The sequence below is a fragment of the Amycolatopsis sp. NPDC005232 genome, assembly GCF_040607795.1.
GTDB lineage: Bacteria > Actinomycetota > Actinomycetes > Mycobacteriales > Pseudonocardiaceae > Amycolatopsis.
On record NZ_JBEXHL010000019.1, the window covers coordinates 1 to 57,671 of the forward strand.

General features: G+C 71.5%; 48 protein-coding genes and 2 pseudogenes (1 of these 50 running past the window's edge). 26 read left to right on the plus strand and 24 right to left on the minus strand.

The window, feature by feature from the left end; genetic code table 11:
• Positions 1 to 91 precede the first annotated feature (91 nt).
• From ABZU76_RS31315 to ABZU76_RS31340, 6 genes are read right to left on the minus strand one after another with little or no spacing between them, the layout of a single operon-like run.
• Positions 92 to 1,252 (minus strand): serine hydrolase domain-containing protein, encoded by a 1,161-nt coding sequence (locus ABZU76_RS31315; RefSeq protein ID WP_354875744.1) that lies wholly within the window; start codon positions 1,250 to 1,252, stop codon positions 92 to 94.
• Positions 1,249 to 2,466 carry a 2Fe-2S iron-sulfur cluster-binding protein gene (locus ABZU76_RS31320; protein WP_354875746.1) on the minus strand — a complete coding sequence of 406 codons (1,218 nt, stop codon included), beginning with the start codon at positions 2,464 to 2,466 and terminating at the stop codon, positions 1,249 to 1,251. Before ABZU76_RS31320 ends, ABZU76_RS31315 begins: the two co-directional genes overlap by 4 nt.
• The gene (locus ABZU76_RS31325; RefSeq protein WP_354875748.1) at positions 2,463 to 3,305 is read right to left on the minus strand and encodes an FAD binding domain-containing protein; all 843 of its coding nucleotides are present in this window, start codon (positions 3,303 to 3,305) and stop codon (positions 2,463 to 2,465) included. The genes ABZU76_RS31320 and ABZU76_RS31325 overlap by 4 nt, the downstream gene beginning before the upstream one ends.
• 3 nt (positions 3,306 to 3,308) lie before the next feature.
• Positions 3,309 to 4,088, minus strand: coding sequence for an enoyl-CoA hydratase/isomerase family protein (locus tag ABZU76_RS31330; protein ID WP_354875750.1), 780 nt, complete (start codon positions 4,086 to 4,088; stop codon positions 3,309 to 3,311).
• Positions 4,088 to 6,472 (minus strand): xanthine dehydrogenase family protein molybdopterin-binding subunit, encoded by a 2,385-nt coding sequence (locus tag ABZU76_RS31335; RefSeq protein ID WP_354875752.1) that lies wholly within the window; start codon positions 6,470 to 6,472, stop codon positions 4,088 to 4,090. The genes ABZU76_RS31330 and ABZU76_RS31335 overlap by 1 nt, the downstream gene beginning before the upstream one ends.
• Positions 6,469 to 8,022 carry an AMP-binding protein gene (locus tag ABZU76_RS31340; protein WP_354875754.1) on the minus strand — a complete coding sequence of 518 codons (1,554 nt, stop codon included), beginning with the start codon at positions 8,020 to 8,022 and terminating at the stop codon, positions 6,469 to 6,471. The genes ABZU76_RS31335 and ABZU76_RS31340 overlap by 4 nt, the downstream gene beginning before the upstream one ends.
• Positions 8,023 to 8,116: 94 nt before the next feature.
• Here ABZU76_RS31340 and ABZU76_RS31345 point away from each other — a divergent pair, with 94 nt between their 5' ends.
• From ABZU76_RS31345 to ABZU76_RS31360, 4 genes and pseudogenes are all read left to right on the plus strand, one after another.
• On the plus strand, positions 8,117 to 8,647 hold the full coding sequence (locus tag ABZU76_RS31345; RefSeq protein WP_220241033.1) for a PadR family transcriptional regulator: 531 nt from the start codon (positions 8,117 to 8,119) through the stop codon (positions 8,645 to 8,647).
• Positions 8,648 to 8,702: 55 nt separating this feature from the next.
• On the plus strand, positions 8,703 to 9,452 hold the full coding sequence (locus ABZU76_RS31350) for a flavin reductase family protein (protein WP_354875756.1): 750 nt from the start codon (positions 8,703 to 8,705) through the stop codon (positions 9,450 to 9,452).
• A gap of 904 nt (positions 9,453 to 10,356) precedes the next feature.
• Positions 10,357 to 11,439 (plus strand): annotated as a pseudogene (locus ABZU76_RS31355) (AMP-binding protein); the annotation flags it as partial.
• A 165-nt stretch (positions 11,440 to 11,604) separates the two neighbouring features.
• Positions 11,605 to 11,886: a hypothetical protein gene (locus ABZU76_RS31360; RefSeq protein WP_354875974.1), complete on the plus strand. Its 282-nt coding sequence runs from the start codon at positions 11,605 to 11,607 to the stop codon at positions 11,884 to 11,886.
• Positions 11,887 to 12,193: 307 nt separating this feature from the next.
• On the opposite strand, the gene ABZU76_RS31365 is transcribed toward ABZU76_RS31360, so the two are convergent.
• Both ABZU76_RS31365 and ABZU76_RS31370 read right to left on the minus strand, forming a co-directional pair.
• Positions 12,194 to 12,538, minus strand: coding sequence for a DUF2255 family protein (locus ABZU76_RS31365; RefSeq protein WP_354875758.1), 345 nt, complete (start codon positions 12,536 to 12,538; stop codon positions 12,194 to 12,196).
• On the minus strand, positions 12,535 to 13,395 hold the full coding sequence (locus ABZU76_RS31370; RefSeq protein WP_354875760.1) for a helix-turn-helix domain-containing protein: 861 nt from the start codon (positions 13,393 to 13,395) through the stop codon (positions 12,535 to 12,537). The genes ABZU76_RS31365 and ABZU76_RS31370 overlap by 4 nt, the downstream gene beginning before the upstream one ends.
• Before the next feature lie 150 nt (positions 13,396 to 13,545).
• Here ABZU76_RS31370 and ABZU76_RS31375 point away from each other — a divergent pair, with 150 nt between their 5' ends.
• Complete coding sequence (locus tag ABZU76_RS31375) at positions 13,546 to 14,457, plus strand: alpha/beta hydrolase (RefSeq protein WP_354875762.1); 912 nt, start codon at positions 13,546 to 13,548, stop codon at positions 14,455 to 14,457.
• A gap of 300 nt (positions 14,458 to 14,757) precedes the next feature.
• Positions 14,758 to 15,693, plus strand: a complete 936-nt coding sequence (locus ABZU76_RS31380; RefSeq protein ID WP_354875764.1) for a LysR substrate-binding domain-containing protein — start codon at positions 14,758 to 14,760, stop codon at positions 15,691 to 15,693.
• 3 nt (positions 15,694 to 15,696) lie between these two features.
• Here ABZU76_RS31380 and ABZU76_RS31385 read toward each other — a convergent pair whose 3' ends face one another.
• The 8 genes from ABZU76_RS31385 to ABZU76_RS31420 are packed head-to-tail and all read right to left on the minus strand — an operon-like array spanning position 15,697 to position 23,948.
• The gene (locus ABZU76_RS31385) at positions 15,697 to 16,494 is read right to left on the minus strand and encodes an alpha/beta fold hydrolase (RefSeq protein ID WP_354875766.1); all 798 of its coding nucleotides are present in this window, start codon (positions 16,492 to 16,494) and stop codon (positions 15,697 to 15,699) included.
• 10 nt (positions 16,495 to 16,504) lie between these two features.
• A complete protein-coding gene (locus tag ABZU76_RS31390; RefSeq protein WP_354875768.1) occupies positions 16,505 to 17,713 on the minus strand; it encodes a cytochrome P450 in 1,209 nt (402 codons plus the stop codon).
• 3 nt (positions 17,714 to 17,716) lie between these two features.
• Entirely contained in the window at positions 17,717 to 19,834 is a 2,118-nt protein-coding gene (locus ABZU76_RS31395) for an AMP-binding protein (RefSeq protein ID WP_354875770.1), read from the minus strand.
• 2 nt (positions 19,835 to 19,836) lie between these two features.
• On the minus strand, positions 19,837 to 20,571 hold the full coding sequence (locus ABZU76_RS31400) for an alpha/beta fold hydrolase (RefSeq protein ID WP_354875772.1): 735 nt from the start codon (positions 20,569 to 20,571) through the stop codon (positions 19,837 to 19,839).
• Positions 20,568 to 21,794: a cytochrome P450 gene (locus tag ABZU76_RS31405; protein ID WP_354875774.1), complete on the minus strand. Its 1,227-nt coding sequence runs from the start codon at positions 21,792 to 21,794 to the stop codon at positions 20,568 to 20,570. The genes ABZU76_RS31400 and ABZU76_RS31405 overlap by 4 nt, the downstream gene beginning before the upstream one ends.
• Entirely contained in the window at positions 21,791 to 22,681 is an 891-nt protein-coding gene (locus ABZU76_RS31410) for a cyclopropane-fatty-acyl-phospholipid synthase family protein (protein ID WP_354875776.1), read from the minus strand. Before ABZU76_RS31410 ends, ABZU76_RS31405 begins: the two co-directional genes overlap by 4 nt.
• Positions 22,678 to 22,938: an acyl carrier protein gene (locus ABZU76_RS31415; protein WP_354875778.1), complete on the minus strand. Its 261-nt coding sequence runs from the start codon at positions 22,936 to 22,938 to the stop codon at positions 22,678 to 22,680. The genes ABZU76_RS31410 and ABZU76_RS31415 overlap by 4 nt, the downstream gene beginning before the upstream one ends.
• A gap of 11 nt (positions 22,939 to 22,949) precedes the next feature.
• Entirely contained in the window at positions 22,950 to 23,948 is a 999-nt protein-coding gene (locus ABZU76_RS31420; protein ID WP_354875780.1) for a fatty acid desaturase, read from the minus strand.
• 117 nt (positions 23,949 to 24,065) lie between these two features.
• Here ABZU76_RS31420 and ABZU76_RS31425 point away from each other — a divergent pair, with 117 nt between their 5' ends.
• The 8 genes from ABZU76_RS31425 (at position 24,066) to ABZU76_RS31460 (ending at position 33,458) form a co-directional block, all read left to right on the plus strand.
• Positions 24,066 to 24,587 carry a DUF4442 domain-containing protein gene (locus ABZU76_RS31425; protein WP_354875782.1) on the plus strand — a complete coding sequence of 174 codons (522 nt, stop codon included), beginning with the start codon at positions 24,066 to 24,068 and terminating at the stop codon, positions 24,585 to 24,587.
• The gene (locus tag ABZU76_RS31430) at positions 24,587 to 25,459 is read left to right on the plus strand and encodes an alpha/beta fold hydrolase (protein ID WP_354875784.1); all 873 of its coding nucleotides are present in this window, start codon (positions 24,587 to 24,589) and stop codon (positions 25,457 to 25,459) included. The genes ABZU76_RS31425 and ABZU76_RS31430 overlap by 1 nt, the downstream gene beginning before the upstream one ends.
• A 107-nt stretch (positions 25,460 to 25,566) precedes the next feature.
• Positions 25,567 to 26,499 carry a LysR substrate-binding domain-containing protein gene (locus ABZU76_RS31435; protein ID WP_354875786.1) on the plus strand — a complete coding sequence of 311 codons (933 nt, stop codon included), beginning with the start codon at positions 25,567 to 25,569 and terminating at the stop codon, positions 26,497 to 26,499.
• 52 nt (positions 26,500 to 26,551) lie between these two features.
• Positions 26,552 to 28,126: a PfaD family polyunsaturated fatty acid/polyketide biosynthesis protein gene (locus ABZU76_RS31440; RefSeq protein WP_354875788.1), complete on the plus strand. Its 1,575-nt coding sequence runs from the start codon at positions 26,552 to 26,554 to the stop codon at positions 28,124 to 28,126.
• Positions 28,123 to 29,859, plus strand: coding sequence for an acetyl-CoA carboxylase, carboxyltransferase subunit beta (gene accD / locus ABZU76_RS31445; protein ID WP_354875790.1), 1,737 nt, complete (start codon positions 28,123 to 28,125; stop codon positions 29,857 to 29,859). The genes ABZU76_RS31440 and accD overlap by 4 nt, the downstream gene beginning before the upstream one ends.
• The gene (locus tag ABZU76_RS31450) at positions 29,856 to 30,356 is read left to right on the plus strand and encodes a biotin/lipoyl-containing protein (RefSeq protein ID WP_354875792.1); all 501 of its coding nucleotides are present in this window, start codon (positions 29,856 to 29,858) and stop codon (positions 30,354 to 30,356) included. Before accD ends, ABZU76_RS31450 begins: the two co-directional genes overlap by 4 nt.
• Entirely contained in the window at positions 30,353 to 31,690 is a 1,338-nt protein-coding gene (locus ABZU76_RS31455) for an acetyl-CoA carboxylase biotin carboxylase subunit (RefSeq protein WP_354875794.1), read from the plus strand. The genes ABZU76_RS31450 and ABZU76_RS31455 overlap by 4 nt, the downstream gene beginning before the upstream one ends.
• A 13-nt stretch (positions 31,691 to 31,703) precedes the next feature.
• The gene (locus tag ABZU76_RS31460) at positions 31,704 to 33,458 is read left to right on the plus strand and encodes an AMP-dependent synthetase/ligase (RefSeq protein ID WP_354875796.1); all 1,755 of its coding nucleotides are present in this window, start codon (positions 31,704 to 31,706) and stop codon (positions 33,456 to 33,458) included.
• 135 nt (positions 33,459 to 33,593) lie between these two features.
• On the opposite strand, the gene ABZU76_RS31465 is transcribed toward ABZU76_RS31460, so the two are convergent.
• A complete protein-coding gene (locus ABZU76_RS31465; protein ID WP_354875798.1) occupies positions 33,594 to 34,124 on the minus strand; it encodes a PaaI family thioesterase in 531 nt (176 codons plus the stop codon).
• A gap of 248 nt (positions 34,125 to 34,372) precedes the next feature.
• Here ABZU76_RS31465 and ABZU76_RS31470 point away from each other — a divergent pair, with 248 nt between their 5' ends.
• The 8 genes and pseudogenes from ABZU76_RS31470 (at position 34,373) to ABZU76_RS31505 (ending at position 48,607) form a co-directional block, all read left to right on the plus strand.
• Positions 34,373 to 35,572, plus strand: a complete 1,200-nt coding sequence (locus tag ABZU76_RS31470) for an NAD(P)/FAD-dependent oxidoreductase (RefSeq protein ID WP_354875800.1) — start codon at positions 34,373 to 34,375, stop codon at positions 35,570 to 35,572.
• Positions 35,573 to 35,584: 12 nt separating this feature from the next.
• Entirely contained in the window at positions 35,585 to 36,202 is a 618-nt protein-coding gene (locus ABZU76_RS31475; RefSeq protein ID WP_354875802.1) for a GDSL-type esterase/lipase family protein, read from the plus strand.
• 97 nt (positions 36,203 to 36,299) lie between these two features.
• Positions 36,300 to 42,896, plus strand: a complete 6,597-nt coding sequence (locus ABZU76_RS31480; protein ID WP_354875804.1) for an SDR family NAD(P)-dependent oxidoreductase — start codon at positions 36,300 to 36,302, stop codon at positions 42,894 to 42,896.
• A 28-nt stretch (positions 42,897 to 42,924) separates the two neighbouring features.
• On the plus strand, positions 42,925 to 45,081 hold the full coding sequence (locus tag ABZU76_RS31485; protein WP_354875806.1) for a beta-ketoacyl synthase: 2,157 nt from the start codon (positions 42,925 to 42,927) through the stop codon (positions 45,079 to 45,081).
• Positions 45,082 to 45,095: 14 nt separating this feature from the next.
• Positions 45,096 to 46,286 (plus strand): cytochrome P450, encoded by a 1,191-nt coding sequence (locus ABZU76_RS31490; protein ID WP_354875808.1) that lies wholly within the window; start codon positions 45,096 to 45,098, stop codon positions 46,284 to 46,286.
• Between the two features lie 22 nt (positions 46,287 to 46,308).
• Positions 46,309 to 47,523 (plus strand): MFS transporter, encoded by a 1,215-nt coding sequence (locus tag ABZU76_RS31495; protein WP_354875810.1) that lies wholly within the window; start codon positions 46,309 to 46,311, stop codon positions 47,521 to 47,523.
• Positions 47,513 to 47,764: pseudogene (locus tag ABZU76_RS31500) on the plus strand (leucine zipper domain-containing protein); the annotation flags it as partial. The gene ABZU76_RS31495 and the pseudogene ABZU76_RS31500, both read left to right, overlap by 11 nt.
• Positions 47,765 to 48,094: 330 nt before the next feature.
• Positions 48,095 to 48,607, plus strand: coding sequence for an ATP-binding protein (locus ABZU76_RS31505; RefSeq protein WP_354875976.1), 513 nt, complete (start codon positions 48,095 to 48,097; stop codon positions 48,605 to 48,607).
• A 45-nt stretch (positions 48,608 to 48,652) separates the two neighbouring features.
• Here the strand turns inward: ABZU76_RS31505 and ABZU76_RS31510 are convergent, their stop codons facing one another.
• The 6 genes from ABZU76_RS31510 to ABZU76_RS31535 all read right to left on the minus strand — a co-directional run bounded on the left by ABZU76_RS31510 (position 48,653) and on the right by ABZU76_RS31535 (position 54,205).
• A complete protein-coding gene (locus ABZU76_RS31510; RefSeq protein ID WP_354875812.1) occupies positions 48,653 to 48,955 on the minus strand; it encodes a hypothetical protein in 303 nt (100 codons plus the stop codon).
• Positions 48,956 to 49,022: 67 nt separating this feature from the next.
• Positions 49,023 to 49,868: a carbohydrate ABC transporter permease gene (locus ABZU76_RS31515; RefSeq protein WP_354875814.1), complete on the minus strand. Its 846-nt coding sequence runs from the start codon at positions 49,866 to 49,868 to the stop codon at positions 49,023 to 49,025.
• Between the two features lie 10 nt (positions 49,869 to 49,878).
• Positions 49,879 to 50,817: a sugar ABC transporter permease gene (locus ABZU76_RS31520; RefSeq protein WP_354875816.1), complete on the minus strand. Its 939-nt coding sequence runs from the start codon at positions 50,815 to 50,817 to the stop codon at positions 49,879 to 49,881.
• 3 nt (positions 50,818 to 50,820) lie between these two features.
• Positions 50,821 to 51,699, minus strand: coding sequence for a metallophosphoesterase (locus tag ABZU76_RS31525; protein WP_354875818.1), 879 nt, complete (start codon positions 51,697 to 51,699; stop codon positions 50,821 to 50,823).
• Complete coding sequence (locus ABZU76_RS31530) at positions 51,696 to 53,078, minus strand: ABC transporter substrate-binding protein (protein ID WP_354875820.1); 1,383 nt, start codon at positions 53,076 to 53,078, stop codon at positions 51,696 to 51,698. The genes ABZU76_RS31525 and ABZU76_RS31530 overlap by 4 nt, the downstream gene beginning before the upstream one ends.
• Entirely contained in the window at positions 53,075 to 54,205 is a 1,131-nt protein-coding gene (locus tag ABZU76_RS31535) for an ABC transporter ATP-binding protein (protein ID WP_354875822.1), read from the minus strand. The genes ABZU76_RS31530 and ABZU76_RS31535 overlap by 4 nt, the downstream gene beginning before the upstream one ends.
• A gap of 327 nt (positions 54,206 to 54,532) precedes the next feature.
• Between ABZU76_RS31535 and ABZU76_RS31540 the strand changes: the two genes are divergently transcribed.
• Entirely contained in the window at positions 54,533 to 55,438 is a 906-nt protein-coding gene (locus ABZU76_RS31540) for a PDR/VanB family oxidoreductase (RefSeq protein WP_354875824.1), read from the plus strand.
• A gap of 155 nt (positions 55,439 to 55,593) precedes the next feature.
• The gene (locus tag ABZU76_RS31545; RefSeq protein ID WP_354875826.1) at positions 55,594 to 56,370 is read left to right on the plus strand and encodes an MBL fold metallo-hydrolase; all 777 of its coding nucleotides are present in this window, start codon (positions 55,594 to 55,596) and stop codon (positions 56,368 to 56,370) included.
• Positions 56,371 to 56,415: 45 nt separating this feature from the next.
• On the opposite strand, the gene ABZU76_RS31550 is transcribed toward ABZU76_RS31545, so the two are convergent.
• Positions 56,416 to 56,562, minus strand: a complete 147-nt coding sequence (locus tag ABZU76_RS31550; RefSeq protein WP_354875828.1) for a hypothetical protein — start codon at positions 56,560 to 56,562, stop codon at positions 56,416 to 56,418.
• A gap of 491 nt (positions 56,563 to 57,053) precedes the next feature.
• Here ABZU76_RS31550 and ABZU76_RS31555 point away from each other — a divergent pair, with 491 nt between their 5' ends.
• Positions 57,054 to 57,419 carry a hypothetical protein gene (locus ABZU76_RS31555; RefSeq protein WP_354875830.1) on the plus strand — a complete coding sequence of 122 codons (366 nt, stop codon included), beginning with the start codon at positions 57,054 to 57,056 and terminating at the stop codon, positions 57,417 to 57,419.
• Positions 57,416 to 57,671, plus strand: the 5' portion of a protein-coding gene (locus ABZU76_RS31560) for a hypothetical protein (protein ID WP_354875832.1). It continues 11 nt past the right edge of the window; 256 of the gene's 267 nt are visible here — the first part of the coding sequence; the start codon lies at positions 57,416 to 57,418; its stop codon lies off the right edge, out of view. The genes ABZU76_RS31555 and ABZU76_RS31560 overlap by 4 nt, the downstream gene beginning before the upstream one ends.

Genomic DNA, 57,671 nt, shown 5'->3' on the forward strand with positions numbered 1-57,671 from the left:
CCAATCCCAAACCCTACGTCTGGACCAAGACCGCCGACCACATCCTCGACACCCTCGCCGCCTACTGCCAACGAATTAACGACTCAGGACACTAGCGCGTTGCGTACAGCCCCCGCTCGAAGTCCTCGTACAGCTTGACGAACGGCGGCGGCACGAACGGCAGCGACTGGCTGTAGATCGCGCCCGTCACGCGGTTCACCGGGTCGACCCAGAAGAACGAGTTGCACAGCCCGGCCCACGTCCCACTGCCCGCGGCGCGCATCCCCGGTCGTTGCTCGCTGTTGAGCACGAGCCCCAGGCCCCATTTGTGGCCCGGCCCCGCGGCGAAGTCGAACGACGACGTCGGGTCCGCGGTCGGGATGCGCGCCGGGAAGTCCAGGTCGCCGATCTGGTTGGTGAACGCGGCGTCCACAGTGGAGCGTTCCAGCACCTTGGTGCCGTCGAGCGTGCCGCCGCCCAGCAGCATCCGCTGGAACTTGAGGTAGTCGCGCGGCGTGGAGTACAGGCCGTGGCCGCCGGCCCAGTACTCGGGCTGCTCCGGGATGTTGATGTCGGTGGCCAGCCACTTGCCGTCTTCGCCCAGGACGTGCACCGGCGCCAGGTTGCTGCGCTGCGAGCCGGTTGGGGCGAACGACGTCTCGGTCATCCCCAGCGGCCCGGTGATGTGCTCCTTGAAGAACACGTCGAGCGTCACCCCGGCGACGGCCTCGACCACCTGGCCCAGCCAGTCGGTGTTGGTGCCGTACTCGACCTTCGTGCCGGGATCGGCGATCATCGGGGCGCTCAGCACGATCTTCTGGCCCGACAGCACGTTGGGGATGCCGGTGGCCTTCTCCCACTTCACGATGTCGTCGTTCCAGAACCAGTAGCTCAGGCCCGAGGTGTGCGTCATCAGCTGCCGCACGGTCGCCTGCGAGGCCGGCGCCCGCAGCCTCGGCTGGTCACCGTCGAAGCCTTCGAGCACCTTCATCTCGGCGAACTCGGGCCGGTACCGCTCGACCGGCGCGTCGAGGTCGAGCTGCCCTTGGTCGGCCAGCTTCAACGCGGCGGTGGTCGTGACCATCTTGGTCATCGACATGATGCGGAAGTGTGTGTCCGCGGACGCCGGGTCGGAGCTGCCGGCGGCGCGCGGGCCGGCTGCGCCTTCGTAGATGATGCCGTTGTCGTCGGCGGCGATGGCCACGACGTTGGGCACGTCGCCGGCGTCGACGGCGTCGCTCAGGATCTTGTCGATCGGGGCGGTCGAACTCATCGTTGAGTCCCTTTCGGATGTGTGGGTGGGTTGTGCTCGGCCCGGCGCAGGCGCCGGCCCCATTCCCGGGCTTTCGCCGCGAGAGTGGCTGCGAGGAGGGCCAGTGCGCCCGGCGGCTTCCTTGCCGTCGTGCGCACCCCGGACACCGCGGTCTCCTCCACGGCCGCGGCGAACTGCTCGAACATACGCCGGCTGACGTCGCCGGCCAGCGCGCGGCCGAACTGCGCGATCCGGCCGGTCAGGTACACCTGCGCGGTCGCCCGCAGCCGCGTCCCCGCGCCGGTTTCCTTCGCGACGAGCAGGATGACGGCCTGGGTGCGCCCGCCTCCGACGTCCTCGCCCTGGCCGATCACCCGCAGACGGTGCGCCTCCGCGTCGCGTTCGGTGACCTGCGCCAGCCCCGCGAAAGAAAGCCGGATCGGCCCGACGGAGACCCGTGCCCGGCCGCGGTAGCGGTCGTCGCCGAGGTGCTCGGTGATCTCCGCCCCGGGCAGGCACGCGGCGACGAGGTCGATGTCGTCGAGCACGGCCCACGTCTTCTCCGGTGACACGGCGAGCTCCTGCGTAACCTCGACGGTGAAGGTGGGATCCCCTTGCGGCAGTTCGATCTCCTTGACGCCCACCGGTTCGGGCGCGGACTTGGCGCCGGGCTTGGCCGCGGTGTGGCCCATCAGCACGTGGTGACCGCAGTTGCGTGGCTCGGGGATCCCGTCGCGGTGCGCACCGGCCACCTCGGACACCGCGGAGAGGATGTTGCGGTAGCCGGTGCACCGGCACAGCACGCCGGACAGCTCCACGGGGAGCTCCTCTTCGGCGACGTCCGGCTTGTGCGCCAGCAGGTCGTAGGAGCTGAGCAGGAACCCCGGCGTGCAGAAGCCGCACTGCAGCGCGTGGTGCGAGCCGAACGCCTCCTGCAACGGGTGCAGGTCGTCCGGGCGCCCGAGGCCCTCGACTGTCACGATGTCCGCGCCGTCGAGCTGGCAGGCGAACAACAGGCACGCGCGGGCGGCGGAGCCGTCGACCAGCACGGTGCACATCCCGCACACGCCGTGCTCGCAGCCCAGATGCGTGCCGGTGAGGCCGAGGTGGTCGCGCAGCGCGTCGGCGAGCGTCACGCGCGCGGGCAGCGACAGCGACACCTCCGTGCCGTTCACGGTCATCGTCACGTCGACGGGCTCGCCGGCTTCGGCGCGGACCGGCCGCGGCAGCGTCATGCCGTTCCTCCTTCCGCCGCTCGCCGGGCCCGGGCCAGCTCGCGCACGGCCAGGGCCGCCACGAGCCGCTGCCGGTACTCGCGTGAGCCGTGGGTGTCGCCCGCGGTGTCCACGAGGTCGCGGGCCAGGTCGGCCACGTCGTCGTCGCCGAGACCGGTGACGTCGCGCGTGACCGGACGATCGGACACCCCGAACGCGGTGAGCACGGCCTCTGCCGGTTGTCCGTTCGAGACGCGGACGCGCGTGGCCACCCCGGCCAGCGCGAAATCGCCGTGGCGGCGCGCGATCTCGGCGAACCCGAAGCCCTCATCCAGGCGGGCCACGGGGAGGCGCACCGCGGCCAGCACGTCCTCGGAGCCGACCGAGGTGGCCATGGCGCCGTGGAAGAACTCGGCCGCCGCCACGGTGCGCCGGCCGCGCGGACCGGCGATCTCGAGCGAAGCGCCCAGGCAACAGGCCACCGCGGGCAGCTCTGCGGCGGGATCGGCGTGCGCGATGCTGCCGCACACCGTGCCCCGGCTGCGCAGCTCGCGGTGCCCGATCCACGGCAACGCCAGGCGCAGCAGGGGCACGGCCGCGGCGAGCGGGTGCCCTTCCAGCGTCCGTTGGCGCACCAGGGCTCCGATCACGAGCTCGTCGCCGTCGCGGCGCACGAAGTCCAGTTCGGACAGTGCCCCGATGTCGACCACGGTGGACGGACGGGCCAGCCGCATCGCCAGGATCGGCACCAGCGACTGGCCGCCCGCGAGCACCTTGCCCTCGCCGGCGCTGCGCACGAGCTCGGCGACGGCGTCGTCGAGCGTCGCAGGCCGGACGTAGGCGAACGGTGCGGCTTTCACGGCTCAGCGCCCCTGGAACTTCGCGGGCCGCTTCTCGGTGAACGCCGCCACGCCCTCGGCGAAGTCGTGGCTCGCGCGCAGCATCGCGTACGCCTTGCGCTCCAGCTCGATGCCGGTGTAAAGCGGCCCGTCGATGCCCTTGTCGAGCACCTCCTTGGCGGTGCGCGCCGCCAAGGGGGAGTAGTCCAGCAGCGTCTCGACGACCTTGTCCGTCTCCGCGTAGAGCTCGTCGCGGTCGGCCGCGAGCTTGGCCACCAGGCCCCAGTCCAGCGCCTGTTCGCCGGTGATCCGCTCGGCGGTGAGGATGTGGAACTTGGCGCGCGACAGGCCGATCAGCCTCGCGAGCCGCTGCGTGCCGCCGCTGCCGGGGATCATGCCGAGCTTCATCTCGGGCAGCGCGAACCGGCTGCGCGGCGTGGCCAGCCGGATGTCCGTGGACAGCACCAGCTCCAGGCCCACGCCGAAGCAGTAGCCGTCGACGGCCGCGACCACGATCTTCCTGCTGCGCGCGGGCGCGGTGACGTTGTGGCCGAGGTCGGTGAAGCCGACCGGCTCGACCTCCATGAAGCCGGGGATGTCGCCGCCCGAGGAGAAGTGCTCGCCATCGGACTTCAGCACCACCACGCGCACCTCGTCGTCGGCGTCGATCTCGGCGAACAGCTCCGCCATCCGCTGCCGCATCTCCCACGTGATGATCGTGAAGCGGCCGTGGGAGAGCGTCAGCTCGGCGACCTGCCCGTCGTGGGTGCGGCCGAGCCGGATCTCGCCTCCGGTGAGCGCCATCAGGCCTTCCTTTCCAGTAGTTCGTGCACGACGTTGCCGTGCAGGGGCAGGGTCGTGACCTCGACGCCGAGCGCGTCGGTGACCGCGTTGGCGATCGCCACCGGCAGGCTCATGCTCGAGCCCTCGCCGCAGCCCTTCGCGCCGAGCGTGGTGAACGGAGAGGGCGTCTCGAGGTGGTCGCTGATCAGCGGATAGCTGGCTTCCGCGCTGGTGGGGCAGAGGTAGTCCATGAAGGTCGCCGACGTGGGCTGGCCCGAATCGGCGTAGCGGAGCTCTTCGTAGAGCGCGCCGCCGAGGGCGTGTGCGAGCGCCCCGTGCACCTGGCCCTCCAGCAGCTTCGGGTTCAGGATCGTGCCGGCGTCGTGCACTGTGGACACCAGCTCGACCTCCACGGCGAGGCTCACCGGGTCGATCCGCACCGCGACCAGCTCGGCGACGAACCCGTAGCACAGGCTGGAGTTGATCTGGTCCCCTGTGGACGGTGCCTTGGCCTGGGGCGGGTTGAACGCCGCCTCCTCGTACAGCCGCGCCGGCACCCCTTCCGGCAGTGACCCGGGGTCCCAGTGCACCAACCCGGCGGCGTGCCGGAAGGCCACGCGCCGATCGGGTGCATCGCGTTCGCGCACGAACCCGTCGGCCAGCTCCAGCCCGGCGGGGTCCGTGTCGAGCAGCACCCCGGCCGCGGCCCGGATCGTCTCGGCGATCTTGTCGGCCGCGGCGACGAGCGCGCTGGTGAGCAGGGGAGCGAAGCGCGAGGAGTAGCTGCCGGAGGTGATCGTCCACGGCGTGGTGGCCGTGTCCATCTCGACCACCGGCCGCACGGACTCCTGCGGCAGCCCCAGCCGCTGCGCCACGAGCTGGCGCGCGACCGTGGCGTGTCCCTGGCCCTGCGGCACGGTGCCCAGCAGCACCGACACCACGCCCTGCGGGTCGACGCTGATCCGGACGTGCTCGGTGCTGCCCGACTTCCCGCGCCCGCTCGCGCGCTGCTCGGCCGGGGTGGCGAGACCGACGTAGCCGATGTTGGTCGCCGACGGGTCGACGATCGTCGCCATGCCGATGCCGAAGTACTCGCCGGCTTCACGAGCCTGCCGCCGGCGCTCGAGCAGCTTCTCGTAGTCGGCGTTGCGCAGGGCCAGCTCGAACGCCCGCGGGTAGTCGCCCGAGTCGTACACGCCGCCGCTGGGCGTGTGGTACGGGAACGAGCCGGCCTGGATCAGATTGCGCCGCCGGATCTCCGCCGGGTCGAGGTCGAGTTCGCGGGCGACGCGGTCCATGATCCGCTCGAGCCCGAAGTAGAGCTGCTGGCCGCCGAAGCCGCGGTTGAGGCCGGTGGGCGTCTTGTTCGTGACCACCGCCCGGGCCCGGATCGCCACAGCGCCGATGCCGTACGCGCCGGTGATGTTGCCGAAGCAGCGATAGAGCGTGCTGGGCTCGGGCGGGCGCAGGTACGCGCCGACGTTGTCGACGAGGTCGGCGCGCAGGGCCTCGACCTTGCCGTCGGCGTCGACGGCGGCCTCGAACCGCATCCACCGGTCGGAACCCGCCGAGCTCGACAGCAGGTGCTCCACGCGGTCCTCGGTCCAGCGCACCGGCCGGCCGCAGTGCTTGCTGGCCAAGGACATCAGCGCGACGTAGGGGTAGATGCCCGACTTGATGCCGAAGCTGCCGCCGATGTCCGCGGGCACGCGCAGCCGCACTCGCGACGTCGGCAGCCCGAGCCCCGCCGCCAGCACCGGAACCATGGAGAACGGGCCGTGGAAGTTGGCCCACGCGCTGACGCCCGGTCCGTCGGCGTCCTCGAGCCACTCCGCGACGACCGAGTAACACTCCATGGGCGCCGAGGTGTATCGCGGGAACCGGTACTCGCCGGTCACCACGTGCGTGGCGGCGGCGAAGATCTCGTCGACGGGACCGAAGCTGAACGTGCGGTCGGTGGCGACGTTGCTGCCCAGCTCCTCGTGCAGCAGCGGTGCGTCCTCGGCGATCGCGCGCGTGGAGTCGACCACGGGCGGCAGCGGCTCGTAGTCCACTTCGACCAGTTCCGCCGCGTCCTCGGCCGTGTAGCGGTCGGTCGCGACGACGACGGCCACGGGCTCGCCGACAAATCGCACCTTGTCGGTCCCGGTGGGGTAGTAGCGGATCGGTGTCTTGAGCGAGAGGGGGAACGGCTTCAGCGCCGCGAGCACGTCGTCCGGGCCGAGGACCACCGCGACGCCCGGGTGCGCCCGGGCGCGCGACAGCTCGACGGACCGGATGCGCGCGTGCGGGTGCGGGCTGCGCACGACCGCCGCGACCAGCGAGCCGCGCATCGGGTCGAGGTCGTCGAGGAACTTCCCCTTGCCGCACAGCAAGGGAACGTCTTCGATGCGGGCCGCCGTCATGCGTTCTCCTTGCCCGGCACGAGCTGCGCCAGCCGGTGGAAGTGGCCCGCGGTCAGCTCGCGGCGCAGGATCTTGCCGACGGCCGACTTGGGGATGCCGGCCACGGCCAGGTAGCGCTTGGGCCGTTTCAGCGACGGCAGCCCCGAGTGTTCCCGCGCGTAGGACTCCAGCTGTGCCAGCGTTTCCTCGGGGCCGTACTCGGCCGAGGGCACGACGAACGCCGTGACCGCGCTGCCCCAGCGGTCGTCGGGAAGCCCGGCGACCACGATCTCGGCGACGGCCGGGCAGCGCACGAGGGCGTCTTCGATGTCCTCGGGGTAGATGTTCTCGCCGCCGGAGTTGATCATGTCGTCCACGCGGCCCGCGACCCACAGGTCGCCGTCCTCGTCCTCGGTCGCGAGGTCGCCGGTGAAGTACCAGCCGGCGCGCAGCGACTTCGCGTCGGCGTCGGGCCGGTGCCAGTACCCGCTGAACGCCTCCGGGCTCTCGAGCGACACCGCCACCTGGCCCGGTTCGCCCGGTGCCACGAGGTCGTCCGGTGACGCGCCCTCGGCCGGGCTGACCAGGCGGACGCGGGAGAAGACCCCGGCGCGGCCGGCGCAGCCCGGTTTGCGGCGCACGTCGGGCCCGATCGTGAAGGTGTAGATCTCCGTGCTGCCGAAGTGGTTGACGAACACCTCCGGGTGCAGTTCGGCGTCGAGCCGTTCGGCGAGCGCCGGCGTCATCGACGCGCCCGCGTAGGCCAGCCGCCGCACGGACTTCGCTTCGGCCAGCCGTCCTGTGTGGACCAGCGACCAGTACGCGGTGGGCACCAGGTAGAGCGCGCTCACGTCTTCCCCGGTGATGAGCTCCAGCGACTCCTCGGCGTCGAACTTCTCCTGCGGCACCCAGGTGCCCGCCGCGAGGATGCTGGCCAGCAGCGCGCGCATGCCCATGGTGTGGAACATCGGCATCACGCCGAGCGCGACCTCGCCGGGGCGGTGCTGGGTCTGGATCAGGTGCGCCACCGCGGCCGCGTGCTCGGCGGAGTGGCGGCGCGGCACGCCTTTCGGCCGGCCCGTGGTGCCGGATGTGTAGAGCATGACGCTCGTGTCGCCCTCGGCCGGCTGGTGCTTCGGCGCGGGGGAGTCGAGCAGCCGCGCCAGCGGCGTCACCCGCTCGGGTGCGTCAAGTGCCACTCCGGAGTGCGCGCGGGCCGGCAGTTCGGCGATGCCGGCGACCGTGGGGTCGGTGGCGTTGTCGGTGATCAGCAGGGCGGGGGAGCAGTCTCGCAGGCAGTAGGCCACGTCGTCGGCGCTGAACCGCGTGGACAGCGGAACGGAGATCGCCCCGGTCTTCTGCACGGCGAGGTGCAGGCTCGCGAGCGGCTCCCCACCGGCGAGGAGGAGCGCGACGTGGTCGCCCGGGCGCACGCCCAGCCGGGTCAGCGCGCCGGCCAGGCGGTCGGTGCGGTCGTCCCATTGGGCGTAGGTCATCGGATGCCGGCCACCCACGGCCCGGCGATGCGGGTACCGCTCGGCTGTCCAGCGGAAGGATTTCACCAAGTCCATCGGCGCACTCTCACTCCCGGAGATCCGGAGATCGATGGTCCGAATCGAATCGTCTGTTTCGGACCATGGGCGAAATTACGGTAGGGTCGAGGGCATGTCAAGCGGACGGTTGAGCACGACTTCGTACGTCGTGCTGGGGACGATCGGGCTGCGTGGCCCGTCCACGCCGTACGACCTCAAGCGCGCCGTCGGGCACTCGGTGGGGTACTTCTGGTCCTTCCCCCACGCGCAGCTCTACTCGGAGCCGGAGCGGCTGGAGCGCATGGGGCTGCTGGAGGTCGAGACCGAGCAGACCGGGCGCCGGCGCAAGGTCTACAGCCTCACCGACGAAGGCCGCGAAGCCGTCCGGGCGTGGCTCGCCGCGCCCACGCACGAGCATTTCGAGATGCGCGACATCGCCGAGATGAAGCTCTTTTTCAACGAGCTCGGCGACTCCGGCAACATCGTCAACCTGGCGCGCGAGCAGATCAAACAGCACGAAGAACGCATCTCCGTGTACGAGGACATGCAGCGCCGCTTCGGTTCCGAGCCCCAGTACGCGCGCCGCATGATCCCGCTGCGGCTCGGGCTGGAGATGGAACGAGCGGCACTGCGCTTCTGGTCGTCGATCGCCGAGGAGTTCTGAGGCCGCCGATCGCTTCGGCCGGGGCCGAAGCGCCGCGCATCTAGCGTGGGCGCTCGTGAACGATCATGTCGCGATTGCCCCCAGTATCCTGTACTTCGGCACGCCGGTTGCCTTGCTGACCACGGAAAACGCCGACGGCTCCCCGAACATCACGCCGATGTCGTCGGCCTGGGCGCTCGGCGAGGTCGTGGTGCTCGGGCTGGCCCGCAGCGGCCACGGCGCGCGCAACCTCACCTCGCGTCCCGACCTCGTGATCAACCTGCCCGGCCCCGGCCAGTGGGCCGCGGTGGAGCGGCTCGCCCCGCTGACGGGCGCGGACCCGGTGCCCGAGCACAAACGCGACCGGTTCCGGCACGAGCCCGACAAGTTCGCCGCGGCCGGTCTGCGGCCGCAACCGGCCGAGCTGGTCCGGCCGCCGCGCATCGCCGAATGCCCGCTGCAGCTGGAAGCCCGCGCGGCCGCCGTCCGCGAGCGCGCCGGGTTCCTCGTCATCGAGGCCGACGTGCTGCGGGTGCACTGCGCGCCGGAGCTGGTCGTGCCCGGCACCCAGCACGTGGACCCCGCGAAGTGGAGCCCGCTGATCTACAACTTCCGCCACTACTTCGGCCTCGGCGAGCAGCTCGGGCACAGCTTCCGGTCCGAGACGCCCGCCTTCGCTTCAGGCGGCCACGGTCAGGGCCCGGCGCCGGTGCCGGACCAGCCCTGCCGCCTGCGCGCCGACGGCGACCACGACGTACGCGATCAGCCACGGAACGAACCCGGACGGCTGGCGGTTGGTCGTCGCGAGGTCGGCGACCACCGGTAGCGCGTAGAACGCCGGCAGTGCGAAGTAGGGCTCGTTACGGCGGAGGATTCCGTCGACGGAGCGGGAGAGTTCGTCGTCGGCGAGCACCGGCCGCGTCAGCACGCCGATCAGCACCGCCGCCACCACGGCCGCGCCGAGCGTCAGCAGCCCGAGCCACAACAGCGCCCAGACACTGCCGGACGACACGACCATCGTCACCGCCAGGCCCGAGCCTCCGCCGAACGTGACCACGGCGGCCGCGACGTACCACCCGTTCAGTACCTCGTGCCACGAAGGTCGCGGCGCGAGCGTCGGGGCGCCGAGCCAGGCCGCAGTGCGCCGGTCGGCCCACCGCACGGGCAGCCAGAGGGTGAGCTGCAGCCCGGCGAAGAGGCAGAAGGCGGTGCGGCCCTCAGGTAGGTCGTCGTGGTCGATTCCGGGTAGCAGTGACAAGAACTGCATCGCGAACGAGCCGAACGCGATCACCAGCAGGCCGGCGAGCATTCCGGACCACGTCGGCCCGGGTCGCGCACCTGCGCGCACGCCGAGCCGCCGCGCGAGCAACGGCGTGAGCCGGCTCGCCGGGACGTCGTGCTTCTCCAGCCATCGGCCGGCCGCCTTGATCTCGGCGTCGGTCGGATCGGGCATCCGTTCCCCCTCGATTCGAGAGGTATACGTGCGAAGGGCGGATCGCGTTGCCCGGTCGGCCGGAAAACTGTGCCCGGCGGGGCCTCGGGCCGGGTGGGGCGGGGACCGTAGCGTGGTCGTGCTGTTCACCGCCTGCGAGCCGAAGGGGCCGGCCATCACCGACGTGTTCACGCCAGGACCGGGGCGGACGGTGTTCGGCCTCCGGCCGCCACCGTCCGTTGTGGACCGGTTTCGCGCGGAAGGCGTGTGGCGGGACGGAAATCCGCTGCGGGACCTCGTGCGGTGGCGAGACGAGTCTCCGGACGCGGCCACCCTCATCGCGCTGCAGGCGGCGACGGGCGACACGACGCGGTTGACCTATCGCGACTACGCGCGGCGCGTGGAGCGGTATGCCGGGGCGCTGACCGAGCTGGGTGTGGGGCCGGGGCAGGTCGTGGCCGTGCAGCTGCCGAACGTGTGGCAGGTCAACCCGTTGCTGCTGGCTTGTTTCCGGGTCGGCGCGCTGGCGGCGCCCGTGATGCCGACGATCCGGTCGCGCGAGCTGGAGCGTGTGCTCGCCCGGATCGGCGCGGCGGTGTGCGTGACGGCCGGCGTCTGGGACGGCTACGACCACGCGGCGGCTCTGGCGGAGATGGCCCCGCGGCTGCCGAAGCTGCGGCACCGGGTCGTGCTGGGCTCTCGGGTCGCGGCGGACGAGGTCGACTTCACGAAGCACTTCGGACAACCGTGGGAAACGCGGCACGCCGTCGCCCTGGAGGACGCCCGGCCGGATCCCGACCAGGTGTGCCTGGTGCTGTTCACCTCCGGCACCACCGGCCGGCCGAAGGGCGCGCTGCACACGCTCAACACCGAGTACGCCACGGCCGCCGCGCACATCACGGCCGACGACCAGGGACCCGCCGAGCGGTTCTTCACCCCGCACTCCCTCACGCACACCGGCGGCATCTTCCACTGCCTCATGCGCCCGCTGCTCACCGGCGGCTGCGGGGTCGTCGCGGACCGCTGGGAACCCGAGGCCATCGGCGCCTACCTCGAACAGACGGCCGTGACGCAGTTGCTGATCGCGCCGGTGTTCCTGACCCAGCTGCTGCCGTAGGCGCGGCCCGGCCGGCTGCGCACCGTGACGACGCTCGGTACCGCGACTCCCGCCGCGCTCGTCGCCGACGTCGCCCGCGTCCTGGGCGTGCCGCTGCGCACGTGCTGGGGCATGACCGAGTCCGGCGGCACCCTCATGCGCGCCGACGACCCGCCGGACTGGGCGCTGCACAGCATCGGCCGGATCTCCCGGGGCAGCGAACTCGACCTGCGGTCCGACCTGGGGGAAATCACCGCGGAACGGCCGGGCCGGCTCTACGTCCGGGGTGCCACGGTCTGCCTGGCCACCGTCGGGCGGGACACCGGTGAGCTCACCGTGGCGGCCGACCATGACGACGGCTGGTACGACACGGGTGACCTCGCGATCCCCGACGGCTGCGGCGGCATCCGCCTCCTGGGCCGCGACGCCGACCGCATCGGCGGCGTGCTCATGATCCCGGCGGCCGACGTGGAGTCCGCGCTTCTGGAGCACCCGGCGGTCCGCGACGTCGCGCTCGTCGGCTACCCGGACACCTCCGGCGGCGAGCTGCCCGCGGCGGTCGTCGTGGCCGCTGCCGAGCCGCCGACGCTCGCGGGCCTGCGTGACCACCTCGCCACACTCGGCATGACGGAGTGGTACTGGCCCACGCGCCTGGAGCTGGTGCCGGCGCTGCCGCGCACCGCGATGGGCAAGGTGCGCAAGGACGTCCTCGCGCGCAGCCTCACGTGCTGACCGGCCGGCCGCGTCCGTCCACAGTGGAGTAAACACCGGGTCCCGCGTAGCATGTCCCTGCTGCGGATCGGGGAGGTGGGGACGTGAGTGGAGCCATCGGCGCGTCCTCCGTCCGGGACGCGGTGCGGCGGGCGCTGCGGCTTTCGGACCGGCCGTGGGCGGTGTGGCCGGCGGTGCGGACGGTGGTGGCCGTCGCGGTGTGCGCGGCGCTGGGTGCCGCGACGGGGAACCTCGTCGCCCCAGACGCTGCTCGTCGACCGCGTCGACGAGCAGGACTGCTGACACCTGTCGTTGCCGGCCGATCGCGCTACGCCGGGGTGATCCGGAGCGTCGCGGCTCGCGCGGGGGCAGTGGTGACGAGCGAAGCGGCTCCGTACTTGGCGCGGTAAGCCTCGTCGATCTCGGCCGCACCCTCGCCGTCGGCAGCGAACGCGACGGCGCGGCTCAGCGAGGCGACCCGGAGCCGGCCGCGGTGATGGTTCGAGGCGGCCTGGAACCACCGGGAGCCGGGACCGCGGAACGCGCGGACGAACAGCGCGCCGTCGACGAGGACGAAACCGACCTCCACCCAGGCGTCACCGTCGGACCCCGCACTGAGCTCCAGCGACTCCGAAGCCGAAAGCGCAGCCAGTTCCGAAGCGGTCCAGGTCATCGCTCGGCCGCCGAATGTTCGGCGTTCCAGGACAGCAGGATGTCCAGCGCGTCGCGCGACGGGGTGCCGGGCTCGGCGGTGAGGACCATCAGGCGCTGGCCGGAGTCGTCGGGGCTGAGCCAGGTGTCGCAGTCGAGCGTGAGGTCGCCGACGAGCGGGTGCCGGTAGTTTTTGGTGCCGAAGCCCGCGCTGGTGACCCGGTGCTCGGCCCACCACGTGCGGAAGTCGCCGTCCTGAACGGAAAGCTCGCCGACGAGGCGGGCCAGCTCCGGATCCTCGGGATCGGTGGCCGCCTCCATCCGCAGGGCGGACACGGCCACACGAGCGTCGTGCTGCCAGTGCGGGTGCAGGGCGTGGAACGCCGGCTCGGTGAACATGAGGTGCACATAGTTGCGCCGCGCGGGCGCCACCTGGGCGAAGTCGACGTACAGGGCGGTCGCCGCGGTGTTCCACCCCAGGATGTCGAGGCGTTTGCCGAGGACGATCGCGGGGGTCTCGGTGAGCTGGTCGAGCAGGCGCCGGATGGCGGGCCGCGCCCGTTGCACCGTGCGACGGCGGCGCGGGCGGGCGTCGGCCTTGCCGGCGAGGTCGTAGAGGTAGGTCTGCTGGTCGTCGTCGAGCAGCAGGGCGCGTGCGAGCGTGGCGAGGACCGTCGCCGAGGCCTGGACGCGGCCCTGTTCCAGGCGCGTGTAGTACTCGACGCTGATGGTCGCCAGCTGTGCGACCTCGGTGCGGCGCAGCCCCGCGACCTTGCGGCGGGTGCCGGTCTCGGGCAGCCCGACGTCGCGAGGGGTCGGCTGGGCGCGGCGCGCCTTGAGGAAGTCGCCGAGCCGCGCGGAGCCGGACGGGGTGGTCATGGGGTCATTCTGCGCCCGGCCTGCCGCGCGCAAGAGGGCCAGGATCTTGACCACCCGGAAACCCGTCTCTGGTGGCGCCGCGGATACGGCCGGGATCGTGGAGCCAGGCCCCGGCACCCCGCCGGGCACAGATTCCCCAGGGAGCACCCCGTGCCGAAGATCGACGTCACCTTCGACAGCGCCGGCGTCCGGCTCGCCGCCCACCTCTACGTCCCCGCCGAGGCCGACGGCCCGAGCCCGGCCGTGATCGTCGGTCACCCCGGCAGCGGCGTGAAGGAACAGGCCGCAGGTCTCTACGCGGCCCGCCTGGCCGAACGCGGGTTCGTCACGCTGGCGTTCGACGCCGCCTTCCAGGGCGAGAGCGGCGGCGAGCCGCGCGGCCTCGAAGACCCCGCCCAGCGCGTGGAGGACTTCAAGGCCGCCGTGTCGTTCCTGACCACCCGTTCCGAAGTGGACGCCGGCCGCATCGGCGAGCTCGGCATCTGCGCCTCCGGCGGCTACGTGCTGTCGGCCACCGGCAGCGACCGCCGGGTGAGGGCCGTCGCGACCGTCAGCGGAGCCGACATCGCCCGCCAGTTCCGCCTGGGCGCCGACGGCGCGCAGGACCCGGCCGTGTTCGAAGGCATGCTGGACGCCGCCGCCCACGCCCGCAACGTGGCGGCCGCAGGCGAGAAGCCCGCGCCGCTCACGCTGTTTCCCGAGACGGTCGAACAGGCCCGCGCCCTCGGCGGGGAGCACGGCGCGGAGGGCTTCGAGTACTACCGCACCGCGCGCGGACACCACCCGCGCTCGGCCGAGTTCTTCGACTGGACGAGCGTCGACAAGTTCGCCACGTTCGACGCCTTCGCCGCCGTGCCGCTGATCGGCCCTCGCCCGCTGCTGATGATCGTCGGTACGCGCGCGATCACCGCGTGGATGAGTGTCGAGGCGTTCCAGAAGGCCACGGGTCCCAAGGAACTGCACCACGTCGAAGGCGCGAGCCACGTCGACCTCTACGACAAGGAGCGCTACGTGGGTCCGGCGGTGGACAAACTGGCGGGCTTCTTCACCGAGAGCCTCTGAGCTATGCGTCCACAGTGGACTTCGGTGTTGGCGTGAGGTCAACTACCGCCAAGTCAAGAGGATCACCCACACGTTCCACTGTGGACGGTAAAATCGACCGTGCCCGACGTCGGCGACTGCGAATAAATTCCATGTTTCGGTCACGATAACGCGTTCCGGGGAGAATTCGCCCGGCGCGCGGGGTGCGCCCGCCCGTGGCACCAGCATCTAATCCGGGTGCCTTGCGGCCAGCAACGGAGGTTCACCGCCCGTTCTCACGAGTGGACGACGCTGGCGACCACAACCGTGCGGAGGCTGGAAATGGAGTTCAGACATCTGGAGGGCTTTCTCGCAGTCGCCGAGGAGTTGCACTTCGGGCGGGCTGCGGCGCGGTTGCACCGGACGCAACCGTCGTTGAGTCAGCAGCTGCAGCGGCTCGAGCGGACGCTGGAGGTCCAGCTCGTGGACCGGACGTCGCACGAGGTGCGGCTGACCTCGGCCGGGCGGACGTTCGAGGTGGACGCCCGCGCGATCATGGCGCAGGCGCAGAAGGCGGCGGACTCGGCCCGCGAGGCCGCCGCGGGGCGGACGGGAACGGTCCGCGTCGGCTACAACTTCCCGGCCGGGCAGCACATCCTGCCCGCGACGATGGCGATGATGCACACGCAGCACCCGCAGCTGTCGGTCAAGCTCGAGGAGCAGCGCACCGGGGCGCAGCTCGCCGCACTGGCGGAGGGGGAGCTCGACGTCGCGCTCGTCTACGGGCACCCCGTCACCAGCGATTTCCGCCACCGGCTCCTGATGAGCCTGCCGATGATCGCCATCGTCGGGCAGGGGCACCGCTGGGCCGGCCGGCCGGGCGTGCCGTTCGCCGAGCTCGCCCGGCAGGCGTGCATCCTGTTCTCCCGCGAGAAGTGCCCGGCGATGTACGACGCGATCATGACCGCGGCCGAGCGCGCGAGCGTGCGGCTCAGTGTCGCGCACGTGGTCGACGACCCCGTGGCGACGGGCATCCTCGTCTCGGTCAAACCGCTGGTCGGCTTCGCGTCGGTGTCGCGCGGCATCTTCGGCATCGGGACCGCCGGCGGCGTGCGCCCGACGTGGGTCCAGCTCTACGACCCGGTCCCGATGATCGACCTCTACGCCGTCTGGCGCGAAGGCGACGGGCCGCACGGCCCGCGCACGGCGTTCCTCGACTGCCTGGAGGCTGCCGGGCCGTTCCACGCGCCCGCGCGGGCGGAGGCGCGCATCGCGTGAGCCTCAGACGAGGAACTTCTCCAGCAGGCCGGTGATCACGGCGGGCTGCTCCAGGCTGCTGGTGTGGCCGCAGCCGGGCACGAGGTGCAGCTCGGCGCCGGGGATGTGAGCGGCCAGGTACTCGGACTCGGCCGGCGGCGTGGCGACGTCGTCGGCACCGACCACCACGAGCGTGGGCGCGGTGATCGCGGGCAGCTCGGCGGCCACCGGGGCGCGCTCGCTCACACCGAGCACGGCCTGGCGCAGACCACCCCGCCCGACCCCCGAGACCTGGCGGACCCACTCGTCGACGGTGGGGCGCGCGGCCGGGTCCGCGAGGAAGGCCGGGCCGAACAGCAGCGGCTTCACCCGACCGAGGACGGCCTTGATGCCCACCAGCTGCTGCATGCGGGCGAGGAGCTTGTTCCGGCGCGTCTTCGCCGGCTCCTCGCCCGCCGCGCTGGTGTCGAGCAGCACCAGCGAACACACGAGCTCGGGGTGCCGCGCGGCCAGGCGCAACCCGACGAACCCACCCATCGACAGCCCGACCCAGTGGACCGGCCCGACGCCGAGCCTGCGGATGAGGGCGACGGCGTCGGCGGTCAGCGAGTCCATGTCGTAGCCGCCTCGCGAGGCCGGACTGGCGCCCTGACCCCGCCAATCGATCGTGACGCAGCGGTAGCGCTCACGCAGGGCCGCGATCTGCGGGTGGAACATCCAGCCGCTGAACAGCAGGCCATGGCCGAACACGATCGCCGGCGCGTCCGGCGTTCCGGTGTCGGTGTAGGCGATCGTCGCGCCGTCGCGTTCGAAGGTGGGCATCGCTTCTCTCCTAGCGCACGGTCACCGGCAGCGTGGCCGGGCCGCGGACGTTGATCCGGCCGTTCCACGTCACACCTTCGAGCTTCGGCTGGGCGAAACGCCGCGAAAACCTCGTGAACGCGACGCGGGCTTCCAGCCGAGCCAGCGCCGCGCCGAGGCAGTGGTGCACACCCGCCCCGAAGGACACGTTCTGGTGCGCGCCTTCGCGGTCGATCCGCAGCGCGTCGGCGTCGGCGCCCCAGAACTCCGGGTCGCGGTTGGCCGCGGCCAGACACGCGACGACCCAGCTGCCGGCCGGGATCACCGAGCCGCGCACCGCCACCGGCTCCACCGTGATGCGCCGCATCAGGTGCACCGGCGTGTCGTAGCGCAGCAGCTCCTCGACGGCATTGCCCGCGAGCTCCGGGTTACGCCGCAGCAGCGCGTATTGCCCGGGGTGGCGCAGCAGCGCGAGGAGCCCGCCCGCGATGAGGTTCACGGTGGTCTCGTGGCCCGCGACGTAGAGGAACGCGACCTGCGCGACCAGCTCCTCCTCGCTGAGGACGTCACCGTTGTCCTCCGCGGAGAGCAACGCCGTGAACAAGTCGTCGTCGGGGCGGGCGCGCTTCCAGCCGACGAGGTCGGCGATCATCGCCGTCAGCTCGCTGCTCGCCTCGCGCGTGCGCGCCTGCAGATCGGGGCTGGGCAGCGGTTCGAGGCCCAGCGCCAGCGTGCCGGTGAGTTCGCGCAGCCGGTCGTGCTCGACGGCGGGGATGCCGAGCAGCTCCGAGATCACCGTGAACGGCAGCGGGAACGCGAACTCCGCGACCACGTCGGCGCGACCGGCCGCGGCCATCCGCTCCAGCGCGTCGTCGACCAGCTCCGTGATCCGCGGTTCGAGCGCTTCGACGGCCCGGCGGGTGAACACGCTCGTGACCAGCTTGCGCAGTCGCGTGTGGTCCGGCGGGTCGCGGTCGAGCAGCGAGAGGCCGCCCATCATGCGGTTGGCCTTGCCGAGCTTGTCCGAATCGCGCTTCCACGCCGGTAGCGTCGTCAGGTTCTGCTCGTCGACGGAGTGACCGCGCTGCACGCGGGCGACGTCGTCGTAGCGCGAGAGCAGCCAGAAGCCCAGCGGGTGCTCGTGCGCGGGCGCGGCGGCGCGCAGCTCGGCGTAGTGCGGGTAGGGGTCGTCGGCGAAACCATCGGCGAACAGGTCGAAGATGTACGCGCTGCCGGTCACGGCTCAGCCCTGCGGGAGCGGGACGTTGCGCATGGTCACCAGTGCCGTGGCGCAGAGCGTTTCGTTGTCGCCGGCGCACGCGAACAGGTCAGCCGCGGCGACGGTCATCGTGCGGCCCGCCTTGACGACCCGGCCGCGCGCGATCACCTTCTCGCCCTTGGCCGGGGCCACGAGCTTCACGGTGTAGTCCACCGTCATGTTCACCCAGCCGGCCGGCAGGAGCGTGCCCGCGGCCGAGCCGGCGGCGAAGTCGGCGAGCGAGCCGAGCACGCCGCCCTGGAAGAACCCGTTGTGCTGGGAGAGCTCCACGCGGAACGGCTGCACGATCTCGACCTCGCCCGGCTCGATCCGGCCGAAGGTGAAGCCCAGGTGCTTCGCGGCGGGCATGCTCAGCACCACGGTGGTGACGGCCTGCGCGAAGTCGGGGTTGGGTTCGGTCATTCCTTTGTCCTCTCGCCTCTCCTGCGGCCACCGGGCGAAACCCTCGGTGAGATAACGGTTCCGGGCCGCTGCGCGCATCATCTTGCCGCTGCTGGTCTTCTGCAGCTCGCCGTGGCGGGCGAGCACGAGCGCGCCGATCGTCAGATCGTGCTCCCGCAGCACGGCGGCGCGGATCGCGCCCGTGACCTCGGCCGGGTCGGCGTCGTGACGGTCGTCGCGGTTGATCTCGGCGACGATCACCAGCTTTTCGTGCTCGCCGTCGGGCACGGTGAACGCGGCGACCGCCCCGGGCCGCAGCGCCGGGTGCGCCCGCTCGACGCTGTGCTCCAGGTCGTGGGGGTAGTGGTTGCGGCCGCGGATGATGATGAGGTCCTTGATGCGGCCCACCACGTACAGCTCGTCGCCGGCCAGCGCGCCGAGGTCGCCGGTGCGCAGAAAACGCGCGTCACCGTGCGCGCGGAAGGTCTCGTTCGTCGCTTCGGGGCGCTTCCAGTAGCCCTGGGTCACGTGGTCGCCGGCCACCCAGATCTCGCCGACTTCCCCGGAAGCGCGCGGTTCGAGAGTCTCCGGGTCGACGATCCGCACGTCGCCGCCCGGCAGGACGGTGCCGGACCCGGCGAGCTCGCGGCCGACGGCCCGCGGGGTGAGCCGGCCGTGCGCGAGCTCGTCGACGTCGGCGGCCAGGGTGAGCGGGCCCCGGCCCTTGCGGCTGCCGGTGACGATCAGCGTCGCCTCGGCCAGGCCGTAACACGGGTAGAACGCGGATTCGCGGAACCCGGCGGAGGCGAAGGTCTCGGAGAAGCGGCGCAGGGTCGCTGGCCGGATGGGCTCGGCGCCGTTGAAGGCGATCCGCCAGGACGAGAGGTCGAGGTCGTCGGGCACCCCGGCGCGGGCAGCCTGGGCGACACACGCGTCGTAGGCGAAGTTCGGGCCGCCGCTGGTGTGGGCGCGGTAGCGCGAGATCGTCGAGAGCCACAGTGCCGGGCGCCGGATGAACGCGCCGGGAGACATGAGGATGCTCGTCGCGCCGACGTAGAGCGGCTGCAGCACGTTGCCGATCAGGCCCTGGTCGTGGAAGAACGGGGCCCAGCCGACCACGGTGGACTGCGAGTCGTGGCCGAAGCCGTGGCGGATCATCGCCTGGTTGGCCACGAGGTTGCCGTGCGAGACCATCACGCCCTTGGGTTTCGAGGTCGAGCCCGAGGTGTACTGCAGGAACGCGAGGGTGTCCGGAGTGACGTCGACCGGTGTGAAGGCGGCGTCCGGCAATTCGTCCACGGCGATCCAGGCGAGTTCGCCGCAGATGTCGTCCACAGTCGACTTCAACTCGGCCGTTCCCGCGAGCGTCAGCGCGGCGGCCGGCTCGCAGTCCCGCACGATGCTGCGCGTGGCCTCCTGCACGCGGTTGCGCCTCGGCGGATTGACCGGCACGGCGACGACACCCGCGTACAGGCACCCGAAGTAGGCGACGATGAAGTCGAGGCACTGCGGGAACAGCAGCAGCGCCCGATCGCCGGGCGCGCAGTGCCGGGACAGCTCGGCCGCGACGGCGAGCGCCTTCGCGTGCAGCGCGGCGTACGTCAGCTCCGCGGTTTCGTCGCCGTCCTCGTTGACGAAGACGTAGGCCCGCTGGTCCGGCTGCGTTTCCGCACGGCCGGTGAGGATTTCGGGAAGCACCACGCTCACTCCAGGGCCTCGGTGATCCGCGCCGCGATCTCGGCGCGGTGCTGCTGGTGGAAGAAGTGACCGCCGGAGAACGCATGGGTCGCGAACGGCCCGCTGGTCACGACGCGCCAGGCCGTGACCTGGTCGGCGTCGACGATCGGGTCCTCGGTGCCGGCGAACACGGTGATCGGGCAGCTCAGCCGCGGCTGCGGTTCGTGGCGGTAGTCCTCCGACAGCGCGAGATCGGCCTTGATGAGCGGGAACGCGTAGCGGCGGAAAGCCGGGCTGGCCTGCGTCGCCGTGGCCATGCCCAGCTCGGTCAGGGCGCGGGCGAACTCGTCATCGGGCAGGAGGTGGATCGGCGCTTTGCGCGCGGCCAGGTGCGGCGCGCGGCGGCCGGAGACGAACAGGTGCACCGGCGCCTGGCCGGTGGTTTGGAGCGCTCGGGCGAGCTCGAACGCGAGCAGCGCGCCCATGCTGTGCCCGTACAGCGCGAGCGGACCTTCACCCAAGGCCTGGACCTGCGGGAGCAGCCCGGCGACGGCGTCGGCCAGCCGGCGCAGCGGTGGCTGCGCGGCCGCGTCTTCCCGGCCCGGCAGCTGCACCCGCACCGGCGCGATCCCCAGCGGGAACAGCTCCGGCCAGCGGGTGAACGACGCGGCTCCGGCGCCGGCGTGCGGCAGACAGACCAGGCGGGTGTCCGCGGGCGTGCCCGTCCACCGCAGCCACGGGAGGCTCGCGACGCCGGTCATCGGGTACCGCCGAACGAGACAGGCAGGTTCCGCGGTCCCCGGACGATGAAGCTGTGGTCCTGGTACTCGACTTCGTCGGATTCGGGCTCGAGCCGGTCGAAGCGCCGGATCAGCTGCTGGAACGCGACCTCGGCCTGCTGCTCGGCGAGCAGGCCGCCGAGGCAGCCGTGCATGCCGTGGCCGAACGCGAGGTGCGCCTTCGCGGACCGGGTGACGTCGAACTCTTCCGGCCGCTCGAACACCTCGGGGTCGCGGTTGGCCGCACCGAGGCACAGCAGCACCTGGTCGCCTTCGCGGATGACCGCGTCACCGAGCTCGACCTCGTGCGTGGCGAGGCGCTTGGTGAGCTGGAGCGGACAGTCGTAGCGCAGCATCTCCTGCACCGCACCGGGCACCAGCTCGGGCCGGCGACGCAGGAACGCGATCTGGTCCGGGTGCCGCAGCAGCGCGAGCAACCCGTTGCCGATCAACGACTTCGTGGTCTCGTTGCCGGCGACGAAGCACATCATGCAGACGAAGATCAGCTCCTCGTCGGCCAGCCGGTCGCCGCCGCCGGTCCGGGCGGCCAGCAGGCGGCTGACGAGATCGTCACCCGGGTGGGCGCGCCGCTGGGCGAGTACTTCTTCCAGCGCTGCCACGAACTTCTCGACGACCTCGCACACGTGCGTGAAGTCGTCGCCGCGCATGAGCCCGGGTTCGAGCAGGAACCGGATGTCGTGGGTCCACTGCCCGACGTGCTCGCGCAACCCTTCGGGCAGGGCCAGCCACTCCGACAGGACTGCGACCGGCAGCGGCGCCGCGAACTCGGCGATCGCGTCCGCACGGCCCGCCGCGCCGACCCGATCGAGCAGCTCACCGGTCACCTTCTCGACGAGCGGCCGCAGCGTCGCGACCGCCTGCGCGGTGAACACGCGGTTCACCAGGCCCCGCAGCCGCGCGTGGTCGGGGTTGTCGGTGAACACCAGTGATTTCCGGCCCAGCCGCTCGATCCGCGCGACGTCGAGCCCGGACACCCGCTCGGCCTGCTTGGTCACGAGCTGGGGGATGAGGCCGGCGCTGAACGTGCGGTCGCGCAGCACGCGTTGCACGTCCTCGTGGCGCGTCACCACCCACATGCCGAGTGTCTTGTGCACGGGCCGGGTTTCGCGCAGCTGCCGGTACTGCGGGTACGGGTCGGCGCGGAACGCCGCGCCGAGCGGGTTGAACCGGACCGCCGTGCTCATCGCGTGAAGTGCCCGTTCGCATACGGCACCAGCACGAGCCGGAGCAGGCCGATCTTGCCCATCCGGAAGCCGAGTGCCGACAGCTTGAGGTAACGCTCGTACCGCGCGACGACCTCGGACCCGACCAGCGCGACGGCTACCTCGCGCCGGGCGCGCAGCCGCCGGGCCCACTGCTCGCACGTCCACGCGTAGTCGAGTCGCGCGTTGTGCATCGACCGGACCTCGAACAGGCCGTCGGCCGCGGCGGTGATCTCCGCGAGCGTGGGCAGGTCTGCGTCCGGGAAGATCTCCTGCTGCATGAAGCTGCTCGCGTCGTCGCGGGACATGTTGGCGTACGCGATGGTCTGCAGCGACAGCGCGCCGGCGGGCGTGAGCCACTCGCGGCAGCGGGTGAAGAAGTGGCGGTAGACGCCGATCTTCTCCTCGGGCGAGTCGTCCGGCCGGGCGAAGTGCTCGAAGGCGCCGATGGAGACGATCCCGTCGAACCGGGTGTCCGGCTCGTAGTCGGTCCAGCTCTCCAGCAGCACCTCGACGCCGGGGTAGTCCTCCGCCGCGACGTACGCGGCCTGCCGTTCGCTGAGGGTGAGGCCGACGGCGCGCTGAACCCGGTGCGTGCCGGTGAGCCGCCGCAGCAACGCTCCCCAGCCGCAGCCGATGTCCAGCACGGCTTCGGCGTCCGTCGCGTCGATCGCGTCCAGGTGGTACTGGAGCTTGCGTTCCTGGGCGGCTTCGAGCGTGTCGCCCGCGGTTTCCCGCAGGGCGCACGAGTAGGTGAGCGAGCTGTCCAGCCAGAGGCGGAAGAACTCGTCGCCGACGTCGTAGTGGTGGCGGATCGCGCCGGCTGCCAGCTCCGTGACCGGGAGTGTCCCCGTCGTCTCGAGAGTCATGGTGCCACGCGCTGGCGCAGCTGCTCGTGCAGGTACACCGCCACCGCGCGCAGGGTCGGGTTGTCGAACAGTGTCTCGGGCGCCACGTCGACGTCGTAGTGCTCCTCGACCTCTGTCAGCAGCGCGACGGCGATGGCGGAGTCGATGCCGAGGTGGTCGAAGTCCGCCTCGGGGTCCACGGCGTCGACCTCGATGTCGAGCAGGTTGGCCACGTACCGCCGGCAGAACCGGAGGATCGCTTCTTCGCTGGTGTCCACTTCGGTCGTCCTCACGCTCGGGTCGCGGTGGCGGGGGTGTTCGAGGGCAGCCGCTTGGCGGCGCGCCGCTCGGAGGTGGGGACCTCGACTTCGGAGACCAGTCCGCAGGCGGCCAGCAGCCGGATCAGCCAAAACCCCGGGTCGAGGCGATACCAGTCCAGGCCGAACGACGGCGAGTCCGGGAACGCGTGGTGGTTGTTGTGCCACGCCTCGCCGAGGGTGATCAGGGCGAAGATCCCGCCGTTACGGCTGTTCTCCCGCGAGTCGTACGGGCGGGTGCCGAACATGTGGAGGAACGAGTTGATCGCCCAGACGATGTGCTCCAGCAGGAAGATCCGCACGAGCCCGCCCCACAGCAGGCCGCTCACCGCGCCGGTCCAGCTCATCGTGACGAGACCGTCGACCAGCGCGGGGATCAGCAGCCCCAGCACGACCCAGGAGTAGTACAGGCGCGCGACCCGCACCAGTGGCTGGTTCTTCAGCAGGTCCGGTGCGTAGTGGACGATGTTCGGATACTCGTGGCGGCGCATCCACAGGAAGTGCGAGTGGGCGAGACCCTTGAGCCGGCCCTTGAACCCGGTGCCGGAAAGGTTGGGGGAGTGCGGATCGCCTTCGCGGTCGCTGCACTCGTGGTGGCGGCGGTGCAGCGCGACCCACGAGATCACCGAGCCCTGCCCGGCCATCGAACCGAGCACGGCGAGCACGACGGTCACGGACGTCGTGGCCTTGAAGGTGCGGTGGGTGAACAGCCGGTGATATCCGACCGTCACCGCGAGACCGGTCAGCAACCACATCACGAACAGGAGGACGATGTCGGTGAGCCGGATCGCGTGGACCGCGAGAAACGCGAGCGCGCCGGCGGTGCCGACGATCGGGAGGATGTCGAAAAGCAGAAAGTGGCGGCGCTGCAGTCGGTGCAGGTACGGGCTGCTCAGCACTTTCCGGCGGGGCCTGTTGCCGCTGCCGGACTCGGCGGACTCCGAGGAGGGAGTGACTTCTTCTGCGGACACGGGCCGAGGTAATCACGACTGGCGGGGGCACAACCCGGTGAGACGGGACCGCATTCGGCCGATTGGTTTTGGTGATGGCGCCCCGGAATTGCCGCCGGCCGTGGGGGACTAGGGGCCATGACAACCGAGCTGAAGGCCCCCACGGGCTTCGGAGCCGTGTTCGCCGCGATCGATCCCGACAACCCGGACTACGCCCTCCTGCAGTGCATCGTCTCCCGTCTCATCCCGTTCGGCACGCACGCCGGCGTCGTGGTCTCGGAGCTGGGCCCGGACCGCGCCGTCGTCGAGGTCCCCGCCGAGGCGCACCTGGGCAACCACCTCGGCACCGTGCACGCCGGCGCGCAGTTCCTGGCGGCCGACGTCGCCGGCGCGTGCGCGTTCGTCGGCGCGATGGCCACGCGCCTGTCGGCCATCGGCTCGTTCGTGCTGCGCGACTCGCGCGTCGCCTTCCGCAAGCCCGCCCTCGGCCGCCTGCGCGCCGTCGGCACGATCGACCGCAACGACGTCGAGACCGTGCTGGCCTCCGTCGGCGAGCAGCGCCTGGACGTCGACGGCCGCGCGCTGCTGTTCGACGAGGCCGGCGTGCTCGTCGGCAAGGTCCAGCTCGACTACGTCGTCACCCTCGTCCAGGAGGCGTGATGCCGGCCGAGGCCCCCGCCGGGCTCGAGGAGATCACCGTCGCCACGCCGGACGGCACGAGCCTCGCCCTGCGCGTGCTGGCGCACCCCAATCCCGCCGCGCCTGTGGCGTTGATCCTGCCGGCCATGGCGATCAAGGCGAAGTTCTACCTGCCGCTGGTGAAAGCCCTGCACGCCGCGGGTCTGTCCGCGGCGACGGTCGACCTGCGGGCGCAGGGCGACAGCCGCCCGAAGCTCGGCGAGGGCCCCGGTTTCGGTTACCGCGAACTGCTCGAGGTCGACCTGCCGGCCGTGGTGTCTGCCGTGCGGACCCGGTTTCCCCAGTCCCCGTTGCACTTGTTCGGCCACAGCGTCGGCGGGCAGCTGGCGTTGCTCTACGCCGCGGCCGAGCCGGACCGCGTGGCGAGCGTGACGACCATCGGGACCGGTTCCGTGTACTGGCGCTCGTTCCCCGCGTCGCGACGGCTGTCGATCCTGGCCACGACGCAGTGGGTCGGTCTCGTGTGCCGGCTGAAGGGAAACTGGCCCGGCGGCGGTGGAATCGGCCCGATGACCGGCGGCGTAATGGCCGACTGGGTGCGCCACGCACGCACGAGCCGCTATCGGCCCAGCGGCAGCTCGCGCGACTACGACCGGCTGCTCGGCGAGCTTTCCCTGCCGCTGCTGGTGATCTCGCTCGACAACGACCCGCTGGGCCCGGAGTCCACCGTGCGGTTCCTGTGCCGCCGCATGCCGTCGGCGAAGCTGACCCGCTGGCACATCGACTCCTCCTCGGGCCTCAAGCACCTCGGGCACGCCTCGTGGATCAAGGACAGCGACCTCGTCGGCCCCGCCGTCGCTGCTTGGATCACGGCCGGAAAGCCGCCCGCCTGAGCACAGGCACGGTGAGGTTCGCCACCGCCGGCCCGGGTTCGAGGTCCGTTCACGGCGTGTTCGCCTTGGCGGACGAGGATGAATCACCACGGGGCGCGGAGGTGGTGATGGAGTACCGGCACGTGCTGGCCTTCCTGGCGATCGCGGACGAGCTGCACTTCGGCCGCGCCGCCCTGAAGCTGCACCTCACCCAGCCATCGCTGAGCCAGCAGCTGCAACGCCTCGAGCGCACCCTCGGCGTGGAGCTGGTCGCGCGCACGACCCACGAGGTGCACCTGACCCGCGCGGGGCAGGCGTTCGAGGTCGAGGCGCGCGAGCTCGTGCGCCAAGTCGAGCAGGCCCGGCGGTCCGCCCGCGAGGCGGCCGCCGGCCGCTCCGGCACGATCCGCGTCGGCTACAACTTCCCCGCGGCCCAGCACGTCCTGCCGTCGGTCATGGAGAAGATGCAGGCCGACTTCCCCGAAGTGGCCGTGGTGCTGGAGGAGAAGCGGACGGGGCCGCAGCTGCAGGCGCTCGAAAGCGGCGCGCTCGACGTCGCCCTGGTCTACGGCCGCCCCGCCACCGCGAAGTTCCGCTACCGGCGCCTGATGCGCCAGTCGCTGGTCGCCGTGGTGCGGCAAAAGCACAAGTGGGCGGGGCGTCCCGGCGTGCCGTTCGCGGAGCTGGCCGGTCAGCCTTGCGTGCTGTTCGAACGGGATCTCTGCCCGGCCATGTACGACGCCATCGTGCGTGCGGCCGACGAAGCCGGTATCGGGCTCGACGTGGTGCACGAAATCGACCACCCGGCCACGACCGAAATCCTCGTGACGGCGAAATCACTGGTGGGTTTCGCGTCCATTTCGCGCGCGATGCTGGCCGGTGCCGTCGCGGGCGGCGCGCGCACGGTCGCGGTTCCGCTCTACGATCCTGTGCCCACCGTCGACCTTTACGTGGTGTGGCGTGACGATCAGGACGGCCGGCTGCGAAATTCGTTTCTGGAATGCCTCGACGCCGTCGGTCCGTTCTCCAGCCCGCCATTACGCAAGTCAATCAGGTCATGACAACCGGGCCTCTCGCGTTGACCAGGCCCGGCACTGACCGAAGAATTGCGGTGTGAGCATAGCTGCCTTGCCGAAATCGGCCAGGGACGAGGAATCGATCTACCAACTGTTGTCCACTGTGGATTCTCCGGTGTTCGTGGTCCGCGACGAGCAAGGCGTCGCCCTCACCGCGGACGCCGACGCCGCCCGGCGCGCGAAGGTGCTCGCCGCCGTACCCGCGGTGCGGCCGGAATCACTGGGGGAACCCGAATTCCGCAAGGCGCACGGCGTGAGCCACGCCTACCACGCCGGAGCGATGGCCAACGGCATCGCGTCGGCCCGCCTGGTCGCCGCGCTGGCGCGCAACGGTTTCCTGGCTTCGTTCGGCGCCGCCGGCGTGCTGCCCGCGAAGCTCGACGAAGCGCTGGGCACGATCCGCCGCGAGGCGCCGGGCCGGCCGTTCGCCTGCAACCTGATCCACAGCCCGAGCGAAGCAGCGCTGGAGCGGGCGATCGTGGACGCCTGTCTGCGCCACGAGGTCCGCTGCGTCGAGGCGTCGGCCTTCCTCGACCTCACCCCGCAGGTGGTGCGCTACCGGGCCGCGGGCCTCGAGCGCGATGCCTCCGGGCAGGTCGCGGCCCGCAACCGCGTGATCGCGAAGGTCTCGCGGTCCGAGGTCGCGGAGAAGTTCCTCCGTCCGGCTCCCGCGGACCTGCTGCGCGGCCTGCGCGAAGCCGGGGAGATCACGGCGGATCAGGCGGGGTGGGCGGCGTCGGTCCCGATGGCCGACGACATCACGGCCGAGGCCGACTCCGGTGGCCACACCGACCGCCGCCCGCTGGTCGTGCTCCTGCCCGCGCTCGTCGCCTTGCGCGACCGCGTGCAGCGGGAGCACGGGTTCGTCTCGCCGGTCCGCATCGGCGCGGCCGGCGGGATCGGCACGCCCGCCGCGGCGTCGGCCGCATTCGCCATGGGCGCGTCCTACGTGGTCACCGGCTCGATCAACCAGGCGTCGATCGAGGCCGACCAGTCCGACGCGGTGAAGCGCCTGCTCGCCTCGGCCGGGGTGGCCGACACCGAGATGGCTCCGTCTTCGGACATGTTCGAGCTGGGTGTCGACGTCCAGGTGCTCAAGCGGGGCACCATGTTCCCCGGCCGGGCCAAGCGGCTGTACGACACCTACCGCTCGTGCGCCGGCCTCGACGCCATCCCCGCGGCCGAGCGCGCGGAGCTGGAACAGCGGGTCTTTCAGCGCTCGTTCGACGAGGTGTGGGAAGACTGCGTGCGCTACTTCAGCGAACGCGACCCGGAGCAGATCGAACGCGCCGAAGGCAACCCGAAACGGCGGATGGCCCTGGTCTTCCGCTGGTACCTCGGCCGGTCGTCGGGCTGGAGCATGGCCGCGATGCCCGAGCGCGCCGCCGACTACCAGATCTGGTGCGGCCCGGCGATGGGCGCGTTCAACGAGTGGGTGGGCGGGACCTATCTCGCCGCGCCGGCGCACCGCCACGTCGCCGAGCTCGCCGTCCACCTCATGCGCGGGGCCGCGTTCGCGGTCCGCGTGAGCCAGTTGCGCGTCGCCGGCGTCCGCCTGCCGTCCCGGTGCGCGACGTACGTCCCAGTTCCCCTGGGGGAGGTTTCGCGATGACCGTGACGCAGGAGATCGAACGCAACGACGCACCGTCGTGGCTGGTGTGCGGAGGTTGCGGGAAGATGATGTACGGCAGGCGCTTCGCCCGCGCCGGGCGCGTCTGCCCGGAGTGCGGCCACCACGCACCGCTGACGGCGGCCGAACGGCTCGAAACCCTGCTCGACGAGGGCTCGATCCGGTCGCTGGAGCTGGTGGTATCGGGCAGCGACCCGCTGGAGTTCTCGGACACCCGCCCCTACGCCGAGCGGCTCGTGGACGCCCGCACTCGCACCGGGCTCACCGAGGCGGTGCTGTGCGCCCGCGGGAAGATCGACGGCAACCCGGTCGTCGTCGCGGCGATGGACTTCCGTTTCCTCGGCGGAAGTCTCGGCTCGGCGGTCGGTGAGGCCATCACCGGCGCCTGCGAGATCGCCCTCGCCGAGCGCACGCCGCTCCTGCTGGTCACCGCTTCGGGCGGGGCTCGCATGCAGGAAGGCGTGCTGTCGCTGATGCAGATGGCCAAGACCAGCCAGGCGCTGGGCCAGCTCGACGAGGCGGGCATCCTCACCGTCTCGCTGATCACCGACCCGACGTTCGGCGGCGTGGCCGCGTCGTTCGCCACCTCGACCGATCTGATCATCGCGGAACCGGGCGCCCGCCTCGGCTTCGCGGGGCCGCGCGTGATCGAGCAGACGATCAAGCAGACCCTGCCCGACGGTTTCCAGACCGCCGAGTTCCTGCTGGAGCACGGCATCGTCGACATGATCCGCCCGCGCGCCGCACTGCGCGCCGCGCTGGGCCGGGTGCTGGCCATCGCCACCCGCCGGCCCGAGCAGCGCCCCGACACCGACGCGCCGGTCACCGACGCGCTCATCACCGATCCCGAACGGCTGCCCGAGCGTTCGGCGTGGGAGTGCGTGCGCGCGGCGCGCAAGCTCGACCGGCCCACGACGCTGGACTACGCGGCCCTGTTGCTCGAGGACTTCCACGAGCTGCACGGCGACCGGATGTCCGAGGACTGCCCGGCGCTGGTCGCCGGCCTCGGGCGGTTCGAGGGACAGCCGATCGCGTTGATCGGCACCCAGAAGGGCCACACGGCCGACGAGCTGGCGAGGCGCAACTACGGCATGCCGAGCCCGGCGGGCTACCGCAAGGCCGCGCGGATCATGCGCCTGGCGGCGAAGCTGGGGCTGCCGGTGGTCACCCTGATCGACACCGCGGGCGCCTACCCCGGCATCGAGGCGGAGCGCCGGGGCCAGTCCGTGGCGATCGCGGAGAACCTGAAGCTGATGGCGGGCCTGCCCGTGCCGGTGATCGCCGTGGTGACCGGCGAGGGCGGCAGCGGCGGTGCGCTCGCACTCGCCTTCGCCGACCAGGTCCTCATGTGCGCCAACGCCGTCTACTCGGTGATCAGCGCCGAGGGGTGTGCCGCGATCCTGTGGAAGGACCCCTCGGCCGCGCCGAAGGCGGCCGAGGCGCTGCGCGTCGACGCGCGGTCGCTGCTGCGCCAGGGCGTGGTCGACGGCGTGATCCCCGAGCCGGCGGGCGGCGCCGGGGCCGACCACGTGCAGATCGCCGCCGCGATGCGCGCGGCGTTGGCCGAGACGCTGGCGCGGCTCGTGCCCCTGGACCAGATGAACCTCGTGACGCGCCGCCGGGCGCGGTTCCGGGCCTTCGGCGCCGACGGCTCGGTCCTGCTCGACGACCTGTCCCGGAAATCCAGCACCGACAACTCGGAGAAGGCCCGGTGACGACAGCCGTGAACGCAAGCGCGAACCCCCTCGCGCCCCACGAGGTGGACCAGGTGGTGACGGCCCTGCGTGAGCAGGTGCTGGTGTTGTGCGCGCAGTCGGTGCGGCACCCGGAAGCCGTGCGGGTGAGCGCGCACGGGGTGGCCGTGGAAGTCGAGTGGCCGACCGTGGCGGCGCCGATGGTGGACTCAGTCGAGCTCGCCGCGCTCGCGGCGCCTCGGCCGGCTCCCGCGGTCGAGGAACCGGCCGCCACGGGAATCGCCGTGTGCGCGGCGACCGTCGGTACGTTCTACCGGGCGCCCGAGCCCGGGGCCGAGCCGTTCGTCAGCGAGGGCGACACGATCGCCGTCGGCACGCAGATCGGGATCATCGAGGCGATGAAGCTGATGATCCCGGTCGAGGCGGACCACGCGGGCCGGATCGCGGAGTTCCGCGTGGCGGACGGGACGGCCGTCGAGCACGGGCAGCCGTTGCTGGCGCTGGAACCGGCGTCGTGATCGGGTCCTTGCTGGTCGCCAACCGCGGTGAGATCGCGGTCCGGGTGATCCGGACGTGCGCCGAGCTCGGGATCCGGTCGGTCGTGGTGCACTCCAGTGCCGACCGCGACTCGGCGGCCGTGCGGCTCGCCGACGAGGCGGTGCAGATCGGGCCTCCGGCGGCGAAGGACAGCTACCTCAGCATCCCCGCGGTGATCGAGGCGGCGCGCACCCGCGGTGTGGAGGCGATCCACCCCGGGTACGGCTTTCTGTCGGAGAACGCGGACTTCGCCGAGGTGTGCGAGGCCGAGGGCATCACGTTCGTCGGCCCGCCGGCCAAGGTGATGGCGCAGCTGGGCGACAAGTCCAGTGCCCGTTCGCTGATGGCGAGCGTCGGGCTGCCGCTGCTGCCCGGCAGCCGCGATCCGCTGGAGGCCGCCGAAGCCGCGGCCCTGGCGAGCGAGATCGGGTTCCCGGTGATCGTGAAGGCCGTCGCCGGTGGCGGCGGCCGGGGGATGGCCGTGGTGAGCTCCGCGGCCGAGTTTCCCCGCGCGTGGGCGCAGACCCGTGCCGCCGCGCAGGCCGTGTTCGGCGACGGGCGGCTTTACGTCGAGCGGTACCTGGCTTCGGCGCGGCACGTGGAGGTCCAGGTGCTCGCCGACGAGCACGGCACCGTCGTGCACCTCGGCGCGCGCGACTGCTCGTTGCAGCGCCGGCATCAGAAGCTCGTGGAGGAGTCGCCGGCGCCGCTGCTGCCGGACTCGCTGATCGAGGAGATGGGCGCGGCGGCTGTGCGGGGCGCGGAGGCGTCCGGGTACGTCGGTGCGGGGACCTTCGAGTTCCTGGTCGACGGAGACCAGCGGTTCTACTTCATGGAGGTGAACTGCCGGCTGCAGGTCGAGCACCCCGTGACGGAGGCCGTGACCGGGCTCGACCTGGTACAGGAGCAGCTCCGCGTTGCGTCCGGGGAGCCGCTGGGCTACTCCCAGGCCGACGTCCGCGTGACGGGCGCGGCGATCGAATGCCGCGTCAACGCCGAGGACCCGGCCCGGGACTTCGCGCCGGCGCCCGGTGTCCTCGACGAGTGCCGGCTGCCCGCGGGCCCGTTCACGCGGGTCGACACGCATGCGTTCCCGGGCTACCGAGTGCCCGCGGTGTACGACTCGCTGCTGGCGAAGGTGATCGTGTGGGCACCTGATCGCGACGCCGCGATCGCCCGCATGCGGCGCGCACTGGGCGAGGTCGACGTGCGCGGCGCCGGCGTGGCCACGACCGCGCAGTTCCTGCGCGACGTGCTCGACCACCCGCGGTTCCGCGCGGCCGAGCACGACACGACGTTCGTCGAAGCACTGTGACCGGGAGGGTGTCGTGCAGGAGTACACCGTTGCGTCGCTGGTGAAGCCGGCCGACGACGAGGGCCTCGCCGACGTGGTCCACGAAAAGGCCGCGCAGGTTCCCGGCGACGTCGTCTTCAGCCGCAAGGACGGGGACGAATGGCAAGACATCACGTGCGCGCGGTTCGCCCGCGAGGTGGGCGAGGTCGCGAAAGGCCTGCTGGCGGCCGGGATCGAGGCCGGGGACCGCGTGCTGGTCCTCGGCCGCACGGGCTACGAGTGGTCGGTGGCGGACTTCGCGGTGCTGAGCGTCGGGGCGGTCACGGTGCCGGTCTACCCGACGTCGTCGGCCGAGCAGATCCGCCACATCGTCGCCGATTCGCGGCCCAGCGCGTGTTTCGCCGAGACGGCGGAGCAGTGCGCGCTGATCGGCGAGGTCGCCGGGGAGCCGGTCACCGGGCGGTGCTGGCTCCTCGGCTCGTCGCTCGGTGAGCTCGCGGAGGGCGGGTGGGCGGTCGCGGACGAGGATGCCGACCGGCGCCGTGCTGCCGTTCGCGCCGACGATCTCGCCACCATCGTCTACACGAGCGGCACCACCGGATTGCCCAAGGGTTGCCTGCTGACGCACCGCAACGTGCTTTCCGCGGCCGCGAATGTCGTGGAGCTGCTGCACGAGGTGTTCCGCCCGGCCTCGGGCGCGCCGGCGTCCACGTTGCTCTTCCTGCCGCTGGCGCACGTCTACGGCCGCGTGACGCAGTTCGGCTGCGTGTGGGCGGGCGTGCGGACCGGGCTGGTCGCCACGCCGGCGGACCTGCTGGGCGAGCTGCCGTCGTTCCGCCCGACGTTCCTGGTCGGCGTGCCGTACCTGCTGGAGAAGATCCGGAAGGCAGCGCGGGTGGTGGTCGGCGAGGCTCGGTACGCCGCCGCGGACGCGGCCGCCGTGGCGCTCGGGCACGCCCGACGGCACGGCTCGGTGGAGCCCGCGGGCACGCCGGACTTCCTCGCCGTACAGGAGAAGCTGCGGAGGCTGCTGGGTGGCCGGCTGGACTACGTGATCGCGGGCGGGGCTTCGCTGGAACCGTCCACAGCGGACTTCTTCGCAGGCCTCGACGTGGAGGTGCTGGGCGCCTACGGGCTGACCGAGGCATCGTCGACGGTCAGCATGAGCGCGCCCGGGCAGAACCGGCCCAACGCCGTCGGGCGGCCCGTGCCCGGCACGACGGTCGCGATCGCGGACGACGGCGAGATCCTCGTCCGCGGCGACCAGGTGTTCCCGGGCTACTGGCCGGACGGGGACGGGGCGCCCGCGCCGTGGCTGGCGTCCGGCGACGTCGGGCTGCTCGACGACGGCGGGTACCTCCACATCACCGGGCGGCGCAGGGAAATCATCGTCACCAGCGGGGGCAAGAACGTGGTGCCCGCGCCGCTGGAGGACCGCGTCCGGCTGCACCCGCTGGTGAGCAACTGCCTGCTGGTGGGAGAGGGCCGCCCGTTCGTCACCGCGCTGATCACGCTGGACGGGCCCGCGCTGGCGGGCTGGGCCGAGGCCCACGGGGTCGACTGCTCGGCGGGGGTGCCGACGTCCGACAGCCGGCTGCTGCGGGAGATCGCGACGGCCGTCGACGCCGCCAACGAGCTGGTTTCGCGGGCGGAGTCGATCCGCCGGTTCGCGGTGCTGCCAGAGGACTTCTCGGTGCAGAAGGGACAGCTGACGGCATCGCTTCGGTTGCGGCGGCACGTGATCGAGGAACAGCTCCAGGCCGAGATTGCGGCTCTGTACGGCGGTTGAGAGCACCACTTCGACAGCACGCCACTTGAGAACACGTCATTTAAGAACACAGCGGCGCGGTGACCCCCGGGTTCACCGCGCCGCTGTGTTTTCAATCGGCGATTTCCCTCGGCCGTCATTTCACAACGCTGTGGTTCACGCCGCCGCGAGCAGGCAGAAGTAGTCGAAGTCCACCTTGGCGACGAGCGCGCCGTTGTCGTCCTGCAGCAAGGCTTTCCCGCTGAGGTCGAGCTGTGCGTCGCCCTTGCCGCGCACCGCGTCGGCAAGCGCCGGACCCGAAATCGTGCCGTGCGCGCGGATCCGCCCGTGCGCCGCGCGCAGGAACGTCGCGCGCGTGTCTCGGAGCACGAAGGTGCGCACGTGCAGGATCCGGGGCGCGATCGCACCCGAGAACGCGCCGGCGCACGCCACCTCCGCCGCCAGGAACAACACCCCCGCGTGCACGGTGCCGAGGTGGTTCAGCATGTCGCCGGACGCGGGCACCTCGGCGACGGCCCTGCCGGCCGCGAGTTCCGTGATCCGCACCCCCGCCAGGTTCACAAAAGGCACGAGAGTGTCCACCGTGCGCCGGATCTGCTCGTAATCGGGTGTTCCTGAACCGGCCAACTCCACGAGTCGCGCCTGTGCCGCGGCGATTCCGCGGGCCGCACCGTCTTCGGCAACCATGCCGTGAATTAGGGCACGGCCGCGCTGCGGGGCGATGAACGAGGAATTAAGCAGCCACCTCGCGCGGCTGGCCGGACGAGGAAGTATTCGCCGGTGATCGGCTCAGCAAATGGCGCGATCGAAAGGCGAGATCTTGATCTAGAAAAGGGGTGTGTGCGGGGTTGACTGTGCCGCGTGGTCGCCGGTGACCGCACGTGGATTGTGGAAATCGACATGAGAACCGAGCGATTCTCCTGGGAGGCGCCCTGATGTATGACGCGATCGTGGTAGGCGCGCGCTGCGCGGGTTCACCGGTCGGGATGCTGCTGGCGAAAAGCGGGCACCGCGTGCTCGTCGTCGACCGCGCGACGTTCCCGAGTGACACCGTTTCCACCCACTACCTTCAGCAGCGCGGCCTGGCGCGGCTCGCCGCCTGGGGCCTGCTCGACGAACTGGTCGCCACCGGCGTGCCGGCGATCAAGCACATGACCGTTTCCTACCGCGACATCGTGATTGCGGGCTTCGCCGATTCCATCAACGGGATCGACGCGACCTACGCCCCCCGGCGCACGGTGCTCGACACGATTCTCGTGAACGGCGCGCGCGCCGCCGGAGCCGAGGTGCGCGAAGGTTTCACGGTTCGCGAATTGATCTTCGAAGACGGCCGCGTGGTCGGCATCCGCGGTTCGGTGGCCGGCGGCGAACTGCAGGAGGAACGCGCCCCGATCGTGATCGGTGCCGACGGGCGCAATTCGTTCGTCGCCGACGCTGTCGGTGCCCAGCGCTACCGTGAAGTGCCGGCCGAGTGCTTCATCTACTACAGCTACTTCAGCGGCGTGCGCACCGACTTCCACAGCCGGATCGGCGAGCGCGAGCAAATCGGCATCTGGCCCACGCACGACGACCGGACGCTTGTCGCCGTGATGCGCAAGACCGAGGCCCTGCCCGAGTTCCGCGCCGACCCGGAGACCCACTTCCACGCGATCGCGAAGGCCATCGTGCCCGAGTTCGCCGAGGAGCTCGCCACGCACGGCAAGCGCGAAGACCGCTTCTACCCGATGCGGTACCCGGACAACTACTACCGCCAGTCCCACGGCCCGGGCTGGGCGCTCGTCGGCGACGCCGGCTACCACAAGGACCCGCTGACGGGCCTGGGCATCTCCGACGCGTTCGAGTACGCGCAGCTGCTGGCCGAGCGCGTGCACGACGGTCTCGACGGCACGCTGCCGATGGACGAGGCGCTGGCGGAGTACCAGCGGGAGCGCGACGCGAAGTCCCACTCGGGCTTCGAGTTCACCTGCTCGATCTCCACACTGGAGCTCACGCCGCAGCTGCACGCGGTGTTCCGGGCGCTCGGCCGCAACGCCGAGTACGCGAAGGACTTCTTCGCCATGATCGGCGGCGGCATGACCGGGGAGGAGTTCTTCGACCCCGAGCGCATGGCGAAGCTCCTCGGCGCGTCGGCCTAGGGAGGAACTCCTGTGCCGGACTTGAAACTGTCGGACTTGGAGCTCATCGTCGTCGGTGACAGCTTCGCCGAGGGCCGGGGCGGGGCGGTGCGGGCCGACGGTTCGTTCGCCGGCTTCACCGTGCAGTTCGCGCAGTGCCTGGGCGTTTCCGGTGCGGTGCTGAACCTCGGCTCGTACGGTGCGACCACGCAGGACGTGGTCGAGCGCCAGCTGCCCGTCGCGCTGAGCCGCCCCGCGCCGTTGACGGGCGTGATCGTGGGCGGCAACGACCTGGTCACCGGCTACGACCGCGACCGCTTCCGCCGCAACCTCACCCACATCTTCTCGAGCCTCACGCAGCCGGGCCGGCTGGTGTTCACCACCAACTGGCCGCGGATCCCGGACCGCCTGCCCGGCCTGGCCGACGCGGCCCGGACCGTGCTGCGCGAGCGGTTCGCCGAGGCCAACGAGTTCCTCGACGGGCTCGTGCTCGACCTCGGCCTCGTGTGCCTCGACCTGGCGAACGCGCCCGTCACCGCCGACCCGGTCATGTGGTGCCCGGACGGCATGCACCCGAGCGCCGCCGGCCACCAGGTCATCGGCACGGCGCTGGCCGACCTCGTCGACGAGGCGCGCAGCGCGCTGATCTGAACCCACCGAAGCACACCCACCGAACCACCCGCGCTGATCAACGGCGATCAGACCTGCTTTTCCCGACCGGACTGCAGCCTGAGACAGGGGTAGGCACGTGAACGACGAACACCGGCCCGACGGTCCCGCCGTCGCGCGACGGCTCGCGGACAACCCGATCGCCATCGTCGGGCTCTCGGGGCTGTTCCCGATGGCCCGGAACTTCCGCGACTTCTGGCAGAACGTCGTCGACGCGGCCGACTGCACGTCCGAGGTGCCGCCGTCGCGGTGGAACCTCGACGACTTCTACGACCCGGACCCCACGGCGCCGGACAAGACCTACTGCCGCCGCGGCGGGTTCGTGCCCGAAGTGCCCTTCAGCACCACCGAGTTCGGGCTGCCGCCCAACCAGCTCGAGGTGACCACGGTCGTCCAGCTGCTGAGCCTGCTCGTCGCGCGCAACGTGCTCGCCGACGCCGGTGCCGTCGGCTCAGGCTGGTACCGGCCCGAGCGCACCGGCGTCGTGCTGGGCGTGGCCGGGCCCACCACGTTGTCGCACCCGCTGGCCGCGCGGCTCTCGACGCCGGTGCTCAAGGAGGTCGTGCGCAGCTGCGGGCTAACGCAGGCCGACGCCGAGCTGATCGCCGAGAAGTACGCGGCGGCCTTCGCGCCGTGGGAGGAGAACTCGTTCCCCGGCCTGCTGGGCAACGTCATCGCCGGCCGCGTCGCCAACCGCCTCGACCTCGGCGGGATGAACTGCACGGTCGACGCCGCCTGCGCGAGCTCGCTCTCGGCCGTGCACATGGCCATCGGCGAGCTCGTCTCCGGTCGTTCCGACCTGATGATCACCGGTGGCTGCGACACGGAGAACTCGATCTTCGGCTACCTCTGTTTCAGCAAGGTGGGCGCGCTGTCGAAGTCGGGGCAGATCAAGCCGCTCGACGACACCGCCGACGGCACGCTGGTCGGTGAGGGCATCGGCATGCTGGCGCTCAAGCGCCTCGCCGACGCCGAGCGCGACGGCGACCGCGTGTACGCGGTGATCCGCGGCATCGGCTCGTCGAGCGACGGCCGGTTCAAGAGCATCTACGCTCCGCGCGCAGAAGGCCAGGAGGCCGCGCTTCGCCGCGCGTACGAGGACGCGGACTGCTCGCCGGCGTCGATCGGGTTGTTCGAGGCGCACGCCACCGGCACGCGGGTCGGCGACCAGACGGAGCTCACCGCGCTCGGCACGGTGCTGCGCGCGGAGACCGACCAGGTCGGGTACGCCGCCATCGGCAGTGTCAAGTCGCAGATCGGCCACACGAAGGGCGCGGCGGGCGCGGCGAGCCTGATGAAGCTCGCGCTGTCGCTGCACCACAAGGTGCTGCCGCCGACGATCAACGTCACCAAGCCCAACCGGGCGCTGGAAGGTGAGTCGCCGTTCTACGTCAACACGAAGACGCGGCCGTGGATCCGCGACCCGCAGCGGCCGAAGCGCCGGGCGGCCGCGTCGGCGATGGGCTTCGGCGGCACGAACTTCCACGCCGTGCTGGAGGAAGTCTCGTCCGGCCGCGAAGGGTTGCGTACGCTGCACCGCACCGCGCGCGTGCACCTGTGGCACGCGCCGGACGTGGAGGCGCTGGCGACGCTGTTGCGCTCGGGTGCCGCACCGAACGGCGACGGCGGGATCCCCGACGGCGACGCGCGTGTCGGGTTCGTCTCGCGCAGTGAGCAGGAGGCTTCGGCGCTGCGGGAGCTGGCCGTGGCGGAGCTCGCCGAGGCGCGCGACGAGTTCGCGCACCCCAAGAGCGTGTTCTTCCGCCGTCGCGCGATGGCGGATCTGAAGATCGGCGCGTTGTTCGCCGGGCAGGGCAGCCAGTACGTGGACATGGGCCTGACCGCGGTGCTCAACAACCCGGCCGTCGCCACGGCGTTCGACGAGGCCAACGGCGTGTTCGCCGGTTCGCCGCGGCCGCTGGCGAACGTGGTGTTCCCGCCGCCGGTGTTCGACCCGGAGGCGCGCACCGAGCAGGAGGCGACGCTGCGGCGCACCGACTACGCGCAGCCGGCGATCGCCGCGCTGTCGGCGGGGCAGTACCGCTTCCTGACCGAGCGCGGGCTGGAGTGCGCGGGCTTCCTGGGCCACAGCTTCGGTGAGCTGACCGCGCTGTGGGCCGCGGGTTCGCTGGCGGACGCGGACTTCTTCACCCTCTCCAAGGCCCGCGGCGACGCGATGGCCGTGGCCGCCGGCGCGGGCGATACCGGCACGATGGCCGCGGTGCAGGCGTCGCGCGAGGACGTGACGGCGCTGCTCGCCGGGCACCCCGACGTGAGCGTCTGCAACCACAACGCCCCCGACCAGGTCGTGGTCGGCGGCGGCACGGCGGCCGTCGGCGAGTTCGCCGCCGCCTGCCGCGCGCAGGGGCTGACGGTGCGCGAACTCCCGGTGGCGGGCGCGTTCCACACGCGGTACGTGGCGCACGCGGTCGAGCCGTTCCGCGAGGTCGTGGCGAACACCTTCGTGGGCGAGCCGCGGCTGCCGGTGTACGCGAATTCTGTGGACGGCTCGTATGGCCCCTCGGTGGAGGCCAACCGCGAGGTGCTGACCGGGCAGCTGCTGCAGACCGTGGAGTTCGTGCACGGCCTGGAGGCGATGCGCGCCGACGGGTGCACGGTGTTCGTCGAGTTCGGCCCGAAGGGCGTGCTGACGCAGCTCGTCCAGCGCACCCTCGGCGACGGCGTGATCGCCATCCCGACCGATCAGGGCCCCACGGGCGACGGCGACGTGGTGCTGAAGAAGGCCGCGCTGCGCCTGGCGGTGCTCGGTGCGCCGATCCGCGCGGTGAACCGCGCGGACGCCGAGCCGTTCACCGAGGCCGAGGCCCAGGGGATGGTCGTGCAGCTCACCGGCCGCGACTACGTGCCGGATTCCCGGCGCGAGCTGTACGCGGGACTGATCGGCGAGCCGACGATGCTCGAGGCGGTCGCGGAGGCCGCCGAGGCGGCGAAGCACGTGGCGGCGGCGGTGGCGCTTCCTGCTCCTGTTGTTGCACCAGTTGTCGCGCCTGCCCCGGTGGTGCGCGAGGAACCGCCGCTTCCGGTCGCTGCCGGTCCCGGCCTGGACATGGTGGCGCAGCAGCACCTCGCCCTGCACGAGCGCTACACCGAAACGCAGCTCTCGGTCACCGGTGAGCTGGTGTCGGTCCTGCGCGAGGCCCAGCGCACGGGCGCCGTCGACGAACAGCTGCGCGCGACCGTGGACGCCATCAAGGACCAGAGCCTCGCGATCGGCCGCTCGCACACGCGAGTCAACGAGATCCTGGTGTCGCTGACGGACCTGGAGCACGGTGCTGCTGCTCCGGTCGTTTCCTCTGTCTCCACTGTGGACGAACCGGTGGACTTCCGGCCGGAGTTTCCTTCGTTCCCGCCGCCCGCCGAACTTGCGGCGGCCGACGGCGGGCCGGCCACGCCGGTCGTCGAGCCGCCCGCGCCTGCCGGGCTCGACGCGTCGTCGGTGGAATCGGCGCTGGTGGCGGTGGTCGCGGAGAAGACGGGCTATCCGGTGGAGATGCTGGATGTTTCGATGGATCTGGAGGCGGATCTCGGGGTCGATTCGATCAAGCGGGTGCAGATTCTCGGTGCGCTGGGCGAGCGGGTCGAGGGTGTTCCCGTGGTGGGGCCTGAGCAGGTGGCCGAGTTGCGGACGTTGAAGGACATCGTGGGGTTCATCGCGGGTGGGGCGTCTGCTCCTGCTGCTTCCGCGCCCGCCGGTTTGAGCGCCTCCGCGGTCGAGGCGGCGTTGGTCGACGTGGTCGCGGAGAAGACGGGCTATCCGGTGGAGATGCTGGATGTCTCGATGGATCTGGAGGCGGACCTGGGTGTCGATTCGATCAAGCGGGTGCAGATTCTCGGTGCGCTGGGCGAGCGGGTCGAGGGTGTTCCCGTGGTGGGGCCTGAGCAGGTGGCTGAGCTGCGGACGTTGAAGGACATCGTCGGGTTCATCGCCGGCAACGCCGCTCCCGCCGCCCCGCCTGGACTCAACGCGTCCTCGGTGGAGGCCGCGCTGGTTGGCGTGGTTGCCGAGAAGACCGGTTATCCCGTCGAGATGCTGGACGTCTCCATGGACTTGGAGGCGGATCTCGGCGTCGACTCGATCAAGCGGGTGCAGATCCTGGGCGCGCTGGGCGAGAAGGTCGACGGCGTGCCTCCGGTCGGGCCCGAGCAGGTGGCCGAGTTGCGGACGTTGAAGGACATCGTCGCCTTCATCGCCGGAAGTGCCGCACCCGCGGCGCCCCGGATCCCGGCTGCCGTCGAAGAACCCGCCGAAGCCGAGCCGGTGCTGCTGCGGATCGAGCAGGTGCGCCTGCCGGACATCGATCGGCTGGAACAGCCGTTCGCCGAGGGGAGGACGGCGCTGGTCGTCGACCACGGCGACGTGGCCGCGCAGGTGCTCGCCGCCGGGCTGGAGCTGCACGGGTGGACCGTCCGCACGGTGAGCGTCCCGGCCGGAGACGGCGGTGGAATGTCCACTTGGGACAGTGCGGCGATCGAACAGACCCTCGCGCAGGGGGTCGGCGAGCGCCTCGACCTGTGCCTCACCGTGCTCCCATCGGACGCGCACTGGGGCGAGGGCGCGCGCCTGCTGGCGGACACCATCCTCACCGCCAAGCTGGTGCGCGAGCGCCTCGACCGGACGGCCGCGACGGGCACCCGTGCCGCGTTCGTCACCGTCACGCGGCTCGACGGCGCGCTCGGCCACCGGGGCGACCGGCCGGCCGCGGCGGCGCTCGTCGGCGGGGTCGGCGGGTTGGTGAAGACCTTCGCCCTCGAGTCGCCCGGGCTGTTCTGCCGCGCGCTGGACCTGGCTCCGGAGCTCGGCGACGACGTGCTCGCCGAAACCCTGGTGGCCGAGCTCGCCGACGCGGCTCTCGACACCCGCGAGGTCGCGATCGACGCCGACCGCAGCCGCTGGACGGTCCGGCCGCGCCCGGCTGAACGTACCGACAGCACCGACAGCACCATCACCGAGCAGGACGTGCTGGTCGTGACCGGCGGCGCCCGCGGCGTGACCGCGCGGTGCGTCCGCGAGCTGGCCACGCGCCGTGCGTGCGAGTTCATCCTCCTCGGCCGCACCGTGCTCACCGACGAGCCGGGGTGGGCCGCGGGCGTCGCGGACGAAGGATTGAAGCCCGCGGCGATCGAAGCGTTGTGCACCAACGGGGACAAGCCGACGCCCCAGCAGGTCGACCGCCTGACGCGCGACCTCCTGGCACAGCGTGAGATCCGCGAAACCCTCGACGTCCTCGGCGAGCGGGCCCGCTACGTCGCGGTCGACATCACCGACGCCGAAGCGACCCAAGCGGCGCTCTCGCCGTTCCGCGAGCGCGTCACCGGGATCGTCCACGGCGCCGGTGCGCTCGCCGACGCCCTGATCCCGGCCAAGACCGCCGACGACATCCGCACCGTGCTCGCGACCAAAGTGGACGGTCTGCACCACGTCCTCACCGCGCTCGACGGTGCCGAACTGAACCACGTGATCCTCTTCGGCTCCGTGGCCGGCGTGCTGGGCAACCCAGGCCAGTCCGACTACGCCACGGCCAACGAGGCCCTCAACCGCGTGGCCGTGAGCTGGAAGCGCGAGCGCCCGGCGACACAGGTGACCGCCGTCAACTGGGGTGCCTGGGACGGCGGCATGGTCACACCGCAGCTGCGCGAGGTGTTCCGCTCCCGCGGCGTGCCGCTGCTGGGGATGGCCGCCGGGGCGCGGATGTTCGCCGCGCAGTTCACGCCGGAGCGCGCCGACGACGTCTCGATGCTCATCGGGCCGCCCGTCCCGCTCGCTCCGCCGGCGCGCACCTCGGCGACCGCCGCATTCTCCGCGCACCGCGACCTGGCCGCGCTGGCGTCCGACGCGGTGCTGCGCGACCACCGGGTCGGCGAGTTTCCCGTCTTCCCGGCGGCGGCCGGCCTCGGCTGGGCGATCAACGCCCTCGAACGCGCCAACCCCGGCCTGCGCGTCGTCGAGTGCACGGGGTTCGAGGTGCTCAAGGGCATCGTCTACGACGGCGGCCACGAGCGCGACTACCGCCTCGACGTCGCCGCGGGGGAGTGGACCGGCGACCGCCTGACGGTGGGCGCCGCGTTACGCAGCACCGAACCCGGCAAGGCGCTGCCGCCCTCGCACTTCACGGGGACGTTCGTGCTCGCCGCCGAGATCCCGGCGGCACCGACGCTGCCCGCCCACCCGCTGGGCCACGGCCCCGAGGACGGGCTCGAGGTCTACCGGGCCGCGGACCTCTTCCACGGCCCGCTCCTGCAGGGCGTGCGCCGGCTGGTCGAACGCGAAGAGCGGCGTCTCGTGGTGGAGTGCCGGCTCGCCGACACCCCGTTCGGCCAGGGCAACTACGCCGGCGAGCTGCACAGCCCGGTGCTCTCGGACGTCGTCATCCAGGCCGGGTCGCTGCTCGGCGTGTGGTTCCTCGACTCCGGCTGCCTGCCCCTGGCGATCGGGCGCATCGAGTACTTCGCGCCCCTGCCGGGCGACCGCCCCTTCGTGGTCATGGTCGACGACCTGCGCCGGCAGCGCACCGGCTCCCAGGTGACGGTCACCGTCTCCGCCTGCGACCCCGACGGCCGCGTGCTCCAGCGCTACACCGACCTCTCGGTGATCGCGACGCCCGAGATGACCGCGAAGTTCGCCGAGGCCGTGCGCCTGCGCGAGCAGAACCGATGACGGCCCCCGACACCGGAACGGACCCGCGATGACCGCCCAGCTCGACGCCCTCTCCTTCGACGGCGAACCCTTCGACGCTCTCCTCTGGTCGACCCCGGAATCCCTCCCGCCGGCACCCGACCCGCAGCAGCCGACCCCGGCCGACCTGGAGCCGCTGTCCACTCAGGACTCCCGGCCCGCACCGGCCGAACACCCGCCGACTCCTTCGACCTCACCCGGCGCCGACCCGGTGGCTGAGCTGCTCGGCGACGTCCGCGCCGAACTGGTGGCCGCGCACCTGTCCGCGATGGACGTGCAGACCGCGTGGCAACGCCGCACGCTGGCCGCTCTCGGGCAGCCCGCGACAGACAAGAAACCGGTGACCGGACAGACCTACCGCGTCGCTGCCGGCTACTCCCCGGACTCCGGCATCACCGTGGCCGCACAGCCGGGCCCCGCGAGCGCGATGCCGGAAGTCCGGCCCGCCACCACGATGAGCGCGTTCAAAGCACTGGCCCTCACCACGGTCACCACCCTCGACGCCACTGCCCTCGCGAGTCTGGTGCGCGGCGAGATCGCCGCGGTCTTCGGCCCCGCGTACGAGCAGCACGGCGACAACCCCGCCATCCGCCTCACACCCACAACGCACGCCCGGCTGACCCGGATCGCGGAGATCACCCGCCACGGCGGCCCGTGGCACCGCGGCCGGCTGCGCGCAGAATACGAGGGTCCGCTCGACCCCACGGCCGTCGTCGAGCTGGCCTGGCAGGCCGCCCAGGTCTTCGCACTGCAGGTCGGCCTGCACCTGTGCCTCGCGCAAGCGCGGTTCCACACCGGGCCTGACCAGTCCGAAGTGGACCTCACCCGAAACGCCACCGGCCCGGGTGAGCTCCTCCTCGACGTCGTGCAGCTCGACCTCCTCCCGCGCCCGTGGCTGCGGGTCAATGCCGAGCTGCGCCACGCAGGCGAGGTCGTCGCGCGGGTCCGCGGCCTGGTCCTGGAAATCCGCGAAGCCCCGGGCACGCCGGTCGGCCCAGCGGTGGGCGGCGTGATCACCACGTCGTTCGGCCGCTACAGCTCCACCGGCGAACGCGCGCTGCTGGGCGAGCTCCACATGACCCACAGCGCCCGCGGCGACCTGGGCATCGCGCTCGGGCCGGAGTTCACCGCCTACGCCGGTCGCCGTGCCACCCGCATGCCCAACCACGGGCTCCAGCTGTGCGACCGCGTGATGGCCGTCGAGGGGGAACGCGGCAACCTCACCGCGGCGACCAGCCGCACCGAGTACGACTCGCCCGCCGACTCCTGGTACTACGCCGAAACCGCCAACGCCTCGATTCCCAACGTCGTGTACATGGAGACCTCGCTGCAGTCCGCGCTGCTGCTCGGTTACTTCCTCGGCGCCACCCTCACCGCGCCCGAGGAGGATTACAGCCTCCGCAACCTCGACGGCACCGCGACCGTGCTGCGCGAGGTCGACCTGCGGGACAAGACGATCCACCAGACCACGCGCCTGCTCACCACCACCGTGATGGTCGGCGCCGTGCTGCAGAGTTTCTCCTACGAGCTGTCGGTGGACGGCGAACCGTTCTACGCCGGCGAATCCCTCTTCGGCTTCTTCAACGAAACCGCGCTCGCCAACCAGAACGGTCTCGACAACGGCGCCTACGTCCCGCCGTGGCAGCCGAGCACGCCCGCCCGCACCCTCGACGTCGCCGCCCGCCGGAAGAAGAACAACGGCGTCCGCAGCACGAGCGGGCACCTGGCGCTGCTCGACACCGTCGAGGTCGTCGACGGCGGAGGGAAGTTCGGCCGCGGTTATCTGCGCGCCGCGCGGCCCGTCGCCGCCGACGACTGGTTCTTCGCCTACCACTTCCACCTCGACCCGGTGATGCCCGGCTCGTTCGGCGTCGAGGCCGTGCTCCAAGCCGTGCAGGAATGGGCGCTCGACGCCGGGCTGGCCGACGGCCTGACCGACCCGGAGTTCGTGGTGCCCGCGGAGGTGGCGCTGTCGTGGCGCTACCGCGGCCAGATCCTCGCCGACGACCGCGAGATGACGCTCGAGGTCCACATCGAGGACGTGCAGCGCCGGCCCGGCCGCGTCCGCGTGATCGGCGAGGCGAGCGTGTGGAAGCCCGGGCTGCGGATCTACGAACTGACGGGCGTCGCCGTGGAACTGCGCGGCGCCGACGCCCGGCCCTGGTGAGGAGAGGCTTCGAAATGACCGACGTGGAGACCCCCCTGCCGCCGCTTTTCGCGCGGCGCGACGGATTCGACCCCCTGCCCGAGCTGGAACGCCTGCGCGTCGAACGCCCCGTGACTCGGGTCGAACACCACTGGGGCGTGCAGACCTGGCTCGTCACGCGCTACGACGACGTCCGCCTGATCCTCGGCGACCACAAGCGCTTCACGAGCGCGCCCCCGCCGTACTTCGCGACCGAACAAGGGGAAGACGGGGTCGAGGGCACGGGCTGGTTCATCGTCTACAACCCGCCCGCCCACACCCGGCTGCGCCGCATGCTCGCCGCCGAGTTCACCAAGCGCCGCCTCGCCCGGCTGGAGCCGCGGATCGAGGCCACCGTCGCCGAGCACCTCGACGAGATGGAGCGGGGTGGGCCGGGCGCCGAGCTCGTCGGCCAGTTCGCGCTGCGCCTGCCGATGCTGGTGATCTGCGAGCTGTTCGGCGTGTCCGTCGAGAGCCGCACCGAGCTGCTGCCGCTCAGCTCGAAGTTCACCGACTTCTCCCTCCCGGTCGAGGAACGCCGGGAGGCTTCCGAACGCGCCGGCGCCATCATGGTCGAGTTTGTCAAGGAGCAGCGCGCGAACCCGGGCGAGGGCATGCTCGGCATGCTGATCCGCGAGCACGGCGACGACCTCACCGACCGGGAGCTCGCCGGTGTCGCCGACCTGATGGTGCAGGCCGGCTACGAGACCACGATGTCGATGCTTTCGCTCGGCACCCTGGTGCTGCTGCGCCACCCCGAGTACATCCCGCTGCTGTTCGCCGGGGAGCAGGAGCTCGACCAGGTGGTGGAGGAGCTGCTGCGCTACCTGTCGATCACCCACAACCTCTTCCCGCGCGTGGCGCAGGAGGACGTGACGATCTCCGGCCTGCTCGTGAAGGCCGGTGAGCTGCTCATGTGCTCGCCGCCGATCGCCAACCGCGACGAGCGCCTCGGCGAGGACATGGACCGCTTCGACCCGACGCGCAAGTCCGGGCCGCACCTCGCGTTCGGGCACGGGATCCACCACTGCATCGGCGCGCCGCTGGCCCGGCTCGAGCTGCGGATGGCGCTGCCCGCGTTGTTCCGCCGCTTCCCGGGCCTGCGCCTGGCCGTGCCGTTCGAGGACATCGCCTGGCGCCCCAACACCAACTTCTACGGCCTGGACACCCTCCCGGTCACCTGGTGACCACCGACCCGAAAGGAGCTCGATGACCTCCGACACGGCCGTCGTGACCACGAGGTCCACCGCGCGCTGGCTGCCCGTCGTGATGCTGGCGCTCGGAGCCTTCTGCGCCGGCACCGACAACTACCTCATCGCCGGCATCCTGTCGGACATGTCGGCCGACCTGCACATGTCGGTGGCCGGCGGCGGCCTGTTCGTCACGGCGTACTCGCTGGCCTACGCGCTCGGCTCGCCGATCGTGATGACGCTCGTGCGGGTCCGCTCGCCGCGGCGGCTGCTGCTGGTGTCCATCGCGGCGTTCGTGGCGGTGAACCTGCTGGCGGCCGTCGCGTGGGAGCCGTGGGTGATGGCCGTCGCGCGGATCGCGGCCGGCTGCCTCGCCGGGCTCTACAGCCCGCTCGCCGCCGCGGCCGCGGCCGGCATGGTGCCGCCCGAGCGCCGCGGCCGCGCGCTGGCCATCGTGATGGGCGGCATCTCGATCGCCACGCTGGCGGGCGTGCCGATCGGCATCTGGCTCGCGAGCCTGTGGACGTGGCGCTCGGCGTTCGTCTTCGTGGCCGCGCTCGCGGTGCTGGCCACGGTCGGGATCGCGCTGAGCGTCACGGCGGGCGGGGCGGCTCCGTCGGTGCCGCTCCGGCAGCGGCTGGCACCGTTGCGGCGCCCGGCGGTGCTGCTGGCGCTGGTCGTGACGATCGCGGGCATGTGCGCGGGGCTCATGGTCTACACCTACGTGGAGCCGATCTTCGCCGCCGCACCCGCGGTGGGGGCGGGTGCCGTCGGCGTGCTGATCATGGCCCACGGCCTGGGCGCGCTCGTCGGCCTCGGCTTCGGCAGCTCCCTCGTGGACCGCTTCGGCTCGCGGCCGGTGCTGCTCGGCACGCTGGCCGTGTTCACCGTGGACATGGCGCTGTTCCCGCTCGCCTCGCAGACGCTGGTCTCGACGTTCGGCTACGTCTTCGTGTGGGGCATCGTCGGCTGGGCCTTCCTGCCCGCTCAGCAGCACAGCATGATCGCCGACGCGCCGCCGGAGCTGTCGCCGATGCTGCTCTCGCTCAACGGTTCGGCCATGTACCTGGGCATCGCGCTCGGCTCCGCGATCGGCGGGATCGTGATCTCGGGCCTGGGCGCCGGCCACATCTGGATCTTCGCCACCGCGTTCGCCGCGGTCGGCCTCATCCTGTCGTTCGTGCGGCACACCCGCCGGGCACCCACCACCGCCGACGACGCCGGTGGTGTCTGACGCCATCACCGAGTTGCTGATCGCGCCTGTCATCGCCGGACGACGGGTCGCGCATGTCGGCGCCGAGCTGGGGATCTCCCGCGCGGCCGGACACAAATGGGTCCGCCGCTACCGCAGTGAAGGTGACGCCGGCCTGTCAGACCGATCCAGCAGGTCACATCGCCCACCCCACCGCATCGCACCCGAGACCGAACGCCAGATCGCCGATCTGCGCCGGAACCGGCGCCTGGGCCCGGCCCGGCGAGCACACGGACGCGACGGCCGCGAACACCGCCGCGCCGGCTACGGGCTAGCATCGAGGCATGTGCTGCTGCGCTTCCATGACCACAACCGCCGCCTAGCGGCGGTACCGCGGTTCCTGCAACCGCGGTCGTTGCCTGTCCCGCACGGGGCAGTGCCAGGACGTACCGCCGGATCAGCGTCCCGCCGGCGTCACGCATGTTCCCGTGACGCCGGGTCGTCCTGCCTGATCAGGGAAGTCATGTCTCAGTCGCAGCATTTCGATTCACCGCACCCCCATGCACCCGGAGCCGGCACCGCGCGGCCCCCGCGTGCCGCCACCCTGTTCCTGATGGTCGGGCTCCCCGGGGCCGGGAAAACGACCCGCGCCCGAGAGCTCGCCGCAACCCACCGGGCACTGCGGCTGACCCCGGACCACTGGATGATCCCGCTGTTCGGCGATTCGATGGCCGACGGAAAGCGCTGGGCGCTCGAAGGGCGGCTCATCTCGGTCGCCCTCCAGGCGCTGCGGCTGGCGATCAGCGTCGTCCTCGACTTCGGGCTCTGGAGCCGCGACGAGCGGTCGGCGCTGCGCGGGCTCGCCCGGTCGGTCGGGGCGTCGTGCCAGGTGGTCTACCTGCCCGTGGACAAGGACGTCCAGCTCGGCCGCATCGCGCACCGCCAGGAAACGACCCCGCATCAGACGTTCCCGATGACCGAGGCCGACCTGGACGCGTGGCGGGAGCGGTTCGAGGTGCCCGACGCCGCCGAACTCTCCGGCGAGGAGATTCCCGCGCCGCCGGCGGGCTGTGCGGGCTGGCCGGAGTGGGCGGCGGACACCTGGCCCTCGTGCACCGACCTCTGACCCGGCCGGCGCGCCGCCCGTGATGAGGAGGGTGCCGTGGGGCTGCTACTCCTGCGCGGTCGTGGCCGGTGCGGGGATGAGACGGCGGCCGAAGATGCCGGCCGGGCGGACCGCCAGTTCGTCCTCTTCGGACTGCCGCAACACCTGGGCCAGCAGCGCGGCCGTCCGGTCGTCGAGTTCGGCAGGCACGTCGAGGAGGCCGCCCGAGACGCGCGGCTGCTCCAGCGCGGCGACGCGGCCGAGACCCCACAGGGCCGCCGCGGCCGGTTCCGTCAGCTCGGCGTCATCCTCGGCCGCGACGGCGCCCCGCGTGACAACCCAGACCGGCAGGGTGGCCTGGCACAGCAACGCGGCCGTCGCCGGGCCGTCCGGCAGGAAGGACAGAATGGCGGCGCGCGCGTCGGCCGCGGGTCTTCTACTTCAGACCGGATCGCACGAACGCACTGACTATGTGGCGGCGCAGCACCAGGTACAGCGCGAAGATCGGCAGGCAGGCCAGGCCGGCCACCGCCATCAGCGGACCCCAGTACGTGCCCTGGCCACCCTCGCTGATCATGAAGCTGCGCAGACCGAGCTGGAGCACGTCGTTGCTGCGCTGCAGCACCATCGCGGGCCAGAAGTACTCGTTCCACGCCGTGACGAACAGCAGGATCGCCAGCGCGGCCAGCGGGGCCCGCAGGTTCGGCACCACGACCGTCCACAAGGTACGCCAGGAAGAGCGACCGTCCATCTTGGCCGCTTCCAGGAGCTCCTTGGGGAAGCCGTCGAGGTGCTGGCGCAGCAGGATCACGCCGAGCGCCGAGCACAGGTTCGGCACGACCACGCCGCCGAGGGTGTTGAGCAGCCCGAGCTGCAGCAGCAGCACGTAGTTGGGCAGCATCGTCACCTGGAACGGCACGAGCCACGTGCCCACGAACAGCAGGTAGCACAGCCGTTTGAGCGGGAAGTTCCAGCCCGCGAACGCGTACGCCGCGAGCAGCCCGGTAAGCAGCTGGCCCAACGCGGTCAGCAGCGCCACCAGCGTCGTGTTGATCAGCAGCTGCGGGATGTCGACCAGCTGGATCGCGTCGGCGTAGTTGCCCAGCGAAAGCGGCCACGGGATGGGCGAGAGCGACAGCACCTGGTCGGGCCGGCGCAGCGAAGTCGCGTAGAGCCAATAGATCGGGAAGATGCAGAGCACACCGAGCGCGCCGAGCGCCAGGTGCCCGGGGAGGGCCCGCCAGCGCGGGCCCCGCCCGGGGAGCAGCACGGAGTCCACCATGGACGCCTCCTCAGTCGTCGTGGACGGACAGTTTCTCGCTGAGCAGCACCAGTCCCGCGGCGATGATGCCGAACACCACGAACAGCACCATCCCCGCCGCCGTGCCGAGACCGGCGTCGAAGCTGTGGAAGCTGTAGTCCCACAACAGGTAGTAGACGTTCGTGGTGGCGCCCGACGGGCCACCCTGCGTGATCGTGTCGATCAGCGGGAAGGTCCACTGCGCCGAGAGCAGCACCGTCATCAGCGCCAGGAACACCAGCGTCGGCGACAGCAGCGGCAGCGTGATCCAGCGGGTGATCTGACCACGCGAGGCGCCGTCGATCATCGCGGCCTCGGTGTAGTCGCTGTTGATGTTCGACAACCCCGCGGACACGACGAGCACGGCGAACCCGATGAGGTGCCACCCGGTCACCAGGATGATCGCGGGCTGCGCCCACGTGGTGTCGTGCAGCCAGTTCACGTGCGTGCCCAGCACACGGTTCACCGCGCCGCCCGACGGTTCGAGCAGCCACTCCCACACCGTCGCGCTGGCCACGGGCGCGACCAGCAGGGGAGCGAACACGAGCGCCTGGTACACCGCTCGCGCCCGGCCCCGCACGCGCTGGCCGAGCAGGCCGACCAGCACCGGGACCAGGAGCGTGAACGGGATCAGGCCCCCGATCACCTCCAGGGTTCGCAATGCGGATTGGCCCACGGCGGGCAGCTGGAACAACCGCACGTAGTTGTCCAGCCCCACCGGCGTCGCCGGCTGGGTGGGGAGCAAGTTCCACGAGAAGAACGACAGTTGCGCGGTCTGCACGAGCGGGCGGTAGGTCCAGATCACCAGCAGCGCCAGCGCCGGCAGGAGGTAGAGGTACGGCGGCGCCCCGCGCAGCAGCCGCCGCACGAGCGCCGGCCGGGCCACGCGCGACGGGATCACCACCACGGGCGCCGGGATTTCGACGAACATCGCTCACCCGTCCTTGCCGGAAGTGCCCGCGGCGAAGAACTTGTCCAGGGCGTAGCGCACGCGTTCCTCCTTGTCCTCGTCGTACACCACCGGTGCGTCGCCGATCTCGACCGCGGTGGCGACGAACGTCCCGTCGATCAGGTCGATGCGGCTGATCCCCGAGCCTCGGAGCCCGCGCATGCGGCCCGGCGGCGGGAGCGGGTCCGACCGGTAGGCCAGCGCCGGCCCGACCCACACCGGGATGCCGGCCAGCGATCCGCAGCCGGTGTGATGGGCGTGGCCGGTGACGATCATCCGCACGTCCGTGCTGGTCAGCGCCGCCGCCAGATCGCCCGCGTTGTGCAGCCGGAGCAAGTGCGCCGATGGCACGGGCGAGGGGAGCGGCGGGTGGTGCACGACCAGGAGCGTGCCGCGCGGAGCCGGGCTCGCCAGCTCGTCGCGCAGCCACTCCAGCTGGGCGGGCTCGAGCCGTCCGTCGGGCCGGGCCGGCGTGCTGCTGTCGAGCACGACGATCCGGACGCCTTCGATCCAGTGCACGGAGTCCACAGTGGCCATCAGGTCCGGCGAGTGGGGTAGCAGCTCCCGGCGGAACGCGGCCCGCTCGTCGTGGTTGCCCATGGCATACACGACTTCCGCGCCGAGCTCGGCCGCCGCCGGGGCCAGCGCGGAGGCCAGCCTGCGGTACGCCTCGGGCTTGCCCTCGTTGGCGAGGTCGCCGGTGAGCAGCAGGCCGTGGACCCGCGCCCGGGACGACAGGATCGTCCCGAGCGCGGTGTCCAGCGTGGCGAAGGTGTCGACGGTTCCGTGCAGGAGCTCGCCTTCGGCGCAGATGTGCGGGTCGCTCAGCTGGATCAGGGTCAGCTCGGGAGGCGTGAGCCTCACTTGCCGCCGCCGGGCAGCAGCGACGCGGTCTGCTTCGCCGCGGCGGTGAGCGACGTCTGCGGGTCCGCGCCTTGGAACACGGACTTCTCGACGGCGTCCATCATCGTGTCGCGGATCTGCTGGAAGCTGGTGCCCGGGAAGGCGACCCACGGCTCGATGTGCTGCAGCTGGGCTACGTTCGGCTTGATCATCGGGTTCTTGTCCGCCCACGGCTTGAGGTGAGCCGGGTCGTCGAGCAGGCCCAGGCGCAGCGGCAGGTAGCCGATCTTGCTGGTGATGACGTCGTAGGCCCCCGCGCTGGTCAGGAACTTGATGAGCTCCCACGCGGCGCGCTGCTTGGCCGGGTCCTTGGAGAAGACGTAGAGCGCGGCGCCGGAGTTGGTCGGCACGGTCGGCTTGTCCCCGAAGCTCGGCATCGGCGCGGCGCGCAGCTCCCAGCCGGCGCCCTGGGCACCCTTGAGGTAGCCGCCCTGCGCGGCGCTGCTCTCCAGCATCATGCCGAGGTCACCACGGGGGAACGCGGCAGTGGCCTGCACCTGGCTGAGCTTCGGCATGGCACCGGCGGTGACCATGTCCTGCATCTGCTTCACGGCCTGTACGGTCGGCGCCTGGTCGTAGGTCAGCTGCTTGCGGTCCTGCGACAGCACGCGGCCGCCGGCCGAGCGCACGAGGCTCTGGAAGCACCAGTCGCTCGCGGAGCGCACGAGGCAGTCGGCGTACGCGCCGTCCTTGCCGGTGGCCTGCTTGATCTTGGCGCCGTCCTGCTGGACCTCGGCCCACGTCTTCGGCGGGTTGTCCGGGTTCAGGCCGGCCTGCTTGAACAGCGTGGCGTTGTAGTACAGGACCGGCGTGGAGAGCACGAAGGGCACGCCGTAGGTCTTGCCGTCGACGTTGCCGATGGTGCGGATGGCGTTCGCGTAGGGGAACTGCCCGCCGAACTCGGAGTCGACCTCGCTCGTGCCGTACAGGTCGTCGAGCGGCTGCGCGCCGAGCTGGCCCGCGGCGAAGGCGAGGGTGTCGAAGCCGAGCTGCGCGACGTCCGGCGGGTTGCCGGCGGCGATCTCGGTCTGCACGCTGGAGGTGGAGTTGTGGGCGGGGTTCGGGTCGCTGCCGTTGGGCTTCTGCGGCGTGACCTTGATGTTCGGGAACTTCTTCTCGAACTGGCCGATGAGCTCGTTGAACGTGTCGGTCCAGGTGCCGGCGAGGCCGAAGTTGTAGCTCTCGAACACGATCGAGACCTGCTGACCGGGCGCGAGCTGCGGGGCCTGGGCCACAGTGGATGGTTGCGAGGCGGTCGGCGTGCCGACGCCGCAGGCCGACACGCCCAGCAGCGCGGCGAGCGCGAGCAGGCCGCCGGCGCGGGAATGGGGGATTCTCATGCGGGAACTCCTTGTTCTGTTTCTTCGGAGGGGAGGGCGGCGTCGGCGTGGTCGTCCTGCCAGCGCAGGCGACGGCCGGTGGTGTGGTGGAACACGTGGACGTGGGCGGGTTCGGTGGCGAGCCCGACCTCGTCGCCGGGCTCGAGGCCGAGTGGGCGGGGACCGCGGACGCACAAGCGCACGGAGCCGACGGTGAGGTGGGCGATCTCCTCGCCGCCGAGGTTCTCCAGCAGCCGCACGACACCGTGCAGAGCCGGACGCGGGCCGTGCGGACGCAGGTGTTCGGGACGGATGCCGAGGACGACCTCGGTGTCGGCGAGCTCACCGCGGCGGCCGAGCGGGACTTCGAGACCAGGCGCGACCGCGACGAGCTCGCCCTCGCGCGAGACGACGGTGGCGGGGAAGAGGTTCATCGGAGGGGAGCCGAGGAAGCCGGCGACGAACTCGGACGCCGGCTCGTCGTAGACCTCGGCCGGGGTGCCGACCTGTTCGAGCCGGCCCTGGTTGAGGATCGCGATACGGGTGGCCATCGTCATCGCCTCCACCTGGTCGTGGGTGACGTAGACGAACGTGGTGCCCAGCCGGCGGTGCAGCTCCACGAGCTCGTAGCGGGTGGAGGCCCGCAACTTCGCGTCCAGGTTGGACAGTGGCTCGTCGAGCAGGAACGCGCCGGGGTCGCGCACGAGCGCCCGCCCGAGGGCGACGCGCTGGCGCTGCCCGCCCGAGAGCTCGCGCGGGCGCCGGTGCAGCAGCTCGGACAGCTCCAGCGTCGCGGCGACCTCGTCGACCTTGCGCCGCACGTCCTTGCGGGACTCGCGCCGGGCGCGCAGCGGGAAGCCGATGTTGCGCTCCACCGACAGGTGCGGGTAGAGCGCGTAACTCTGGAACACCATCGCGAGGTCGCGCTCGCGCGGCGGGGTGTGGGTGATGTCGCGCCCGTCGAGTTCGAGCTGCCCGGCCGTGAGCGGGGCCAGCCCCGCGATGGCGCGCAGCAGCGTGGACTTGCCGCACCCGCTCGGCCCGAGCAGCACAAGGAACTCGCCGTCGGCGATGTCCAGCGTCACCCCGTCGACCGCGGTCACGGCACTGAAACGCTTGGTTGCTCCTCGAACCCGGATGTGGCCCACCGAATTTCCCTTCGATCTCCTCGCTGATGCCGACGAATTGGAGCACGCCGGAATGTCCGGAGGATGAACGGCAGGCCAGGCTTCTTCGAGCTTTTGTATTGCCTTTGACCTGGGAAAATAGGTTTTCGTGAGCGGTTGTCGATCGCTTTCGACGACGCTGTTATCAGGGTTTTTTATCGTGCCATTGCGAAACGGAATCGGTGCACTGATCCCTGCTGAAGCGAGTCTATTGCAATTTCCGATCAGGCGAGTCGAAATCGGCGAAGGAAGTCCTCTCGCCCGCGCGCGGTGCCCACTCTGGACGCATCGCGACGCGGAGGAGGACACGTGCGGCAGGTACGGGTGACGGCCAGGACGACGGAGGCCGAGGACGTGGTGTCGTTCGCGCTGAGCGGCGACGGACTGCCGGCGTGGACGCCGGGCGCGCACATCGACGTCGAGATGCGGCCGGGCGTGACGCGGCAGTACTCGCTGTGCGGCGACCCGGCCGAGCGCGACGTCTGGCGGATCGCGGTGCTGCGCGAGGACCCGGGCCGGGGCTGTTCCCGCTACTTGCACGATTCGCTCGAGCTCGGTGCAGCCGTGCGGGTGAGCGACCCGCGCAACAACTTCGAGCTGGTCCCGGCGCCCGCGTATTCGTTCGTGGCCGGCGGTATCGGCATCACGCCGCTGCTGCCGATGCTCCGCGCGGCCTCGGCGGCCGGTGCCGAGTGGACGCTCTGCTACGGCGGCCGGCGGCGCTCGCGGATGGCGTTCCTGGACGAGCTGGGCGCGTACGGCGACCGCGTCCGCGTGCTGCCGGAGGACGAGTACGGTTTGCTGCCGCTGGCGGACATCGTGACCGCGGGCGACGTCGTGTACTGCTGCGGGCCGGAACCGCTGCTCGCGGCCGTCGAGAAGCTGTGCCCGGCGGCGCGGTTGCGGATCGAGCGCTTCCACCCGCGCTCGGTCGACTTCGGACCGGCGGAGTCGTTCGAGGTGTTCGCCTCGCTGTCCGGGCAGACGGTTCGGGTGGGGGAGACGGAGTCGATCCTGGACGCACTCGACCTCGCCGGCGTCGGCGTGCCGTCCTCGTGCCGGGAGGGCACCTGCGGCACGTGCGAGACGTCCGTGCTCGACGGCGAGGTCGACCACCGGGATTCGGTGCTGACCGAGGAGGAACGCGCGTCGGGCAAGTCGATGATGATCTGCGTCTCGCGGTCCCGGTCGGCGCGGTTGGTCCTCGACGTGTGAGTGGTGCTCGATAGGCAGTGCCAATCGTGCGGTAGCACTTTCGCGCGCCGGGCTGTTCCGGTGGTCCGGACCGGTCATGCTGCGCGGAAGCCCTGCGAACCCCAGTAGAACGGAAAGCGAACATGCACCTCACCGTCCTCGGTTGCCGGTCCGGAATGCCGGCCGACGGCCAAGCCAGTTCGGGCTACCTCGTCGAAACCGCCTCGGCGCGGCTTCTCCTGGACTGCGGCCCCGGCGTCGCGACCGCCCTCTCCGCGGTCTGTGACCCGACCGGCCTGGACGGCGTCGTCATCAGCCACCTTCACGCCGACCACTGCTACGACCTGCTGCCCATCGGCAAGTCCCTGCTGTCCGCCACCCTGACGTTCCCCGGCGGCCCCGCCGCACGCCGCTCCTCCCCGCGCCGCGTCCCCCTGTTCGTCCCCGCCGGCGCCACCGAGGTCTTCACCCGCTGGGCCGCCCTCTTCCCCGTCACCACGATGCCCTTGCTGGACAAGGCTTTCGAGCGGGCCTTCGACGTCCGCGAATACCAGCCGGGCGACCGCTTCGATGTCGGTGACGCCACCATCGGCCTCCACGAACTCCGCCACGTCCTCCCCAACTGCGGCATCCGCGTCGAGTCGGGCGGGGCTGTTCTGGCTTACACAGGCGACACCGGGATGACTGATGCGGCGGTGAAGCTGGCGGCTGATGCGGATTTGCTGCTGGCGGAGGCCACGTTGAGCGCGCCGGATGTCACGGATCATGGTCACCTGAGCGCCGGCGATGCCGGGGAGATCGCCACTCGGGCGGGCGCTCGTTCACTGGCTTTGACCCACTTCGCCTCCGGCGACGCATCGTGGCTCTCGAACTTGCACACCACCGCAGCTGCTGCTTTCGACGGCCCGATCCGCTTGGTGCGCGGTGGGGATCGGATGACCGTGGGGGAGTGAGACCGCACAACTCCGTCGATGACAGCGAAGATCATCGGCGCGGCATCACTTGATCGGCAGGTGGACGGCGATGTCTGGCAGCGCCTGCAGGGTGGCGGTGTCGACGTGGCCGGCGGACACCACCGCGGCGTTCCCGCACCCGTCGCCGACGGCCGGCAACATCCGCTCCAGCGCGGTGCAGGGCGTCCGCACGAGGAAGTCACGAACGCGCCCGGATGAGGCGACCAGGCATGCGCTCGAGCTTCCGCACCGTCCCGTGCTTGAGCTCGTTGAACCGGACGCGGCCCCAAGCCTTCTTCGCGTTGCCCTTGCTCGCTTCGTCCTGCCGGCCTCGGTGCGGGCCTGGACCGAGCGCCCGGGCATCGAGTCGACGACGTCCCCTGCGCTGTTGCCCGCCAGCGCGTCGCTCGCCGTGCCGGCGACCGCGTCCCCCGCGGCCCCTCCGCCGGCACCGATTCCGGCCGCACCACCTCCGGGCCGCGATCGCGACCGCGGCTCCCAGCGCCAGTATCAGACCGCCGCCTTTGCGTCGGCCCTTGATCTTGACCCTTCGGCCGTCCGGCAGCGTTACCCAAACAATCACGCACTACAGACGAACAGGGTTGCCGCGCGTTTTCTTCATTCAACCGGCCGCGGCCATTCTCGGTTGATCGCGGCGAACCGGATAGGGCACGGTCGACAGGGTGACCATCGATCCGCCGAGGCCGCTCACCGCGCGGGAACGCGCGATGCTGGAGCTCGTGCTCTCGCCCGACTTCGCCGGTGCGGCGGAACTTCGGCACCAGTCGACGTCCGCCGCCGTCGTCGGCCGCTGCGACTGCGGCTGCCCCTCGGTCGACCTGCGGGTGGACGACTCCGCGCCGCCCGCCGCGTTGACCGCGCGGCTCGTCCCGTTCGAACTCGAAGTCCTGCCGTCCGACGACGAGTCCCCAGGCCAAGTCCTCGTCTTCACCGACGAGGGCCGGTTGAGCTACCTGGAGTACGTGTACTTCGACCAGCCGCCCACGGACTGGCCCGACCTTCGCCGGGTTCGGGTGGTCGGCCCGTGAGCGCCGCCCGGCAGCCGGATTTGACCGAGATCGAGGCGCAGTTCGTCGCGCTCCTCGACGGGCGCATGACCCGTGACGAGGTCGACCGGTGGGCTGGCCGGTGGTTGACGGATGATCGCCTCTCGTGGAACAAGCTGAGCCTGTGGGCGTTGGACCTGCTCTTCGGAATCGACCTCCGTCACGGGCCTGATGGCGACTACCTGCATGACGACGCCCAGGTGCGGGGCTGGCTGGTGGAGTTCAGGAGCCGCC

Bases quoted from the DNA above. Each gene is read 5' to 3' on its own strand.
- ABZU76_RS31315 (WP_354875744.1), bottom strand. From the start codon at position 1,252: ATGAGTTCGACCGCCCCGATCGACAAGATCCTGAGCGACGCCGTCGAC.
- ABZU76_RS31320 (WP_354875746.1), bottom strand. From the start codon at position 2,466: ATGACGCTGCCGCGGCCGGTCCGCGCCGAAGCCGGCGAGCCCGTCGAC.
- ABZU76_RS31330 (WP_354875750.1), bottom strand. From the start codon at position 4,088: ATGGCGCTCACCGGAGGCGAGATCCGGCTCGGCCGCACCCACGACGGG.
- ABZU76_RS31335 (WP_354875752.1), bottom strand. From the start codon at position 6,472: ATGACGGCGGCCCGCATCGAAGACGTTCCCTTGCTGTGCGGCAAGGGG.
- ABZU76_RS31340 (WP_354875754.1), bottom strand. From the start codon at position 8,022: ATGGACTTGGTGAAATCCTTCCGCTGGACAGCCGAGCGGTACCCGCAT.
- ABZU76_RS31345 (WP_220241033.1), top strand. From the start codon at position 8,117: ATGTCAAGCGGACGGTTGAGCACGACTTCGTACGTCGTGCTGGGGACG.
- ABZU76_RS31360 (WP_354875974.1), top strand. From the start codon at position 11,605: ATGATCCCGGCGGCCGACGTGGAGTCCGCGCTTCTGGAGCACCCGGCG.
- ABZU76_RS31365 (WP_354875758.1), bottom strand. From the start codon at position 12,538: ATGACCTGGACCGCTTCGGAACTGGCTGCGCTTTCGGCTTCGGAGTCG.
- ABZU76_RS31370 (WP_354875760.1), bottom strand. From the start codon at position 13,395: ATGACCACCCCGTCCGGCTCCGCGCGGCTCGGCGACTTCCTCAAGGCG.
- ABZU76_RS31380 (WP_354875764.1), top strand. From the start codon at position 14,758: ATGGAGTTCAGACATCTGGAGGGCTTTCTCGCAGTCGCCGAGGAGTTG.
- ABZU76_RS31385 (WP_354875766.1), bottom strand. From the start codon at position 16,494: ATGCCCACCTTCGAACGCGACGGCGCGACGATCGCCTACACCGACACC.
- ABZU76_RS31400 (WP_354875772.1), bottom strand. From the start codon at position 20,571: ATGACCGGCGTCGCGAGCCTCCCGTGGCTGCGGTGGACGGGCACGCCC.
- ABZU76_RS31405 (WP_354875774.1), bottom strand. From the start codon at position 21,794: ATGAGCACGGCGGTCCGGTTCAACCCGCTCGGCGCGGCGTTCCGCGCC.
- ABZU76_RS31410 (WP_354875776.1), bottom strand. From the start codon at position 22,681: ATGACTCTCGAGACGACGGGGACACTCCCGGTCACGGAGCTGGCAGCC.
- ABZU76_RS31425 (WP_354875782.1), top strand. From the start codon at position 24,066: ATGACAACCGAGCTGAAGGCCCCCACGGGCTTCGGAGCCGTGTTCGCC.
- ABZU76_RS31430 (WP_354875784.1), top strand. From the start codon at position 24,587: ATGCCGGCCGAGGCCCCCGCCGGGCTCGAGGAGATCACCGTCGCCACG.
- ABZU76_RS31435 (WP_354875786.1), top strand. From the start codon at position 25,567: ATGGAGTACCGGCACGTGCTGGCCTTCCTGGCGATCGCGGACGAGCTG.
- accD (WP_354875790.1), top strand. From the start codon at position 28,123: ATGACCGTGACGCAGGAGATCGAACGCAACGACGCACCGTCGTGGCTG.
- ABZU76_RS31465 (WP_354875798.1), bottom strand. From the start codon at position 34,124: ATGGTTGCCGAAGACGGTGCGGCCCGCGGAATCGCCGCGGCACAGGCG.
- ABZU76_RS31470 (WP_354875800.1), top strand. From the start codon at position 34,373: ATGTATGACGCGATCGTGGTAGGCGCGCGCTGCGCGGGTTCACCGGTC.
- ABZU76_RS31485 (WP_354875806.1), top strand. From the start codon at position 42,925: ATGACCGCCCAGCTCGACGCCCTCTCCTTCGACGGCGAACCCTTCGAC.
- ABZU76_RS31490 (WP_354875808.1), top strand. From the start codon at position 45,096: ATGACCGACGTGGAGACCCCCCTGCCGCCGCTTTTCGCGCGGCGCGAC.
- ABZU76_RS31495 (WP_354875810.1), top strand. From the start codon at position 46,309: ATGACCTCCGACACGGCCGTCGTGACCACGAGGTCCACCGCGCGCTGG.
- ABZU76_RS31505 (WP_354875976.1), top strand. From the start codon at position 48,095: ATGGTCGGGCTCCCCGGGGCCGGGAAAACGACCCGCGCCCGAGAGCTC.
- ABZU76_RS31515 (WP_354875814.1), bottom strand. From the start codon at position 49,868: ATGGTGGACTCCGTGCTGCTCCCCGGGCGGGGCCCGCGCTGGCGGGCC.
- ABZU76_RS31520 (WP_354875816.1), bottom strand. From the start codon at position 50,817: ATGTTCGTCGAAATCCCGGCGCCCGTGGTGGTGATCCCGTCGCGCGTG.
- ABZU76_RS31530 (WP_354875820.1), bottom strand. From the start codon at position 53,078: ATGAGAATCCCCCATTCCCGCGCCGGCGGCCTGCTCGCGCTCGCCGCG.
- ABZU76_RS31545 (WP_354875826.1), top strand. From the start codon at position 55,594: ATGCCGGCCGACGGCCAAGCCAGTTCGGGCTACCTCGTCGAAACCGCC.